The sequence below is a fragment of the Aeromonas sp. A600620 genome (genome assembly GCF_029479985.1).
Classification (GTDB): domain Bacteria; phylum Pseudomonadota; class Gammaproteobacteria; order Enterobacterales; family Aeromonadaceae; genus Aeromonas; species Aeromonas veronii_A.
The window spans coordinates 1-57,218 of sequence record NZ_JAAKXB010000013.1 but is presented as its reverse complement, the minus strand read 5'-3'; the positions used below and the strand labels follow the sequence as shown (position 1 = coordinate 57,218).

At 59.9% G+C, this 57,218-nt stretch carries 52 protein-coding genes and 1 tRNA gene; 31 read left to right on the top strand and 22 right to left on the bottom strand.

Annotated elements, in window-relative coordinates:
* Positions 1 to 231: 231 nt before the first annotated feature.
* The 4 genes from gluQRS to thpR form a co-directional block, all read right to left on the bottom strand.
* Complete coding sequence (gene gluQRS, locus G5533_RS15625) at positions 232 to 1,140, bottom strand: tRNA glutamyl-Q(34) synthetase GluQRS (protein ID WP_421309698.1); 909 nt, start codon at positions 1,138 to 1,140, stop codon at positions 232 to 234.
* Positions 1,141 to 1,251: 111 nt separating this feature from the next.
* Complete coding sequence (dksA, locus tag G5533_RS15620) at positions 1,252 to 1,701, bottom strand: RNA polymerase-binding protein DksA (protein ID WP_005335644.1); 450 nt, start codon at positions 1,699 to 1,701, stop codon at positions 1,252 to 1,254.
* Positions 1,702 to 1,820: 119 nt separating this feature from the next.
* A complete protein-coding gene (sfsA, locus tag G5533_RS15615; RefSeq protein ID WP_421255538.1) occupies positions 1,821 to 2,564 on the bottom strand; it encodes a DNA/RNA nuclease SfsA in 744 nt (247 codons plus the stop codon).
* Positions 2,561 to 3,103 (bottom strand): RNA 2',3'-cyclic phosphodiesterase, encoded by a 543-nt coding sequence (gene thpR, locus G5533_RS15610; protein ID WP_201939158.1) that lies wholly within the window; start codon positions 3,101 to 3,103, stop codon positions 2,561 to 2,563. Before thpR ends, sfsA begins: the two co-directional genes overlap by 4 nt.
* A 178-nt stretch (positions 3,104 to 3,281) precedes the next feature.
* On the opposite strand from thpR, the gene hrpB reads away from it, so the two are divergent.
* The 3 genes from hrpB to gloA2 all read left to right on the top strand — a co-directional run bounded on the left by hrpB (position 3,282) and on the right by gloA2 (position 8,582).
* Positions 3,282 to 5,729 (top strand): ATP-dependent helicase HrpB, encoded by a 2,448-nt coding sequence (gene hrpB / locus G5533_RS15605; RefSeq protein WP_421255539.1) that lies wholly within the window; start codon positions 3,282 to 3,284, stop codon positions 5,727 to 5,729.
* Between the two features lie 73 nt (positions 5,730 to 5,802).
* Positions 5,803 to 8,121 (top strand): penicillin-binding protein 1B, encoded by a 2,319-nt coding sequence (gene mrcB, locus G5533_RS15600; RefSeq protein WP_216979464.1) that lies wholly within the window; start codon positions 5,803 to 5,805, stop codon positions 8,119 to 8,121.
* 59 nt (positions 8,122 to 8,180) lie between these two features.
* Positions 8,181 to 8,582: an SMU1112c/YaeR family gloxylase I-like metalloprotein gene (gene gloA2, locus G5533_RS15595; protein WP_181497083.1), complete on the top strand. Its 402-nt coding sequence runs from the start codon at positions 8,181 to 8,183 to the stop codon at positions 8,580 to 8,582.
* An 84-nt stretch (positions 8,583 to 8,666) separates the two neighbouring features.
* On the opposite strand, the gene G5533_RS15590 is transcribed toward gloA2, so the two are convergent.
* Together G5533_RS15590 and G5533_RS15585 are read right to left on the bottom strand one after the other, a co-directional pair.
* Positions 8,667 to 8,987, bottom strand: coding sequence for an SMR family transporter (locus G5533_RS15590; RefSeq protein ID WP_005335659.1), 321 nt, complete (start codon positions 8,985 to 8,987; stop codon positions 8,667 to 8,669).
* Complete coding sequence (locus G5533_RS15585; protein WP_421255540.1) at positions 8,984 to 9,370, bottom strand: DMT family transporter; 387 nt, start codon at positions 9,368 to 9,370, stop codon at positions 8,984 to 8,986. The genes G5533_RS15590 and G5533_RS15585 overlap by 4 nt, the downstream gene beginning before the upstream one ends.
* Positions 9,371 to 9,528: 158 nt before the next feature.
* On the opposite strand from G5533_RS15585, the gene G5533_RS15580 reads away from it, so the two are divergent.
* From G5533_RS15580 to ppa, 3 genes are all read left to right on the top strand, one after another.
* Positions 9,529 to 10,410, top strand: a complete 882-nt coding sequence (locus tag G5533_RS15580; RefSeq protein WP_216979467.1) for a LysR family transcriptional regulator — start codon at positions 9,529 to 9,531, stop codon at positions 10,408 to 10,410.
* Positions 10,411 to 10,520: 110 nt separating this feature from the next.
* A complete protein-coding gene (locus G5533_RS15575; protein WP_421223911.1) occupies positions 10,521 to 12,101 on the top strand; it encodes a DUF3369 domain-containing protein in 1,581 nt (526 codons plus the stop codon).
* 216 nt (positions 12,102 to 12,317) lie between these two features.
* Positions 12,318 to 12,848 carry an inorganic diphosphatase gene (gene ppa, locus G5533_RS15570; protein WP_005335667.1) on the top strand — a complete coding sequence of 177 codons (531 nt, stop codon included), beginning with the start codon at positions 12,318 to 12,320 and terminating at the stop codon, positions 12,846 to 12,848.
* A gap of 28 nt (positions 12,849 to 12,876) precedes the next feature.
* Here ppa and G5533_RS15565 read toward each other — a convergent pair whose 3' ends face one another.
* Entirely contained in the window at positions 12,877 to 13,224 is a 348-nt protein-coding gene (locus G5533_RS15565; protein WP_441255028.1) for a hypothetical protein, read from the bottom strand.
* A 139-nt stretch (positions 13,225 to 13,363) separates the two neighbouring features.
* Here G5533_RS15565 and G5533_RS15560 point away from each other — a divergent pair, with 139 nt between their 5' ends.
* The 11 genes from G5533_RS15560 to G5533_RS15510 all read left to right on the top strand — a co-directional run bounded on the left by G5533_RS15560 (position 13,364) and on the right by G5533_RS15510 (position 23,743).
* Complete coding sequence (locus tag G5533_RS15560; RefSeq protein ID WP_441255026.1) at positions 13,364 to 14,254, top strand: hypothetical protein; 891 nt, start codon at positions 13,364 to 13,366, stop codon at positions 14,252 to 14,254.
* A 220-nt stretch (positions 14,255 to 14,474) separates the two neighbouring features.
* Entirely contained in the window at positions 14,475 to 15,017 is a 543-nt protein-coding gene (locus G5533_RS15555) for a YtfJ family protein (protein WP_005343253.1), read from the top strand.
* Between the two features lie 44 nt (positions 15,018 to 15,061).
* Positions 15,062 to 15,361 carry a DUF2607 family protein gene (locus G5533_RS15550; RefSeq protein ID WP_139406805.1) on the top strand — a complete coding sequence of 100 codons (300 nt, stop codon included), beginning with the start codon at positions 15,062 to 15,064 and terminating at the stop codon, positions 15,359 to 15,361.
* 31 nt (positions 15,362 to 15,392) lie between these two features.
* The gene (locus G5533_RS15545; protein ID WP_376891629.1) at positions 15,393 to 15,977 is read left to right on the top strand and encodes a DUF2796 domain-containing protein; all 585 of its coding nucleotides are present in this window, start codon (positions 15,393 to 15,395) and stop codon (positions 15,975 to 15,977) included.
* A gap of 4 nt (positions 15,978 to 15,981) precedes the next feature.
* Entirely contained in the window at positions 15,982 to 16,671 is a 690-nt protein-coding gene (locus tag G5533_RS15540; protein WP_005335686.1) for an ABC transporter ATP-binding protein, read from the top strand.
* Positions 16,665 to 17,912 carry an ABC transporter permease gene (locus tag G5533_RS15535; RefSeq protein WP_005354695.1) on the top strand — a complete coding sequence of 416 codons (1,248 nt, stop codon included), beginning with the start codon at positions 16,665 to 16,667 and terminating at the stop codon, positions 17,910 to 17,912. The genes G5533_RS15540 and G5533_RS15535 overlap by 7 nt, the downstream gene beginning before the upstream one ends.
* A gap of 31 nt (positions 17,913 to 17,943) precedes the next feature.
* A complete protein-coding gene (locus G5533_RS15530; RefSeq protein WP_026034852.1) occupies positions 17,944 to 18,417 on the top strand; it encodes a DUF3299 domain-containing protein in 474 nt (157 codons plus the stop codon).
* A gap of 104 nt (positions 18,418 to 18,521) precedes the next feature.
* On the top strand, positions 18,522 to 19,382 hold the full coding sequence (locus G5533_RS15525) for a TIGR03899 family protein (protein WP_019444767.1): 861 nt from the start codon (positions 18,522 to 18,524) through the stop codon (positions 19,380 to 19,382).
* Between the two features lie 276 nt (positions 19,383 to 19,658).
* Positions 19,659 to 21,296: a methyl-accepting chemotaxis protein gene (locus G5533_RS15520; protein ID WP_441255024.1), complete on the top strand. Its 1,638-nt coding sequence runs from the start codon at positions 19,659 to 19,661 to the stop codon at positions 21,294 to 21,296.
* 748 nt (positions 21,297 to 22,044) lie between these two features.
* Positions 22,045 to 23,079: a DUF2806 domain-containing protein gene (locus G5533_RS15515; RefSeq protein WP_323970182.1), complete on the top strand. Its 1,035-nt coding sequence runs from the start codon at positions 22,045 to 22,047 to the stop codon at positions 23,077 to 23,079.
* Positions 23,080 to 23,161: 82 nt separating this feature from the next.
* Positions 23,162 to 23,743, top strand: coding sequence for a hypothetical protein (locus tag G5533_RS15510; protein ID WP_335831139.1), 582 nt, complete (start codon positions 23,162 to 23,164; stop codon positions 23,741 to 23,743).
* 239 nt (positions 23,744 to 23,982) lie between these two features.
* On the opposite strand, the gene cysC is transcribed toward G5533_RS15510, so the two are convergent.
* The 5 genes from cysC to cysG all read right to left on the bottom strand — a co-directional run bounded on the left by cysC (position 23,983) and on the right by cysG (position 30,336).
* On the bottom strand, positions 23,983 to 24,573 hold the full coding sequence (gene cysC, locus G5533_RS15505) for an adenylyl-sulfate kinase (RefSeq protein ID WP_441255022.1): 591 nt from the start codon (positions 24,571 to 24,573) through the stop codon (positions 23,983 to 23,985).
* A 139-nt stretch (positions 24,574 to 24,712) separates the two neighbouring features.
* A complete protein-coding gene (locus G5533_RS15500) occupies positions 24,713 to 26,437 on the bottom strand; it encodes an SLC13 family permease (protein ID WP_441255020.1) in 1,725 nt (574 codons plus the stop codon).
* A gap of 4 nt (positions 26,438 to 26,441) precedes the next feature.
* Positions 26,442 to 27,884: a sulfate adenylyltransferase subunit CysN gene (cysN, locus tag G5533_RS15495; RefSeq protein WP_441255019.1), complete on the bottom strand. Its 1,443-nt coding sequence runs from the start codon at positions 27,882 to 27,884 to the stop codon at positions 26,442 to 26,444.
* 13 nt (positions 27,885 to 27,897) lie between these two features.
* Entirely contained in the window at positions 27,898 to 28,830 is a 933-nt protein-coding gene (gene cysD / locus G5533_RS15490) for a sulfate adenylyltransferase subunit CysD (RefSeq protein ID WP_323137704.1), read from the bottom strand.
* A gap of 72 nt (positions 28,831 to 28,902) precedes the next feature.
* Positions 28,903 to 30,336: a siroheme synthase CysG gene (cysG, locus tag G5533_RS15485; protein ID WP_421255545.1), complete on the bottom strand. Its 1,434-nt coding sequence runs from the start codon at positions 30,334 to 30,336 to the stop codon at positions 28,903 to 28,905.
* 197 nt (positions 30,337 to 30,533) lie between these two features.
* Here cysG and G5533_RS15480 point away from each other — a divergent pair, with 197 nt between their 5' ends.
* Positions 30,534 to 31,457, top strand: coding sequence for an SPFH domain-containing protein (locus G5533_RS15480; protein ID WP_005335703.1), 924 nt, complete (start codon positions 30,534 to 30,536; stop codon positions 31,455 to 31,457).
* Complete coding sequence (locus tag G5533_RS15475; protein ID WP_005335704.1) at positions 31,454 to 31,909, top strand: NfeD family protein; 456 nt, start codon at positions 31,454 to 31,456, stop codon at positions 31,907 to 31,909. The genes G5533_RS15480 and G5533_RS15475 overlap by 4 nt, the downstream gene beginning before the upstream one ends.
* 69 nt (positions 31,910 to 31,978) lie before the next feature.
* On the opposite strand, the gene G5533_RS15470 is transcribed toward G5533_RS15475, so the two are convergent.
* The gene (locus G5533_RS15470) at positions 31,979 to 34,084 is read right to left on the bottom strand and encodes a methyl-accepting chemotaxis protein (RefSeq protein WP_421255546.1); all 2,106 of its coding nucleotides are present in this window, start codon (positions 34,082 to 34,084) and stop codon (positions 31,979 to 31,981) included.
* A 139-nt stretch (positions 34,085 to 34,223) separates the two neighbouring features.
* Between G5533_RS15470 and nadA the strand changes: the two genes are divergently transcribed.
* Positions 34,224 to 35,297 (top strand): quinolinate synthase NadA, encoded by a 1,074-nt coding sequence (gene nadA / locus G5533_RS15465; RefSeq protein WP_421255547.1) that lies wholly within the window; start codon positions 34,224 to 34,226, stop codon positions 35,295 to 35,297.
* Between the two features lie 70 nt (positions 35,298 to 35,367).
* On the opposite strand, the gene G5533_RS15460 is transcribed toward nadA, so the two are convergent.
* Entirely contained in the window at positions 35,368 to 36,234 is an 867-nt protein-coding gene (locus G5533_RS15460; protein WP_441255017.1) for a D-hexose-6-phosphate mutarotase, read from the bottom strand.
* 86 nt (positions 36,235 to 36,320) lie between these two features.
* Positions 36,321 to 37,316, bottom strand: coding sequence for a type I glyceraldehyde-3-phosphate dehydrogenase (gene gap, locus G5533_RS15455; protein WP_005335708.1), 996 nt, complete (start codon positions 37,314 to 37,316; stop codon positions 36,321 to 36,323).
* A gap of 347 nt (positions 37,317 to 37,663) precedes the next feature.
* Here gap and malQ point away from each other — a divergent pair, with 347 nt between their 5' ends.
* From malQ to msrB, 4 genes are all read left to right on the top strand, one after another.
* A complete protein-coding gene (gene malQ / locus G5533_RS15450; protein WP_216952049.1) occupies positions 37,664 to 39,853 on the top strand; it encodes a 4-alpha-glucanotransferase in 2,190 nt (729 codons plus the stop codon).
* Between the two features lie 82 nt (positions 39,854 to 39,935).
* A complete protein-coding gene (gene glgB, locus G5533_RS15445; RefSeq protein ID WP_268012063.1) occupies positions 39,936 to 42,113 on the top strand; it encodes a 1,4-alpha-glucan branching protein GlgB in 2,178 nt (725 codons plus the stop codon).
* The gene (glgX, locus tag G5533_RS15440; RefSeq protein ID WP_219296176.1) at positions 42,113 to 44,269 is read left to right on the top strand and encodes a glycogen debranching protein GlgX; all 2,157 of its coding nucleotides are present in this window, start codon (positions 42,113 to 42,115) and stop codon (positions 44,267 to 44,269) included. Before glgB ends, glgX begins: the two co-directional genes overlap by 1 nt.
* 68 nt (positions 44,270 to 44,337) lie before the next feature.
* Positions 44,338 to 44,724: a peptide-methionine (R)-S-oxide reductase MsrB gene (gene msrB / locus G5533_RS15435; RefSeq protein WP_368171407.1), complete on the top strand. Its 387-nt coding sequence runs from the start codon at positions 44,338 to 44,340 to the stop codon at positions 44,722 to 44,724.
* Between the two features lie 74 nt (positions 44,725 to 44,798).
* On the opposite strand, the gene chrA is transcribed toward msrB, so the two are convergent.
* Positions 44,799 to 45,971, bottom strand: a complete 1,173-nt coding sequence (gene chrA / locus G5533_RS15430) for a chromate efflux transporter (RefSeq protein ID WP_441255014.1) — start codon at positions 45,969 to 45,971, stop codon at positions 44,799 to 44,801.
* 67 nt (positions 45,972 to 46,038) lie between these two features.
* Positions 46,039 to 46,485, bottom strand: coding sequence for a nucleotide triphosphate diphosphatase NUDT15 (locus tag G5533_RS15425; RefSeq protein ID WP_441255013.1), 447 nt, complete (start codon positions 46,483 to 46,485; stop codon positions 46,039 to 46,041).
* Positions 46,486 to 46,691: 206 nt separating this feature from the next.
* Here G5533_RS15425 and G5533_RS15420 point away from each other — a divergent pair, with 206 nt between their 5' ends.
* Positions 46,692 to 46,919 carry a hypothetical protein gene (locus tag G5533_RS15420; protein WP_005335715.1) on the top strand — a complete coding sequence of 76 codons (228 nt, stop codon included), beginning with the start codon at positions 46,692 to 46,694 and terminating at the stop codon, positions 46,917 to 46,919.
* A 145-nt stretch (positions 46,920 to 47,064) separates the two neighbouring features.
* Positions 47,065 to 47,382: a hypothetical protein gene (locus tag G5533_RS15415; protein WP_005343224.1), complete on the top strand. Its 318-nt coding sequence runs from the start codon at positions 47,065 to 47,067 to the stop codon at positions 47,380 to 47,382.
* A gap of 131 nt (positions 47,383 to 47,513) precedes the next feature.
* Here G5533_RS15415 and G5533_RS15410 read toward each other — a convergent pair whose 3' ends face one another.
* Complete coding sequence (locus G5533_RS15410) at positions 47,514 to 47,990, bottom strand: Lrp/AsnC family transcriptional regulator (protein WP_005304871.1); 477 nt, start codon at positions 47,988 to 47,990, stop codon at positions 47,514 to 47,516.
* A gap of 311 nt (positions 47,991 to 48,301) precedes the next feature.
* Positions 48,302 to 48,925: a helix-turn-helix transcriptional regulator gene (locus G5533_RS15405; RefSeq protein ID WP_421263514.1), complete on the bottom strand. Its 624-nt coding sequence runs from the start codon at positions 48,923 to 48,925 to the stop codon at positions 48,302 to 48,304.
* 106 nt (positions 48,926 to 49,031) lie between these two features.
* Between G5533_RS15405 and G5533_RS15400 the strand changes: the two genes are divergently transcribed.
* Positions 49,032 to 50,261 (top strand): MFS transporter, encoded by a 1,230-nt coding sequence (locus G5533_RS15400; protein ID WP_441255011.1) that lies wholly within the window; start codon positions 49,032 to 49,034, stop codon positions 50,259 to 50,261.
* A 110-nt stretch (positions 50,262 to 50,371) separates the two neighbouring features.
* The gene (locus G5533_RS15395; protein ID WP_441255010.1) at positions 50,372 to 51,190 is read left to right on the top strand and encodes a Cof-type HAD-IIB family hydrolase; all 819 of its coding nucleotides are present in this window, start codon (positions 50,372 to 50,374) and stop codon (positions 51,188 to 51,190) included.
* Between the two features lie 51 nt (positions 51,191 to 51,241).
* On the opposite strand, the gene G5533_RS15390 is transcribed toward G5533_RS15395, so the two are convergent.
* A complete protein-coding gene (locus G5533_RS15390; protein ID WP_005362971.1) occupies positions 51,242 to 51,805 on the bottom strand; it encodes a DUF2799 domain-containing protein in 564 nt (187 codons plus the stop codon).
* Positions 51,806 to 52,011: 206 nt separating this feature from the next.
* Here G5533_RS15390 and G5533_RS15385 point away from each other — a divergent pair, with 206 nt between their 5' ends.
* On the top strand, positions 52,012 to 52,851 hold the full coding sequence (locus G5533_RS15385) for an isopenicillin N synthase family dioxygenase (RefSeq protein WP_216979488.1): 840 nt from the start codon (positions 52,012 to 52,014) through the stop codon (positions 52,849 to 52,851).
* Positions 52,852 to 53,062: 211 nt separating this feature from the next.
* Complete coding sequence (locus G5533_RS15380) at positions 53,063 to 54,376, top strand: sodium-dependent transporter (protein ID WP_441255008.1); 1,314 nt, start codon at positions 53,063 to 53,065, stop codon at positions 54,374 to 54,376.
* Positions 54,377 to 54,379: 3 nt separating this feature from the next.
* Here G5533_RS15380 and G5533_RS15375 read toward each other — a convergent pair whose 3' ends face one another.
* Positions 54,380 to 55,099, bottom strand: coding sequence for a substrate-binding periplasmic protein (locus G5533_RS15375; RefSeq protein ID WP_216979489.1), 720 nt, complete (start codon positions 55,097 to 55,099; stop codon positions 54,380 to 54,382).
* A gap of 431 nt (positions 55,100 to 55,530) precedes the next feature.
* Between G5533_RS15375 and G5533_RS15370 the strand changes: the two genes are divergently transcribed.
* Positions 55,531 to 56,844 (top strand): sodium-dependent transporter, encoded by a 1,314-nt coding sequence (locus G5533_RS15370; protein ID WP_429195999.1) that lies wholly within the window; start codon positions 55,531 to 55,533, stop codon positions 56,842 to 56,844.
* Between the two features lie 297 nt (positions 56,845 to 57,141).
* On the opposite strand, the gene G5533_RS15365 is transcribed toward G5533_RS15370, so the two are convergent.
* Positions 57,142 to 57,217 (bottom strand) — tRNA-Val (locus G5533_RS15365).
* Between the last annotated feature and the right edge of the window lies 1 nt (position 57,218).

Genomic DNA, 57,218 nt, shown 5'->3' with positions numbered 1-57,218 from the left:
TAGCGCCTGTCGGCACGGCAACAAGGCGGCTATGGCACCAACCCCGTCACTATAAATTTAATTTATGGTTTTTCGGGAAATGACCCAATTCCACCTTATACCTAACCGGATCCGCGGCGCAGCGTCCGATGTTCTCTCTTGCCTGCTCTCGAAAGCCTGCGCCCGATCCGCTCAAGCCGACTCGCGCAGCGCTTCACCTTCTCACCTTGCTTTTGGCTTTGGCTGCCAGATTTAGCCGGCAACCAACGGAATCTTCTCGCTGGCGGGCACCCGGGCCAGCTGCCAGTGGGCGATGCCCCAGCCGATGATCTCGTCGATCCGGCTTGCCATCAGCTCCGGCGGCGGGCACTGGCCGAGGAAGTGCAGCGCCTGCCACAGGGCCGGTCGCACCTCATCGAGCGCCAGGGCCGGCGCATGGTTCTGCTTGGAGAGCTTGTTGCCATCTGCCAGCACCACCAGCGGCAGATGCACCCAGTCCGGCACCGCTGCCCCCAGGGTCTGGTAGAGGGCAATCTGACGCACCGTCGGCTCCAGCAGGTCGGCGCCGCGCACTATCTCGGTGATGCCGCTGTCCATGTCATCCACCACCACCGCCAGGTTGTAGGCGTAGAGCCCGTCGCGGCGGCGGATAATGAAATCCTCCTCGGCGAGCGCCGCCGGCACCGCGATATGGCCCTGCAAGCGATCATCGAAGTGGTAGACCGGATGGTGCTGGCGCAGCCGGGCGGCGCAACCTTCGGCCGCAAGTCCCAGCGTGCGGCAGTGGCCGCTGTAGAGACCGCCCGCGGCCATGATTTCGCGCCGGGTGCAACGGCACCAGTAGAGGTCCCCCGCCCGATAGAGCTGGTCGATGATCTCGTCATAACGGCCGTGGCGCGCGCTCTGGAACATCACCTCCCCATCCCACTCGAGGCCATATGCCTCAAGAGTCTTGAGGATCAGGTGCGCTGCCCCTGCCATTTCCCGCGGCGGATCGATATCTTCGATGCGTACCAACCAACGTCCCTGCTGCGCTCTGGCCTGCAAAAAGCTGCCGAGGGCGGCGATCAGCGAACCGAAATGAAGCGGGCCTGAGGGTGAGGGGGCAAAGCGGCCGACATAGGGGCGCGCAAGGGGTGAGGACGGGGAATTCACTAGCATGACTGTTCGGGTAAGCGATTCATTGAGGCTGCATTCTGGGGCGCGACCGCCAAAAGCTCAATAAAAAAGGGAGCCCGCGAGCTCCCTTTTTCATATACCAGAGGGTCGGGATCAACCGGCCATCTGTTTTTCCTTGATCTCGGCCAGCGTCTTGCAATCGACACAGAGGTCGGCAGTCGGACGGGCTTCCAGACGACGGATACCGATCTCGATACCGCAGTGTTCGCAGTAACCGAAATCATCGTCTTCAAGCAGCTGCAAGGTCTTCTCGATCTTCTTGATCAGCTTGCGTTCACGGTCGCGGGTACGCAGTTCAAGAGCGAACTCTTCTTCTTGCGCGGCACGATCTACGGGATCCGGGAAGTTGGCAGCCTCGTCTTTCATATGGTCGACGGTACGATCAACTTCCTGCATCAGTTGGTTGCGCCAGGCACCCAGGATCTTGCGAAAATGCGCCTTTTGTTGGTCATTCATGTACTCCTCACCCGGCTTTTCCTGGTAAGGCGCGACACCCGCAATGGCCAGGGGGCCCAGAGATTTCCTGTTTTCGCCTGTTGGCATGCCCTGTCTCCTAATTCAGCACGCTACCCGTGCCATCCATAAATTGAGGGCGACATCTATAGCAGAAGGGTAACGGGTAAGCAAACAAGCCGTACCAATAATGTTACCCACTCCAATATTTATGCACTCCCCTCGGGTAACAGGTGACCAGATTCAAACGGGATAAACCCTTGAGCCACCATGCCTTGCACCCCAACATGGGGCCGATAGCATAAAATTTCAACCCCCGCCGCGATTGCCTGCTCAATTAGCAGACTATAGTGCGGATCTATATGGGTTGCAGGGCGCATCCGGCTTATTCCGGAGTGCAGCACCATAAAGAGCAGCACGGCCCTGTGGCCCGCCGCTTTCATCGCCATCAACTCGCGCAAATGCTTTGCTCCACGGGCAGTGACCGCATCGGGGAAGTAGCCCATGCCAGCCTCCTCCCGCTCGTCGAGCAGGGTGACCGATTTTACCTCGACGTAACAATTGCCCTTTTCGTCATCTTCCAGCAAGAGATCGATGCGACTGTTCTCTTCGCCATACTTCACCTCGGTGCGCAACCGGCTGTACCCCGCCAGCGGAGCGATGGCCTCCTGCTCGATCAGCTCCCGGGCAATCTGGTTGGCGCGCGCCGTGTTGACGCAGATAAAGTGGCCCGCCGTGCTCTCGGCGATCTCCCAGCTGTTGGGCAGCTTGCGCTTGGGGTTGTCGGAGGTGGAGTACCAGACCCGGGTGCCCGGATCGGCACAACCGGTCATGGCACCGGTATTGGCGCAGTGAATAGTGATGACCTCGCCGTTATCGAGTTGCACATCGGTCAGAAAGCGCTTGTAGCGGGCCACCAGCTGGCCCGATTGCAAGGGGGGATCAAAGATCACGGGTTAGCCCTCCGCGCGTCTTCTTTTACCCGGGCCTGCAGCGGCCAGCAGGCAAGCGGCTCGTAGCGCACCCCGTCCGGAGTCGAGATGGATTGATAGAGGCAGAACTCATCGGCCTGCAGCAGAAAATTTGGGGCAGGCAGGATGGCAGGGGCCTCGACCGCCTTGCGCGACAGGGTGACATGGGGGCGATAACCCTGCTCGCCATTGCCAAGACGCAACTTCTCACCGTGGCGGCGCAGCGCCTTCGCCAGCACGGTCAGCTCGTTGGGCCACTCCTTCGGGCCAATCCAGGCGGCCTTGGCCCGGCTGAACCAGCCGGTCTCATCCAGCCTGATGGAGAGCGGCGGACAGTGCTGACGCTCCACGGCGGCGATCAGGCGGCGGGTGGTCAACTCGTCAGCCTCACCCAGAAATGCCAGGGTCAGGTGGAGGTTGGCTTGCGGCACCGGCTGACCGGGCCAGGGCAGCTGATCGCGCCAGGCGATGAGCTCGGGGGCGAGCTCCTTGACGGGCAGGGCAAAGAAGAGTTTGGCCATGTGGTGATAATGCCTTTTTCACGCTCATTGGATGGACCCATTCTATGGCAGCCATTCGGCCATGTCTCGCCAGCCTCCCGCCCGAGTGGCCATCTGCGCACATCCACTCACGGTGGCGCGGGTGGCTGTGGCAGAATAGGCGCCGTTTTACCGGTTGCTACAAAAGGTGCTCATCGCTTTGTCCCAGCTCCCCATCGTTTCGGTATTGCCCGAACTCTTTGCCGCCCTCGACAGCCACACCAGCGTGATCCTGCAGGCGCCCCCAGGCGCAGGCAAATCGACCCTGCTGCCGCTGGAGCTGGTGCGTCAGAACCGGCTGCCCGGCCGCATCATCATGCTGGAACCAAGGCGCCTGGCTGCGCGCAATATCGCCACTTTTCTGGCCCGTCAGCTGGGGGAGAAGGTGGGCAAGCGCATCGGCCTGCGGGTACGCGGCGAGAGCCGCACCAGCTCAGCGACCCGGCTCGAGATCGTCACCGAAGGGGTGCTGACCCGGATGTTGCAGCAGGACCCTGAGCTGACTGGCGTCTCGCTGGTCATCTTCGATGAGTTCCACGAACGCAGCCTGCACGCCGATACCGCGCTGGCTTTCGCCATCGAGAGCCAACAGGGATTGCGCGATGATCTCAAGCTCCTGGTGATGTCCGCTACCCTGGATGGCATGGCACTCGAGACCTTGCTGCCGGATGCCCCTGTGGTTCGCTCCGAGGGGCGTGGCTTCCCTATCGATTACCACTACCGCCCCGCCAATCGCCAGCAGTGGCTGGATCCGCAGGTCGGCGCCGTGGTACTCGAAGCGCTGGCCGCCCACCGCGGCAGCCTGCTGGTCTTTCTGCCGGGACAGGGTGAGATCGAGCGGTTGGCGCAATGGTTGGCAGACAAACTGCCGGACGACGTGACCCTCGCCCCCCTCTACGGCCGCCTCGATATGGCGGCCCAGCAGGCAGCCATCGAACCAGCGCCTGCCGGCCGCCGTAAACTGGTGCTCACCACCAATGTGGCGGAGACCTCCCTCACCATCGAAGGGATTTCGGTGGTGATCGACAGCGGGCTGGAACGACGGGCTTCCTATGATCTGAAAAGCGGTGTCACCCGACTGGAGACCCGCCCCATCGCCAAAGCCTCCGCCATCCAGCGGGCAGGCCGCGCCGGTCGTCTCGGCCCCGGCGTCTGCTACCGGCTCTGGAGCAGCGAGGTGCAGGAGCGGCTCGCCGAGCAGAGCCCGCCAGATATCCTCACTCAGGAGCTGACCGGCCTGCTGCTGGATGCCGCCCAGTGGGGGGCAAAGGTGGAAGATCTGCCGCTGCTGGACATGCCCCCCGCCGCTGCGGTGGCCAGCGCCCAGCGGCTGCTGGTGGATCTTGGCGCCATGAAGCCGGAGGGTGAGCAACAACTCACTGCCGCTGGCCGCGCCATGGCGGCCTTCGGTACCCACCCTCGGCTCGCCCGCATGCTGCTGCGCGCCCGCGAGCTGGAAGCTGAAGGTCTGACAGGGATTGTCGCCGATGCCGCTTATCTGGTGGCGTTGCAGGAAGAAGATCTGCGAGGATCGGAGCGCCTCTCTGTGCTGTTCCACCGCCGTCAAAACGCTCTGCGTCAGGGGGCGCTCCGCTGGTTTGAACGGCTTGGCGTGCGCCCTGCCAATGCACAGGGTCAGTGGCTGGGGCTGATCTGTGCCCTCGCCTGGCCGGATCGCATCGGCAAACTGCGTAGCGGCAGTCGCTATCAACTCAGTGGTGGGGTGAGCTGCGATCTGGTAGAAGGTCATCCCTGTCAGGGACAAGCCGCCCTCATCGCCATTGAGATGGGGCAGAACGATCGCGGCAGCCGCATCTTTATCGCCGAACCGGTCGATCTGGACGAGCTGGTACGCCTGCTGCCGGAACTGGTGAGCGAACGGCAGTGGTTCGACTGGGATGAACGTGAAGAGCGGGTGCGCGCCGAACGCCAGCAGGTGATCGGCGAGCTGGTGCTGAGCCAGCGACCGCTGACCGAACTCTCTGACGAGCAGAAAGGGCGCTGCCTGCTGCAAGGCATTCGCCGCAAGGGGCTGCATGTGCTGCCGTGGGACGAGAGCAGCGAAGGGCTGCTGGCCCGTCTACGCTGTGCCCGCGACTGGCTGCCCGATGAGGGGTGGCCAGCCATGGATGACGACAGCCTGCTGGCCACCCTCGAACAGTGGCTGCTGCCAGCGGTGAGCGGCATGACCCGGCTTGAGCAGTTGAAAAAGCTCAACCTCGGCGACATCCTGCGCCAATCCCTGCCCTGGCCGCAGCCCAAGCGGCTGGACGAGGCGCTGCCGAGCCACTTTGCAGCGCCCACCGGCAGCCGGGTGCGGATCCGCTATCAGCCCGGGCAGGCACCGGTAATCCCGGTGCGCATTCAGGAGATGTTCGGTCAAGGTTCGACCCCCTGCGTGGCAGATGGCAGGGTGCCGCTGGTGGTAGAGCTGCTCTCCCCCGCCCAGCGACCACTGCAGATCACCGCCGACCTGGCCGCCTTCTGGGCTGGCTCCTACGAGCAGGTGAAGAAAGAGATGAAGGGGCGCTATCCCCGCCACTACTGGCCGGATAATCCGCTGGAAGCGATGCCGACCAAGGTCACCAAAAAGAAGATGGGCATCTAGGTTCGGCGGGTTAATCCCGCTCGAACGTTCGCGAATGCGACATAACAAGTAGAAAGGAAAGCAAAGAGGATTTATGGCAACCCAACGACGCAAGCGTGCCCCCAAGAAGGCAGCGCCCAAACGCACCATCTGGCGCAAGCTGTTCTGGCTTGGCTTCAAGCTCTCCCTGGTGGTGGCGGCCTTTATGGTGGTGTTTGGCATCTACCTCGATACCAAGGTGCGCGAGCGCTTCGATGGCGAGAAGTGGCAGCTGCCGGTTATGGTCTACAGCCGCCCGCTGGAGCTCTATCCCAGCCAGCGCCTGTCGCGGGACCAGATGCTGCGCGAGCTCAATATGCTGAGCTACAAGCAGGTGCGCCAGCCTCACACGCCGGGTGAATACACCATCAACGGCAACCGCATCGAGCTGATTCGCCGTCCGTTCGAGTTCTATGATGGCGCCGACGGTGCCCGTGGCCTGCGCCTCACCTTCAACGGCCCGCGCCTTGAGGGGATCCAGTCGTTGGAGAACCAGCGCCAGCTCGGTTACGCCCAAATGGACCCGGTGCTGCTCGATCGCCTCAATACCGAGGATCGGGAAGATCGCCTGCTGGTACGCATCGCCGAGGTGCCCGACAGCCTGCTGGTGACCCTGCTCACCACCGAAGATCGCGACTTCTACCAGCATGGCGGCGTCTCGCCGGTGGCCATCATGCGCGCCATGTTCGCCAACCTGATCGCGGGTCGTACCGTGCAGGGGGGCAGTACTCTGACCCAGCAGTTGGCCAAGAACTTCTTCCTGACCCGTGAGCGCAGCCTGTGGCGAAAACTGCAGGAAGCCTATATGGCTGTGCTGATCGACTATCGCTACAGCAAGGACGAGATCCTGGAGTCCTACCTCAACGAGGTCTATCTGGGGCAAAACTTCTCGCAAGGGGTCTATGGTTTTGGCCTCGCCTCCTACTTCTACTTCGGCATTCCGGTCAACGAGCTGGATATCGATCAGGTGGCCCTGCTGGTCGGTCTGGTGAAAGGCCCCTCCTATTACGACCCATGGCGCTTCCCGGAGCGGGCCAAGACTCGCCGGGATCTGGTACTGAAGCTGCTGATGGATCACGGCAGCCTGACCCAGGCCGAATATGAGCTGGCCAGCCGCCAACCCCTCGGCATCATCGCCCGTGGCCAGATGAGCTATGGTCGCACCCCGGCCTTTATGGGACTGCTCAAGCGAGAGATCCAGAGCCGCTTCGGCGCCGATCTGCTCAAGCAGTCCGGCCTCAAGATCTTCACCAGCCTCGACCCCATCGCCCAGCACGCGGCCGAGCGGGCGGTCGAATCGGGCCTCGCCGATATCGAGAAACTGCGCGGCAAGAAGAAGCTGGAGGCGGCCATGGTGGTCTCCGACTGGCATAAGGGCGAAGTGGTGGCGCTGGTGGGTGGCCGCGATCCCCGCTACGCCGGGTTCAACCGGGCGCTGGATGCCCGCCGCCAGATCGGCTCGCTGGTGAAACCGGCGGTCTACCTCACCGGTCTCTCAAACGGCCTGACGCTCGCGACCCCGCTCAAAGATCAGCCGATCCGCATTCGCGGTCAGGATGGTCAGGTCTGGACGCCGCAAAACTACGATCGCAAGTTCCGCCAGAGCGTGCCGCTGATGGATGCATTGGCCAGCTCCCTCAACGTGCCGACCGTCAATCTGGGGCTGCAAGTGGGGCTGGAGAAGGTTGTCGACACCCTGCACAAGCTGGGAGTTCAGCAGGAGATCCAGCCCTACCCGTCGCTGGTGCTGGGGGCGGTTGCCCTCTCCCCGCTGGAAGTGAACCAGATGTATCTGCCCATCGCCAATCAGGGACTGACCCAGCCGCTGTCGGCCATTCGCGCCGTGGTGAACGGGGATGGCAGCCTGCTCTATCAGCATGATCAGACCGCCAAGCGGGTCACCGACCAGCAAGCAAGCTGGCTGACCCTGTTCGCCATGACCAAGACGGTGAGTCAGGGCACAGCCCGCGCCCTCAGTGCCAAGTTCCCCGGCGCCACCATGGCGGCCAAGACCGGCACCACCAACGAGCTGCGCGACTCCTGGTTTGCCGGGATGGACAACAACGAACTGGTCAGTATCTGGGTCGGTCGCGACGACAACACCCCGGCGGGCTTGACCGGTGCCAGCGGTGCCCTGCAGCTCTTTAGCGGCTACATGAGCCAGCGAGGCGTCAACAGCCTGAGCCTGCAGATCCCGGAGGGGATCACCTGGGCCAACTTCTCCCGTGCCAGCGGCACCCGCGTCACCAGCGACTGCCCGGGCAGCCTGCAGGTACCGGCCAAGACCTCGACTATGGGCTCCCCGACCAGCTGTGCCGGCAGTACGACGCCACGCAGTGCCCTGGATGAGTGGTTCGGTGGATTCTTCAACTGACATCGCGAGAGGGGCTGCACGGGCGGCCCCTCTCCCCAGCCTGCTTACAAGGAGTCATCATGAGCCAGCCGTTGTTTGAGGCTATTCACCACATTGCCATTATCGCCAGCGATTACCAGCGATCGCGCCACTTCTATCACGAGGTACTGGGGCTGCCCATCATCGCCGAGACCCTGCGCGAGGCGCGCCAGTCGTGGAAACTGGATCTGGCCCTGCCGGACGGCAGCCAGCTGGAGCTGTTCAGCTTCCCCTCGCCTTCCGAGCGCCCCTCCCACCCCGAAGCGTGCGGCCTGCGCCATCTCGCCTTTCGGGTCAGCGACCTTGACCGCGTCATCGCCCATCTGCATGCCCATCGAGTCGATGTTGAGCCAGTGCGGGTGGATGAACTGACCGGCAAGCGCTTTACCTTCTTCGCCGACCCGGACGGTCTGCCGCTGGAGCTCTACGAAGCGCCGCGCTGAGCCTGCATCGACCAAGCAATCAGCCAAACAAAAGCCGCCCGGTTGCGACCGGGCGGCTTTTGTTTGGCTGATTGCTTCAGGTTATCAGGCGGTAGTCAGCATAACGACAGCCAGCGCCATCACCATCATGCCAGCCCAGCCGATGGGCTTGAGCCGCTCACCGAAGAAGAGCAAACCGCCCAGCGCCGTACCGACGATGCCGATAGCCCCCCAGGTGGCGTAGGCAACAGCCAGGTCAATCTGGCCGCCACTTACCGCTTCCGAGAGCAGGGTAAAGGCGCCGAGTACCAGCATGATCCCCAGGAAGCCCCACCCCTTGTAACGAAAGCCTTTGGAGCGGTTGATGGCCATGTTGGCGCCGATATCGATCAGTGCTGCCCCCAGTACAATCACAAACGGACTCATGCTGTGACCTCCGTTTCAACTGACCCGGTTGCAGGCTCATCATGGGTCTCCCCCATGGTCACCATAACAATCCCCACTATCGCGAGAGCCAGGCCAATCAGCTCCTGAACGGTCACATCGTAACCAAGGAACATAACCGACACTATGGTGATCAAGGTGATCCCGAGCCCCTCCCAGAGCGCAAACGCAATACCAATGGAGATTGTTTTGGCGGCTTTTGCCAGCAACCAGTACGAGAAACCGATCAACAGCCACATCGGGATGTAATTCATCCAGCCAGCCCCCTGCTCGGGGATCATGGTCATGCTGGAGGTGCCGGCGACCTCGGTCAAGATGGCGCCGGTCAAAAACAGCCGGGCCAGAAACATACGACTTAATAACATATAGGATGCCTTTGTTGCTTCGACGGGAGAGATGGTAAACGGGGAGAAGCAACTCGCGACAATCGCTCAGCGTCGATTATTCCGACGCCACAGGTTTGCCTTGCCTTGGTTCGGCACGCTAAGGTGATGGTGAAAAACTCCGCCATGGTCTGTAAAACATGAAGCTATATCAGATAGAACTCTTTGTAGAGTCAGCCAATAGCGGCTCTATAGCCAACACCGCCCGTCGTCTCGGCAAAAGCCGCAGCGCTGTCAGCACCTCCATCGCAGCACTGGAAGTTGAGCTTGGCGTCGAACTTTTCGAACGAGGAGCCAATCAGAGTCGCCTGACCGAGATCGGCGAGCTGGTACTTGATGATTGCACTCGCCTGCTACAGGCGGCCAACAGCTTGCAGCAGAAGTGCAAACATTACGCCTCGGGTGCCGAAGTGGCGCTGCGGGTTGCCCGCGATGACGCCATCCCCGAGCAAGTGTGGCGCGAGATGCTGGCCAGCCTGCACAACCAGTTTCCCGGCACCAGTATCTCTCTGGTGCTTGCCTCTCCGCCTGAACTGCCAGCGCTGGTTGAAGAGGGGTTCGTCGATGCCGCATTTGGCCTTATTACCGAGGATCAGGAGCGCAGCGGCCTCAACATCGATCTGCTCAACCCGATCCGCACCCTGATGGTGGTGGCGCCCAGCCATCCGCTGGCCGGACTGAAGCGGGTCAAACAGCAGGATCTGACCGATCACACCCAGGTAACTCTCTCGTATGTAGATGAATTTTCTGTAAAAAGCCTGCTACCTGTGGGAGGCCAGCATATAGGTCTCTCCAGCTTCGAGTTGATGCGTAACGCGGTCCTCGATGGGCTGGGCTGGGCGGTGCTCCCCTCGCCACTTATCCAGAGCCAGCTGCGACAAGGCACCCTGCTGACCCTGAAGCACAAGTTCAGCCTGCAGTGGCGAGACTATGGCGTCTATCTGGCAGAAAATGCCTATCACGGCAAAGTATTGGCCTGGTTGAAAAAATCGATCCAGAGTTATCTTGAGCCTTTCGAGTAAAGATGAAAGAGGCGGTGCCAGCTCACGATATCTGCTTATCCTGATGATCCTGACAGAGGTGATCGTGCATACTCTTCACATACTCATTGAGCGCCGGAGGCGTAACCGATATGAGCAGTGCCCAAGACAAGGACGATATCTGGCTGGATGACGACATCATCGAACTCGATGATGAAGAGGTCGTGGTCCCCAAGGCACTCAATCCCTGGCAAGTGCTGATCGTGGATGATGAGCCGGATATTCATCACGCCACCCGGCTTGCCCTCTCCAATATTCAGTACAAATCTCGCCCGCTCGAGCTGCTCAACGCCTACAGCGGTGCTGAAGCCGCCACCATGCTGGAGGCCAATCCCAGGATTGCCCTGATCCTGCTCGATGTGGTGATGGAGACCGAAGATGCCGGTTTGCGGCTGGTGCACCGGATCCGCAACGAGATGCGCAACTCGCTGGTGCGGATCGTGCTGCGTACCGGCCAACCCGGTCAGGCACCGGAACAAAGGGTGATCCTCGATTACGACATCAACGACTACAAGACCAAGACCGAGTTGACGGTACAAAAACTCTTCACCACCGTCATCGCCTCCCTTCGCTCCTACGAAACCCTCAGCGCCATCGACAAGAGCCGACAGGGACTCGGCAAAATTCTGGAGGGCGCGGGCGATCTCTACCATCTCCATTCACTCAAGGAGTTTGCTTCCGGCGTGCTCAAACAGATCAGTGCCATTCTCGATGTGGGCACCGAAGGGGCCATCTGTGCCGAACGCCGTCCAGGCGAACATGGGCTTGAGATCCTGGCGGCAACCGGAGACTACGAGGCGCTGCTGGAGGAGAAGAGCCTTGATGAATTTTCTGCCCTGAAAGAGTCGGTCATGAAGGCGTTAAACGAGCGCTGCAACCGCTTTGAACACCCGCAGGACTCTCTCTATATTGCAGCCCAGAATGGCCGCGAGTTCGTGTTGAGCTTCACCCCGACCCAGCCTCTGGATCCTCTCGAGTGCGACCTGCTGGATGTCTTCTGCCAGCGCATCTCGGCGGCCTACGACAATCTCTATCTCTACAACCAGCTGCTTCGTGCCCAGGAGGCCACCGTGGTGGCGCTGGCGGCGCTGGCGGAGTTTCGTGATTCCGATACCGGCGAGCATGTCTTGCGGGTGCAGAAGCTCTCGGATGCCATCGTGGCCGAATTGAAGCAGATGGCGGTCTACCCGGAGCAACTGACTCCGGAGTTTGTCGAAATGATCGGTATGGCTTCCATCCTGCACGATGTGGGCAAGGTGGGCACCCCGGACCATATCCTGCACAAGCCCGGCCGTTTCGACCCGGAAGAGCGGGCCATCATGGAGCAGCACGCCGGCATCGGCGCCAATATCCTGCACAAGGCGGGCGAAATGGTGGAGGGAACCAGTTACCTCTCTCTCGGCGCCGAAATCGCCCGGGGCCACCACGAGCACTTCGATGGCAAGGGCTATCCGCTGCAGCTGGCTGGCCAGCAGATCCCGCTGTCGGCGAGGATAGTGGCGGTGGTCGATGTATTCGATGCCCTGCTCAGCAAGCGCCCCTACAAGGAGCCCTGGACGCTGGCGCAGACCATGGAGTATATCCAGTCCCGCTCCGGTACCCAGTTTGACTCTCATGTCGTAACAGCCCTGTCGCGACTGGTCAACGAGTCGAGACTCCCCTACTCGCTCTGACTCTCTGCACTTGCCACTCAGCATCCCTTGCCGGTGACCAAGGTCACCGGCAAGGCATCAAAACAGCCGTTTTGTTGCATCCCGTACACATCAACGCGCCGCAAACAGGAAACATCCTCCTTCTTTGTTAGCGATATCCGCTGAAATATGGTCATTTAACATCACATCGCTATAATATCGGCCTGCAAACCTGATACTAACAACGAAGGAATTATCATGAGCCTGAACCTGGTACCGGCCGGCAAGAGCCTGCCCGACGATATCTATGTCATCATCGAAATCCCGCAGAATGCCGACCCGATCAAATACGAAGTCGACAAGGACAGCGGTGCTATTTTCGTCGATCGCTTCATGTCTACCCCGATGTTCTATCCGTGCAACTACGGCTACGTGAACGCGACTCTCTCTCTGGATGGTGACCCCGTCGACGTACTGGTTCCGACCCCCTACCCGCTGCTGGCCGGTTCCGTCATTCGCTGCCGTCCGGTTGGCGTGCTGAAGATGACCGACGAATCTGGCGAAGATGCCAAGATCGTTGCCGTACCGCACTCCAAGCTGACCAAGCAGTACGACCACATCCAGGATGTGAACGATCTGCCGGAACTGCTGAAAGCCCAGATCCAGCACTTCTTCGAGCGCTACAAAGAGCTGGAAGCGGGCAAATGGGTCAAGGTGGAAGGTTGGGGCGACAAGGCCGCTGCAGAAGCCGAGATCAAGACCTCTGCCGAGCGTTACGCTGCCAAGTAAGCGTCACTTCGCTTGTAAAAAAGGCGCCTTATGGCGCCTTTTTTGTCGGTATTTGCGGCAGCTGACCGGCCGCATCTACGGCAGGATTGCCCTGAATGTATATTTCACGACCATCTTTCTGGTAAGGACGATAGTAATCACCGCCACAGCGATAGCCACCGCCCGGCTGGCTCATCAGCTCGCAGTTGACCGGCAACACCTCCAGCCACTTGATGGCCTGCTGGTAGCGCAACCACTCCTGCCATTCGTGTTCGCGCGCCAGCTGGTCACGCAGGGCAAAGGTATCCGCAACGGACATCCCCTTGTTGACGATCACCTGACCCGCCATAGCTGGCAGGCTGAGCAGCCCAAACAGCACTATGCTCCAAGGCTTCATAACCCCTCCAGAGTGACTTAATTTCACAATTAAATTAAAAGTCACATCAATCTGTTATCCAGATCACAAAACGAAACATCACCAAAGTGGTTCCGGCTCACCTAGTTGTTAATTATCGTCCACGGCAGGAAGCACCACCATGAAGCTGACCCCCGCGCTGTTGCTCAGCCTCACTCTCTGCACCACTCTTGGTGCTACAAGCAACGCCAGCGAAATCAACATGAGCTGGCAGTGGCAATCCACCGATGGCCAGCGCAAGCACTTCCAGCTGACCACCGACGATCAGGTGATGGCCGCCAGTCGCCACGAGATGAACCTGCTAAAGGCTTCCCTCACCAATCCGCTGGAGACCCTTTACGCCTACATCAGCCCGCGGCTCTACAACAGCATCAACCTGATCAATCAGAGCAGCCCCGAGACCGCTACCAAGTTTCTCAATCTTGAGCAGGCCTTCACCCTGCGGGACGACAGCATGGAGTCGATGCTGTTCTGGCAAGCCTACCAGCAGTATCAGGAAGATGCCTTCTACCAGATGAGGGTGATCCCCTGCGTCCATCCGGCCAATCGCAAACTGCCTTGCGTGCGACCCGATTACTCCCAGCTCTTCTACCACTTCAAGGGGCATCTCAAACCGCTGGCGCAGCAATTTGCGGCCAAGGATCTCGCCACCAGCGTCAGCCTGCTGCAGGAGTGGCTGAACGCCATCCCCACCCAGCCGGAGCAGCTGGATCACTTCGCGCCGCCGCTGCAAGCGTTGCAGGATAACAAGGCCGACAGCGACGAGAAGGCGCTGTTGATGGCCAGCCTGCTGGCAGAGCTGGCCCCGCAATATGTGCTCAGCATCATCTATCCGGATATCAGCATCGGCAGCGTCTCCCCTGCCTGGTTGGCCATTACGGCAGACAGTGGCGTACCCGGTGATGTGGTGGTGATCAACAATCAGCGCCATGTGTTGCTGACCGGCTCGTCCCTGCTGGCCCAGCAGATGACCATGGCCAAGATCCCCCTCATCAGTGAGTCGCTCTACTGACGCAGACAGCTCAGACCAGCAGCCAATTCATTGATTTTTATCGATGTCATGCCATCCTAGCCGCCCTTGCCAGCCAACCACCTGGCTGGCGGGGCGCCGACGCTTCTGAATTGCGATCTTATTTAACACTTTTTAAACAGATCCGATCAGTTTAGGATGAAGCTCGCCCATTCCCTCAATCCGAAACTCGTTATAACATAACAAATGGAGTGTCATCAGGATGAAACATCTCGTACTTACTTTGGCGCTGCTGCCATCTCTGGTCTTTGCTCACAACTTCAAGGATGGCAACCCGGTGCCGCTGGTCAATGTCAGCGACAAGGGTGAGCTGGTACTGAATGGCAAGGATATCGGTTACCAGCCGTGGCAGAGCACCTCGCTCACCGGCAAGGTGTTTCTGATCCAGCATATTGCCGGTCGCTCCAGTGCCAAGGAGCTGAACGCCCCGATGATCGAGGCGATCAAGGCCGCCAAACTGCCGCAAGACAAGTACCAGACCGTTACCGTCATCAACAGCAATGACGCCATCTGGGGCACCTCCGGCTTCGTGAAGAGCAGTGCCGAGGACAGCAAGAAAGAGTTCCCATGGTCCGCCATGGTGCTGGATGCCAAGGGCATGGCGCGCAACGCCTGGGATCTGACGCCGGAAAGCTCGGCGATCATCCTGCTGGATAAAGAGGGCAAGGTGCTGTTTGCCAAAGATGGCCAGCTCGATGCCAACAACATTGCTACCGTGATGGGGCTCATCAAGTCCCATCTCTAAGTCAGAGAGAAAGGGCGCTGATGGCGCCCTTTCCATAAGGGTCTATGGGTCGTATCAAACTGAAAATCTGGATCTTGCTGCTGGGCTGGTTATGGCTGCAGCCTGCCCTTGCCCGGCACCAGTTTGAATCCGCCCTGCCCGGCCACGATGACCATCACTGCCTGGTTTGCGCCCTCCATCTGGATGGCAAACAGATCATCACCGCCACCCCCTATTGTTTCCCCGGTTCGACCTCTGTTTTGCCCGCAGTTGCAACCATGCAACGCTCGGCGGATACCGCCACGCTTCACAGCTATGCCATCCGTGCGCCGCCCGCCTCTGCTTTTCTCTATCCCTTTGTTTAATTTCGCTATTTGTTTTGAAAAAGGATTAAAGATGAAAGCAGTTACTCTGTTGCTGGCCGCAGCGGCCTTTGGCGCACACGCAAATCACGACGAACACGAGAGCCACAGCCACGGCGCCCACGAGCATGGCCACGGCCACCTCAATCTGGTGGTCGATGGCGACCAGCTGATGATCGAGCTGCAGGCGCCCGCAGCCGATCTGGTAGGCTTCGAACACGCCGCCAAGAGCGATGAAGAGAAGGCGCAATATGCCAAGGCGGTCGCCCGTCTCCAGCAGCCTGATGCCCTGTTCCGCTTCGACCCGGCCGCTGGCTGCAAACTGACCCAGCAGGAGCTGCAGGCCGCCAAAGAAGATCATGATCACGACCATGACCATGACCATGACAAGGCTGCCAGCGACAAACATGAAGACCACCATGATCATGACGAAGCGGGTCACGCCGATATGGGCGCCATGTACACCTACACCTGCGCCACCCCGGCCAAACTGACCGGCCTCGAGGCGACCCTGTTCAGCGTCTATCCAAGCCTTGAGAAGCTGAGCGTGCAGGGGATCCTGCCCACCGGCCAGACCGCGGGCGAGCTGACCCCGTCCGCCAACAAGCTGAGCTGGTAACGCCATGAAAAAAGCCGTGGTTGAGATCCGCGATCTGGCCTTTGCCTGGCCAGGTGGCGACGCTGTACTCGATCTGCCCGCCCTCACCATCCGCGAGGGTGAGCGGGTCTTTATCAAGGGCCCGTCGGGCTCCGGCAAGTCGACCCTGCTCGGGTTGCTGGCCGGGATCCAGACCGCCAACCACGGCACCCTGGAGGTGCTGGGCCAACCATTGGCCCGGCTCTCTGGCCGTGCCCGTGACCACTTCCGGGCGGCCAATCTGGGTTATATCTTCCAGCAGTTCAATCTGCTGCCCTTTCTCTCGGTGCAGGACAACGTGACCGCTGCCCTCACCTTCTCGCCCGCCAAACGGGCTCGCCTGCAAGGGAGTCCGGAGCAGGAGGCGCGCCGTCTGCTGGCGGAGCTGCAACTGCCGGATGACGCACTGCATCGCCCCGTCCACGCCCTCAGCATCGGCCAGCAGCAGCGGGTTGCCGCCGCACGGGCGCTGATCGGCTCGCCGCCACTGGTGATCGCCGACGAGCCCACCTCGGCACTCGACACCGACAACCGGGCCGCCTTTATCAAGCTGTTGTTCGAGGAGTGCGACAAACAGGGCTCTACCCTGATCTTCGTCAGTCACGACCCTTATCTCGAACCCCTGTTCCCGCGGGTCGAAAACCTGCAACAGCTCAACCGGAGGGCATCATGCTAAAGCTAGCCCTGCAAAGTCTCTGGGCCCGCCGCCTTACCGCCGGGCTCACCCTGCTGGCCGTCGCCATCAGCGTCACCCTGCTGCTCGGGGTGGAGCGGGTGCGCACCCAGGCCCGTGAAAGCTTCTCCAACACCGTCTCGGGAACCGATCTCATCGTCGGCGCCCGCTCCGGTCAGGTGAATCTGCTGCTCTACTCGGTGTTTCGCATCGGCAACCCCACCAACAACGTGGGGTGGGACTCCTATCAGGCCATCAAGCAGAAACCGGGCGTCGCCTGGACCATCCCGCTCTCCCTTGGTGACTCCCACAAGGGATTTCGGGTGCTCGGCACCAATGGCGACTACTTCACCCACCTGAAGTACGGTCAGCAACAGTCGCTGCAACTGCGGGAAGGGCGACCGTTCGAGACGCCGTTTGAAGCGGTGCTCGGCGCCCAGGTGGCCGAGAAGCTCGGCTATCACCTCGACCAATCCATCGTCATCGCACACGGCGCTGGCAACACCTCGTTCAGCCAGCACGACAATCTGCCATTCAAGGTGGTGGGCATTCTGGCGCCGACCGGTACGCCCATCGATCGCACCATCCATGTGCCGCTGGCGGGGATCGAGGCGATCCATCTCGGTTGGGATACCGGTCGCCACAGCAAGAACGTGACGCCGGAGCAGGCGCTGGCGCAGGATCTTACCCCGAAAACCATCACCGCCTTTATGGTGGGGCTGAGCAACCGGATCCTGGCGTTCCAGCTGCAGCGCAGCGTCAACACCTATCCCAAGGAGCCGCTGATGGCGATCCTGCCGGGGGCCGCCCTGCAGGAGCTGTGGAGCCTGATGAGCGTGGCGGAAACCGCCCTCTCGGTGATCGCCGGTTTCGTGGTGGTGGCGGGCCTGATCGGCATGCTGACGACCCTGCTGGCGGGGCTTAACGAGCGGCGCCGGGAGCTCGCCATCTTGCGATCCCTCGGTGCGGGCCCTGCCCACCTGTTCCTGCTGCTGGCGCTGGAGGCCATGGCGCTGACCACGGTCGGTATCGCTCTCGGGGTCGCCGTGCTCTATCTGGGGCAGGGGCTTGCCTCGCCCTGGCTGCTCAGCCACTATGGCCTGCAACTGAGTCTGGGGCTGCCGAGCACCTACGAGTGGCAGTTGCTGGGGGTAGTCTGGCTGGCAGGCATGGTGATTGGCCTGCTCCCTGCCGCCCGCGCTTACCGCTACAGCCTGAGCGATGGCATGAGCATTCGCGTCTAGCGAGACGCCCAAAATAGAAACAGAAGGACAGATGATGAAGTGGAAAATTGTGGCGCTGCTCGCCAGCCTGCTGGTGCTGCCCGCCCTGGCCGCCGATTACAAGACCATCGACTGGGATGTGCTCATCCCGGAAGGGGAGAAACTGCTGCCACCGCCCCAGGTCAATCACGAAGATCCCATGTCGGTGCCGCAACCGGTGGGCGGGGTAAACAAGAAGCTGGACAACCAGGATGTGCGCATTCCGGGCTTCGTAGTGCCGCTGGAAGGGGATGCCAAGAAGATCACCGCCTTCCTGCTGGTGCCCTACTTCGGCGCCTGCATCCATGTGCCGCCGCCCCCCACCAATCAGGTGATCTATGTGAGCTACCCCAAGGGGGCGCCGGTGGATGACCTGTGGGATGCCATCTGGGTGAAGGGCAAGATGCGCACGGTCAGCTCCAGCCACGAGATGGCCACCGCCTCCTATTCGATGGAAGCGGTCGAGGTGAGTGTCTACGAGGAGTAATCCTCCCGTTGCAAAAAAAGCGGCCTCCACGGAGGCCGCTTTGTTATCTTGGCATCCCGGTTGGAGTAACATTCAGCTCCAGAACCTGTGCGAATGGAGTCAGCATGGCAGACCTCCCCCCCCCGAAAAAAGAGAGTTCGATCCTGAGCAGCCAGGAGCAGACCCTGCGTCTGGCGCGCAGTCGCGGCATCGACGGCATGCTCACCCGCAACAGCGACAGCACCTTCGAACAGCGCGCCACCTTTCGCCATCTGGCGGATCAGGCCGCCCGCCAGCGCAATCTGGAAGCCATCATGGTGATGGCCTCCCGCCACTGCGAAGAGACGGCCGCCGGCGGCGAGATGGACAGCGACTGGCTGACCCGCTTCCTGCAACTGGCGGAAGATATCAGCATGGTGCCGATGCAGCAGCTGTGGGGGCGGATTTTCGCGCTGGAAGTCGCCACGCCGGGCCGCTTCTCCATACGGGCGCTCGCCACCCTCAAAGAGATGACCCAGCGCGAGGCCCAGCTGTTCCAGCGCATCTGTTCACTGACCTGCCACTACACCGGCAGCGACGAGCAGCGACTGCTGCTGGGGCTGCACAAGGGGGCCACCCTGCTGAGTCGTGCCAAGGCAACCCGCCTTGGCCTTGGCAAATACCGACTGCCCTACAACGCCCTGCTGCAACTGTTTGAGCTCGGGCTGCTGCATCGCGCGGAGCTGGAGTCAGGCCCGCTGCCCGCCGATGGGGTCGAGCTGGAGTTCGGCAACCAGCGCTGGCGGCTGCAGTGCAAGCAGAACAACATCACCCTGCTCTACTACCGCCTCACCCCGGTGGGCAACGAGCTCGCCCAGCTGCTGCAAGAGTCACCGCTGGAGGAGTACCTGCAGGATCTGAAAACCGTGCTAGTGCAGGGTATCCAGATTGAAGTGATGCAGCTCGTCAGCGCCCCCTCCTCACCCGCTCCCGACCCTCTCCCCTGATCTCTGGCGGGGCAGCTGTTGCCCCGTCGGTTCGTGGTTCCTTCGCATCAAGCTGCTGGCTCCCAGCTTATGGGCTTGTCCAGAATAGGTTGCAAATTGCAGATGCCGCAGAGGCACACCCCGTCTGCTCCGTTGCATATTGCAAACAACAACGATCTTTTCCTGCCAAAACGACACTAATAACACATCAATCATTAGTTTTTGCCAGCTGGCCCGCCCTTTGCACACGTCTTGATGCAGATCAAAATTTAACCACCACGGCTCGGGAGCAAGGCCATGAGAATCAATCAACCGGTTACCCAAAGAGAGCGTCTCTATCCAGACCACCAGAGCCTGATCTCCACCACGGATCTGGAGAGCCGCATCACCTACGCCAACGATGAGTTCTGCGATATTGCAGGCTTCTCGCTCGACGAGCTGAAGGGGGAACACCACAATCTGGTGCGCCATCCTGACATGCCGAAACAGGCCTTTGCCGATCTGTGGGGTCACATCAGGGATGGCAAGAGCTGGATGGGGCCGGTGAAAAATCGCTGCAAGAATGGCGATCACTACTGGGTCAGCGCCTTTGTCACCCCCATCAAGGATGCCAGTGGCCGGGTGGTGGAGTATCAGTCGGTGCGCACGGCCCCAAGCGAAGAGATCAAACAGCGGGCCGAGAAGGTCTATGCCGACCTTCGCAACAACAAGCTACCGCTGGCGCTCAAGCTGCCCACCTTCTCCCATACCCTGGCCATCAACCTCTGTCTGCTGCTGAGCCTGCTCGCCATGTTTGCGCTTGGCTACAACCACGACATGAACTGGCAACTGGCGCTGGTCGCCCTGCCGCTGGCGATAGCGGCCATCACCCTGAATGCCCTCTCCCGCCGCCTCGGCAAGCTCAACAAGATGGCCCGCAGCCGCTTTGACAACCCGCTGATGCAGCTGCTCTACACCAACAAGGTGGACAACATCGCCGCCATCGAACTCTCGATGGTGATGAATCAGGCCGAGTTCAACGCCGTGCTGGCCCGCACCCAGCAGACTTGCAGCAAGATCCTGCAGGCCGCCGAGGGGGATCTGCGCAACGCCGAATCCATCACCGACAACCTGCAACAGCAGCAGGCCGAAACCAATCAGGTAGCGACCGCCGTGACCGAGATGTCGGAGTCCATTCGCGAGGTGTCACAAAGTTCGACTGACTCCTCCAGCCTGCTGGATGAAACGGCCGTGCTGTTCAAGAGCGGCAACAGTAGCGTGGCCGAAACCGTGGCTGCCGTGGCAGGCATGAACAGCGAGTTGACCACCTCCAAGAGCGTGATCAGTGCGCTGGTCGGCCACTGCCGCGATATCGACGGCATCCTCGATGTGATCAACAACATCGCCAACCAGACCAACCTGCTGGCCCTCAACGCTGCCATCGAAGCGGCCCGGGCTGGCGAAGCGGGTCGCGGCTTCTCGGTAGTGGCCGACGAGATCCGCACGCTCGCCATCAAGACCCAATCCTCGACCAGCGAAATCCAGAAGATGATCACCGAGCTGCAAACCAGCGCCGGGGATGCAGAACAGGCGATGGAGAAGGGCTGCCAACTCTCCGAAAGCTGCCAGCAAAAAGCCTCGGCGACCGGCACCATACTCCAGCAGATCAACGATATGCTGCAGCAGGTGGCCTCTGGCAGCGGCCAGATTGCCCAGGCGGTACAGGAGCAGTTCCACGTTACCGCCGAGATCAACCGCAACGTGCTCAGCATCAAGACCCTGGCCGATGACTCCAGCGTGGGCAGCCAACACGCCGTGCACGGCATCACCCAGCTGGTAAACCAGTTAAGCGATCTGGACCGGCTGGTACGCCAGTTCCAGAAGGGCGCTCCGGCAAGCCAAAGCCGCTACGAAGTGACCACCACCCGCGCCGTGCCGGTACGCCAAGCCAGATAAAGACAAGCAATCACCGCAGAAAAACCACATGGGCCCTTGGGCCCATGTGGTTTTTTAATGTCTGCCGACAAGAGGGTGGCACTCTCGCTTTCACCTTCCAATCTCACTCTGCGCGGATAGGCTGCTGCAGTGGTGCGGTGGTGCGGTGGTGCGGTGGTGCGGTGGTGTAGTTATATCACCGTCCGTTATTTATTAATTTATTGATCTTGCTCAGAAAAATTCCCGCTTGTGCTTTTCACCCCAGCCCCGTTCGGTAACATAGCCGCTTGGCAACCTCTCGCAGGAGTCAGCCATGAACCAAGTCAGTGCCAAATCGCAGGTAAAAGCAGCAAGCTGGAGGCTGAAATTCAGGGGCGGTAGCGTGGTTTTTGCAGGTTGGCGCAGAGCGTAGCGAAGCCCAACAGACAAGCATGCTCAGCTCAACCAGAGCGGGATAAACATGGGCTGGGGCGATCGGTAAAAAAAATTTAAGATACGTATCCCGGTAAATGCTGGGCTTCACTTCGTTTAGCACCTACCTACGATTTTTAGCCCAACATACGAGATGTTTTTTCATACAGTAGTAACTGTGGCACAAAAAGCGGAAGTCAAGCGAATACGCCAAGCACGAGAAGAAAGCTGATAACATCATGACTTAATTATTATTTTTACTTGGCGACAGTGAAAATGTTACGGAGTTATATGGAATGCTCTGCTAACGGATTAGTGCCGCCTTCCATCTAATCACTGTTAAGCATCTAGGAGACTTATGGATTATCCCGGAGAAAAATTACTCCTAAAAATGTGGGAGACACTTGCTGAAAAAGGAATTGGTTCATTGCTAGCGCCATGGCAAGAGAAACGCATGGCAGATGCTAGAACAGAGATCCGCCGGAAAGAAATGCTTGTATTGGCTCAGGCAGAAATTGAAGTTGAATCAATAAAATCGGGCAAATCAAGCTTCCAACTGAAACCACAGGTTAAATTATTAAATGCGCCATCTGAAAATATAGATGCACTAGGTCGCATTGAGCCCACCATAGATCTCACAGGCTTAGCTATAGCCGTTAGCAATAACGACTTTTCTGAATCTGTTCGCAAGGAAACTAACATTGCCAAATCAATACTGATTGCTGAAGACATATTAGGCCAAGATCAGCAAGAGCCTTCAGACACCCCTATTGATGATGATTGGATTTACTCATGGAGAGACTACGCAGGAAGAGTTTCCTCTGAAGAACTACAAGATCTTTGGGGGCGAATCTTAGCTGGTGAAGTAAAACAGCCAGGGACTTACTCCATGCGCACCTTGGAGTTCTTAAAAGGCTTATCAAAATCAGAAGCAGAGCTAATTAGCAAAGCTGCTCGCTTTGTCATTGATGGCAGAATCTACCGAGAAAAAGAAGAATTCCTAGAACGAGAAGGAGTTTATTTTTCAAGCCTTTTGTTTTTGCAAGATATTGGAATACTTTCAGGAGTAGAAGCTCTCGGACTTACCACAACGTATAAAACACAAGATCAGAACAAATATTTTAAAGGCTTAATCGCAAGCAATAAGATTATTATCTTAGAACATGAAGATAAAAACAAAACCGTGGAGGCGGAAGTATATTTATTAACGCGAGTTGGTGCTGAAGTTTTGAGACTAGCTAGCTTCGGAGTCCACACAGATTATCTAGATTCTGTCGCAAAAGACTACGCAAAAAAAGGATTTAATGTAAAAACAGCTGATTTTATCCAGCAAACAGCAAGTTTGGGGCGTTACTTTAATCCGAAAGAAGTAAAGATCGAAGAAAATGCTTAACAAGTCAATCAACTTCGCGCCTGCGGCGCCGGACGCGCTAAAGCGCGCCGGTTATTGAGGCGTTATGTTCTAGGAGGTGTACATGGATAATACTAGAGACTTTTGGCTTAAAGAACTTGAGCAAGCAAAACAGTCCGGGAATCAACAGCAAGTTGATAACTATAATTATCTTTTGTCGACGTACACTGATTCGTATTTTGATAACCTTGCGCATTTTTTTGAAAAATTGCCTAATGATGGTGACCTAATGTTGCTCGTTTTGAAAGGTCATTTACTCATTGAGCAGCAAATCCGTAGCTACGTAAATAATCACTTCCCAAATCCAAAGGTACTCAATGGTGTGTTTAAAGAAACATCAACAGTGATCAGCCTTGGTCGTGCATATTGTGATGATAACTGTGAAGATACGATGCAATTGTGGGATTGTTTTGCGAAGTTGAACAATATTCGAAATCATATGGCACACAATATAGACCATACTGGTTTAGAGCACAAAATAGAGGACTTCCTTGTCAAGTCTCAAAGATTTGTGTCTTTTTTACCGGATAGCGACAGTGTTTTCGATCGTATGCACAGCAGCATCAATGCTATTTACCAAAAAGCGTTATACCTTGCGACAGTACAAGAAAAGCAGTATCAACACTTCGTTGAGTCACGAACATAACAAACGCCTCAAGAGGGACTGTCAACGCGCGGTGGTTGCAGTTGTTGTGTTTGAGTTTGAGTTTGAGTTTGAGTTTGAGTTTGGTTGTTATGCGTTGCCCACCCCTTAACCAAACGTTATGTGATATTTGAGTTTCGTAAATGAAAGAAGCTGCCAACTCATCAACACCTGTGGTGGACAACTGACCGGTTGCCCAGATAACAATCCAGCTCCCTTTATCAAATGGTGCAACTCAACAACTACAGGTAGTTCCCCTGCCGCAGGGCAATCAGCAACTCATCCACCAGCACCTCCACCGCTTTACCGGCGTTAAGCAGATGGATCTCCGGCTGCTCCGGTGCCTCGTAGGCGGAGTCGATACCGGTAAAATTCGTAATTTCCCCTGCCCTAGCCTTCTTGTAGAGCCCCTTGGGATCACGCTCTTCACAAACGGCGAGCGGCGCATCGACAAACACTTCGACAAACTCCCCTTCACCCAAGAGGCTGCGCACCAGCGTCCGCTCGGCACGAAATGGCGAGATAAAGGCGGTGAGCACGATAAGGCCCGCATCCACCATCAGTTTTGCCACCTCGCCGACCCGGCGGATATTCTCCTGACGGGCTGCATCATCGAAACCGAGATCGCCACAGAGGCCGTGGCGCACATTGTCCCCATCCAGCAGATAGGTGTGCTTGCCTTGTGCCGCCAGCGCCTGCTCCAGCGCCCCCGCCAGGGTGGATTTGCCTGCCCCCGAGAGCCCGGTAAACCAGATCACCAACGGTTTTTGCCCTTTAAGCTCGGCCCGGCTCTGTTTGTCCACGGCATGCTTGTGCCACACGATATTGCTCATCCCAACACTCCTTGATTGGCGCTCGCGCCTCAAAACTTAAACTGTCCGGCACCACGAGGAGCCGCCTCGGACCATCAGCCGACAACGTGCTGGTGCCATGGTATTGCTCACCCAACACCCCTTGATTGGCACTCACGCCTTAAAACGGAAACAGCAGGGGCACCATCACAATCACCCCGAGGCTATAGGCCAGCGAGACCGGCAGGGCCAGCTTGAGGTAGTCCGGCATCTTGTAGTTGCCCGCGGCATAGACCATCAGGTTGGTCTGGTAGCCGTAGGGCAGGATAAAGCTGGAGCTCGCCCCGAACAGCACCGCCAGAATAAACGGCATGGTCGAGACATCCATGCTGAGCGCCAGCTGGTAACCCATGGGGAAAGCCAGCGCGGCCGCCGCGTTGTTGCTCATCAGCTCGGTCAGCACCAGCGTAAACACATAGATACCGATAAAGGCGATGATGGGGCTGGCACCATTGAACTCCCCCATCAGCCAGTCGGCGATAAGCTTGGCCAGCCCGCTCTTTTCCAGCTGATCGGCGATGGCGAGCGCCCCGCCCACCACCAGCCAGATATCCAGCGGAAAGCGGCGGCGGATCTCGTCCAGGGTCAGAATGCGGGTGAGCAGCAGCGCCACCAGCATCAGCAGCAAGCCCTTGAACAGCGGCACCAGATCGAATACCGAGAGCGCCAACACCCCGAGAAAGCCCAGCACCACGGCGGCGCTGCGTTTGCCATCGAGGCGGGTGGAGGCTTCCAGCCCGCTCACCACCACAAACTCCCGCCCCAGCGACTTGTTGCGGGCAAACTGGGGGCCGGGGGCCAGCAGCAGGGTATCACCGGCATGCAGCTCAATCTGGCCGAGGCCACCGGTAAGCTGGGTTTCGCCGCGGCGCACCGCCAGCACCACCGCATCGAAGTGGGTGCGAAACTCGGCATCCTTGATGGTCTGACCCACCAGCCGCGAGCTGTGGCTGACGATCACCTCCACCAGATGCTGGCCGTTGAGGCGGTGCTGGCCGTAGAGATCCAGCCCTTTCATCTCCTGCAATACGCCGACGCTCTCCACATCGCCGCAAAACAGCAGCACGTCCCCTTCGTGCAGTTCGTGTTCCGGCTGCACCGGGCAGATCACCTGCTCGCCGCGAATGATTTCCGCCAGATAGAGGCTTTTCAGGCTACGCAGGCCGTTCTCCTTGACGCTGCGCCCCGCCAGCGGTGAACCGGCGCCCACCTTGGCTTCGAGAAAGTAGCCGGATTCGCGGCTCATCTCGGTATCCTGAACCGGCAGGTGACGGGCAAACAGCAGCACGGCCACCAGACCGGTCAGCAGAGTACCCGCTCCCACCATAAAGAAGTCGAACATGCCGAGCGGCGGCGCCCCCATCTTGATGAGGAAGCTGTTGACGATCAGGTTGGTGGAGGTGCCGATCAGGGTCAGCACCCCGCCAAAGGTGGCCGCGAAGCACATGGGCAGCAGCAGCCGCGACGGCGCATGGTTGGGGTTGCGTTTGACCGCTCCCAGCATGGAGGCCACCACGGCGGTGTTGTTGACGAACGCCGACAGGAAGGCGGTGGAGAACCACACCTTCACCAGCACCTTGTTGAATGAACCCGTGCCCACCAGATTGGCGAACCAGCTCATGATGCGGGTCTTCTCCACCGCCAGCGACACCAGCAGCAACAGCACCAGGGTCAGCAGGGCAATGTTGGTGTAGCCCGCCACCACGGCATTGATATCCGCCAGCCCGCTCAGGTAGGTGATGAGCACGGCGCCCGAGAAGAGCAGCGCCGGGCGGAGTTTGCCCTGGATCAGCAGGGCCACGAGAGCAGCCAGCAGACCCAGCACCAGGAATTGTTGCCAGGTCATGGGCTTACTCCTTGCTTGTGTCGTTACCGATGGCAAGGGCTTGCCAGTGCGGGAAGTGCTTGCGCACCAAGGCGTTGAGCTCGATCTCAAACTCGCTGTAGTGCCCTGCTCTACCCGCAAGATTTACCGCTTTGGCGGCCAAGCCTTCCACTATCATGCCGGCGCCGACGGTGACGTTGGTCAGCCGGTCGATCAGGATAAAGCTGCCGGTATCGCGGATCTCCTGATACGGGTCGAACGCCACCGGGTCGGTGAGGCTCAGCTCGCACAGGCCGATCTCGTTGAGCTTGAGTTCACTCGCGTCCAACTCGTCCAGCTTGTTGATCTCGATGCGATGACGAATGCCCTCCACCTGACCGCGACTCTTCTTGGTGGCCAGCTTGACGTCGTAGACCCGGCCCGGTTGCAGGGACTCCTCCCCCATCCAGACGATATGGGCCAGCACATTCTGGGTCACTTGCGGCTGCTTGGCGGCATCCACCAGCAGGTCGCCGCGGCTGATATCGATCTCGTCGGCGAAGGTGACCGTGATGGCCTGACCCGGCAGGGCGTACTCCAGATCCCCGTCGAAGGTGACGATGCGGGTGACTGTGCTCTCCTTGCCCGACGGCAGCACCGCCAGCTTGTCGCCCACCCGCAGGATGCCAGAGGCCAGCGTGCCCGCGAAGCCGCGAAAATCGAGGTTGGGGCGGTTCACATACTGCACCGGCAGGCGCACCGGATGACGCTCCAGCTCGCGCTCCACTTCCGCCGACTCCAGCAGGGAGAGCAGGGTTTCGCCTTCGTACCAAGCCAGCTTGTCGCTCGGGTTGACCACGTTGTCACCGTCCAGCGCCGAGACCGGCACGATATGGATGGTGTCGACACTGAGCTTCTTGGCGAACTCGCGGTAGTCGGCACTGATGCGCTCGAACACCTCCTGACTGAACTCCACCAGATCCATCTTGTTGACCGCCACCACGAACTGCTTGATGCCGAGCAGGCTCGCAATAAAGCTGTGGCGGCGGGTCTGATCCAGCACCCCTTTGCGAGCGTCGATCAGAATGATGGCCAGATCGCAGGTGGAGGCGCCGGTGGCCATGTTGCGGGTGTACTGCTCGTGGCCCGGGGTATCCGAGATGATAAATTTGCGCTTGGCGGTGGAGAAGTAGCGGTAGGCCACGTCGATGGTGATGCCCTGCTCGCGCTCCGCTTGCAGGCCGTCTACCAGCAGTGCCAGGTCCAGCTTCTCGCCTGTGGTGCCGAGCTTCTGGCTGTCGGACTCCAGCGCTTTGAGCTGATCTTCATAAATCTGCTGGGAGTCGTGCAGCAGGCGACCGATAAGGGTGCTCTTGCCGTCATCCACGCTGCCGCAGGTGAGAAAACGCAGCAGGCTCTTGTGCTGCTGGGCGTGCAGATAGGCTTCGATGCCCTGTTCGGTGATGGCGGTCTGAATATGGCTGTTCATGCTGACGGACTCCTTAGAAATATCCCTGACGCTTCTTCTGCTCCATGGAGCCGGCCTGATCGTGGTCAATCAGCCGCCCTTGCCGCTCGCTCGAGGTGGTGAGCAGCATCTCTTCAATAATTTCCGGCAAGGTGGTGGCATCGGATTCGATGGCCCCGGTCAGCGGGTAGCAACCGAGGGTGCGGAAGCGCACCAGCTCCTGCTTCACTTCGTCTTCCGGGCCGATGGGCATACGATCGTCATCCACCATGATCTTGATGCCGTTGCGCTCCACCACCGGACGGTAAGCGGCGAAGTAGAGCGGCACTATGTCGATCTTTTCCAGATAGATGTATTGCCAGATATCCAGCTCGGTCCAGTTGGAGAGTGGGAACACCCGGATGCTCTCCCCCTTGTTGACCTGGCTGTTGTAGACCCGCCACAGCTCGGGGCGCTGGTTCTTCGGATCCCAGCGGTGAGACTTGTCACGGAAGGAGTAGACCCGCTCCTTGGCGCGGGACTTCTCCTCGTCGCGGCGGGCACCGCCGAAGGCGGCATCGAAGCCATATTTGTTAAGCGCCTGCTTGAGCCCCTCGGTCTTCATGATGTCGGTGTGCTTGCCGCTGCCGTGGACGAAGGGGTTGATGCCCATGGCGAGCCCTTCCGGGTTCTTGTGGACGATGAGATCCAGCCCGTACTTTTTGGCGGTCTCGTCGCGGAACTTGATCATCTCCTTGAACTTCCAGTCGGTATCGACGTGGAGCAAGGGGAACGGGATCTTGCCCGGATAGAAGGCCTTGCGGGCAAGGTGCAGCATGACGGAGGAGTCCTTGCCGATGGAATACATCATCACCGGGTTTTCAAATTCGGCAGCCACCTCGCGGATGATATGGATGCTCTCGGCTTCCAGCTGCTGCAAGTGCGTCAATCTTTCACGGTCCATGTTGGTCCTCGGGTCATTGCTTATGCGCCTGCTCGGGGCGCTGGGTGGTTCAGTGCGCGGCCGCGCTGGCAGCCGCATCAAATATCTCTTTCTCGGTCAGGCCAGCTGCACCAGCTTGAGGTCACAGCCATCGAGATCCGGGTTAGCGTTCTGCTGGCCGCTTTTTTCCCCAAACCAGGCTAGCCGCTCACGCAGGGCAACCACTTCGCCGATGACGATAAGCGACGGGCTCACCGCCTGTTTGGCCAGCTCGGCCAAGTCGGCCAGCGTGCCGGTCAGCACCCGCTGGCGGGACGTGGTGCCGCGCTCGATGATGGCGATGGGGGTGGCTTGGCTTCGGCCGTGATCCACCAATTGCTGCTGGATATGCTCGGAGCGCATCAGCCCCATGTAGATGACCAGGGTCTGACTGGTGGCGGCGAGCTGCTGCCAGTCGGGCTCCTTGCCCTCTTTCTGGCAGTGGCCAGTGATAAAGACGGCGCTCTGGGCGTAATCACGGTGAGTGAGCGGAATGCCGGCATAGGCGGTGGCACCGGCGGCGGCCGTGATGCCGGGCACCACCGAGAAGGGGATGCCTTCGTCGGCCAGCACTTCCAGCTCCTCGCCACCCCGGCCAAACATAAAGGGATCGCCCCCTTTCAGCCGCACCACCCGGTTGCCCGCCTTGGCGTATTCCACCAGCAGGCGATTGGTCTCCTCCTGCGGCACGCTGTGGGCGCCCGCCTTCTTGCCGACCGACACCAGAGTGGCGTCGCGGCGCACCAGATCGAGGATCTCGGCGGAGACCAGCTGGTCGTAGAGCACCACTTCAGCCTGTTGAATCTGTTGCAGCGCCTTGAGGGTCAGCAGGCCCGGATCACCGGGACCCGCACCGACCAGCACCACCTCGCCCACTTCGCTTTTCGCCTGATCGAGGCCATCGCTCAGCCACTGCTCGGCACCTTGCCAGTCCTCTTTCTCAATCAGGCTGGCGAGGGTGTTGGAGGCAAAGGCGCGCTCCCAAAAGCGACGACGATCGGAAATCGAGGAGAGCACCCGCTTGGCCTTGTCACGCACCCGGCCAGAGAGCTCGGTCAGCCCGCCGAGATGGCGCGGCAGCAGGCTCTCCAACCGCTCACGCAACAGGCGCACCAGCACCGGCGCCTTGCCGCCACTGGAGACCGCTACCATCAGCGGCGAGCGATCGATGATCGAGGGGAAGATAAAGCTGGAGCGTTTGGGGTCATCCACCACGTTGACGAACAGACCCAGCTGGTTGGCGCTCTGATAAACGAGGGCGTTGACTTCGAGGTTGTCGGTCGCCGCCACCACCAAAATCTGGCCAGCCAGATGGGCCGGGGTGAAGCGCTCCGCCAGATGGGTGAAACGACCGGTGAATTCCGAAAATTCCGGTTCAAGCTCCGGGGAGACCAGGGTCAGCCGGGCACCGGCCGCCAGCAGCAGGCGCGCCTTGCGCAGGGCAACCTCGCCCCCGCCCACCAGCAGTACCGGGCGGCCTTCCAACTTGGCAAACATAGGTAAATAATCCATTTCGGCCCATCCCTCGGAACACGACTAATATGGGGCGACTATAGGCAGGGCAGCTTATCCCTCAAAATAATAAAAAATGCTTTTTAATGCGTTTTGGTAATTAGCAAAGCCAATTCATGACAAAGGCGTACAAAGTCACTTGTGGTACCTGACGCCAGACCATAGGCTAGGGACTGTGTTTCATAAGGAGCTAAATGATGAATGAATCATTGATTGTGCTAGGGATTTTTGTGTTCCTGGTGCTCGCCACCCTGAGCGCGGGCATCAAGATAGTGCCCCAGGGCTACAACTGGACGGTAGAGCGCTTCGGCCGCTACACCCGCACCCTGACCCCGGGTCTCAACCTGCTGATCCCCTACGTGGATCGGGTCGGCCACAAAATCATCATGATGGAGCAGGTGCTGGATATCCCGGCACAAGAGGTGATCTCCCGCGACAACGCCAACGTCACCATCGATGCCATCAGCTTTGTGCAGGTGGTGGATGCCCGCAAAGCGGGTTACGAGGTCAACGATCTCACCAGCGCTATCCGCAATCTCACCATGACCAACATGCGCACCGTGCTCGGCGCCATGGAGCTGGACGAGATGCTCTCCCAGCGCGACACCATCAACGAGAAACTGCTGCGCACCATGGATGCCGCCACCGCCCCCTGGGGCATCAAGGTGACCCGCATCGAGATTAAAGATGTGCGCCCGCCGCTGGCGCTGGTCGAAGCGATGAACGCCCAGATGAAGGCCGAGCGCCAGAAACGGGCCGAGGTACTGGAGGCCGAAGGAGTGCGCCAGTCCAAGATCCTGAAAGCGGAAGGGGAGAAGCAGTCCCAGATCCTCAAAGCCGAAGGTGAGCGTCAGGCCGCCTTTCTCGCCGCCGAAGCACGGGAGCGGGCTGCCGAGGCGGAAGCCAAGGCGACCCATATGGTTTCCCAGGCGATTGCGGAAGGAGACCTGCAGGCCATCAACTACTTCGTGGCTCAGAAATATACCGAGGCACTGGCCCGCATCGGTGAAGGCCCCAACAGCAAGATCATCATGATGCCGCTGGAAGCGGGCAGCCTGATTGGCTCTGTGGCTGGCATGGCCGAGCTGTTCAACAAAGATGGCAAGGGCAGCAAGTCATGACAGCCCTGTTAGAGGGGCTGACCCACTGGCACTGGCTGGGGCTCGGCTTCATTCTGCTGGCCATCGAGGTGCTCGGCTCGGTGGGCTTTTTGCTCTGGACCGGCATCGCCGCGCTGGAAGTGGGGCTACTGCTGCTGATCTGGCCCTTTGGCTGGCAGGCGCAGCTGCTGCTGTTTGCGGTACAATCCCTGCTCACCACCTGGGCCTGGTGGCGCTGGCAGCACCAGCGCGACAACTCGGGTCAGGATGCCGCCAGCACCATCAACGAGCGGATGCAGAGTTATATGGGCCGCGAGCTGACCCTTCTGGATGATGTGACCCAGGGCACCAGCCGGGTGCATCTGGACGACACGGTCTGGACGGTGCGCTGTGACGAGTCGCTGCCTGCGGGCAGCAAGGTCAGGGTGGTCGGGGCCGACTCCCACATCCTGCTGGTTGAACCCCGCAACTGACGCAACTCTGCCGTCGAGTCATAAAAAAGCCCGCGATCGCTCGCGGGCTTTTGTCTCTCTGGCTGCCACTCAGGTACGCAGCCGATCGAGCTGACTGGCGAGCGCCGTGGCCGCTTGCTCCAGCGCCTCGCTCAGTTGATGGCTGGAGCTGGCCTCCTGCCCAATCACGTTGGCGGTATCACCGATCCGCATCAAATTCTTGTTGATATCGTCACTGACGGCGCTCTGCTGCTCGGCGGCGGTAGCCACCTGACTGATGTGGTCGTGGATCTGCTGGATCTGCGCCACCACCCGATTGAGCGCCTCGAACGCCTGCTCGGTGCCCTGCACCGTGGTGGTGGAGCGCTCGATGCCGGTATTCATCAGACGTTGACTGCTGCTCACCTCTGTTTGCAGGCTACCAATCAGCTGGCCGATCTCGTCGGTCGATTCACGGGTCTTGTTGGCCAGCGCCCTTACCTCATCCGCCACCACAGCAAAGCCACGGCCCATATCACCCGCACGTGCCGCTTCGATGGCGGCATTGAGGGCCAGCAGATTGGTCTGCTCGGCAATGGCACGGATCACATCGAGGATCCGGCTGATATTGGTGCTGCGCTGGGCCACCAGCGCCACCGCTTTATCCGCCTCATGCATATCGCCGACCAGAGTATGGATCTCGTTGCGAGCATTGCTGAGGGTCTGCTGGGCGGTATTGATGTGGTGGGTCGCCGCTTCCGACTCCTGCGCCGCCTGCTCGGCATAACCCGCCACGCTGACTGCCGTGGTGCTCATCTGATGCATGGCGCTCACCACGCTCTCCAGCTCCAGATTCTGCTCGTCCAGACTACTGCGCATGGTGTCGGCGGTATGTTTCATCTCCCGCGCCTGCTGGTAGACCTGCTGACCAATCCCCTTGCTCATTTGCACCATGCCCCGCAGCTTGCCGAGGAAGGCATTGAGCTGAGAACCCAGATCGATCAGCTCCTGATGGGTGTCGATCTCCATCTGCTGGGTCAGGTCCCCCTCGTTGCTGGAGAGATGGCCCACATGGCGGCTGATAAGAGAAAGTGGCGCTGTGATGGTCTGGATAAACCAGACCAGCAGCCCCAGCACCAACAGGGTAATCCCGCCCATGGCGATGATCTGCTGCCGCTGGGCATCCACCAGCAGGGTGCCCAGTTCATTGCTGATGGCGTGCGCCTTGCCGAGCGCCAGCGCCTTGGGCACCTTGATCATCAACCACCACTGGGTATTGGCAGCCTCAACCCGAATGGGCTGATGAAGAATAAAGTCACTGTCGCTGCTGACCGGCTGACCGTCAGGCAGGGTCAGGCCCACCTCCTTGAGTGGACGGCCCAGCTTGTCGGCATAGCGGTTGCTGCCCACAATCAGCCCCATCTTGCTGACCAGGGTCACATCCGCCTTGTTGTCATAGAGGCTCTTGCCAAGGTTTTCAGCCAGTTGCTGGAAGATGGGCAGGTTCATATCCACCCCGGCCAGCCCGACAAACTTGCCGTCACGCAGCACGGGCACCGTCAGACTGGTCATCAGCATCTTGTTGCCCGGGCTGATTTCGTAGAGATAAGGCTCCATCAGGCAGGGCTGGCGGGTATCGCGACCACAGAGATACCACTCGCTGTTGCGAATGCCAAACTCGTTGAGGGAGGTATCAAACTTGGCCTCGCTGGCAGCAGCGTCCACCGCTTGCTGAGCGACGGCCCCTCCCTGATCCTTGGTGAAATAGACCTCCAGACTCCCCTTTCCTGCCACCGAGTGGCTGGCCCCGCCCAGCCAGTTGCCATCTTCGCCATCATAGCCATCCGGTTCAAACTGGGCATAAATGGAGCTGATCCCGCTCGCCTGCTGCAGGCTGCTGCCGAGCAGAGACTCCACTTGGGGTCGCGACAACCGCAGTTCCGGTTTGGCCATCCCGGCTTCAATCTGGGCGGTCACGGTCAGGGGGATCTGATAGGAGTTCTGCATCAGCGAGGCAATCTGGATGGCATAGCGCTCTGCCTGATACTGCAGGCTGCGGGAGACCTCCTCTTCCAGTGCATCGCTGGTCTGGGTCATCACCATATTGCGAAGGGAACTGAAAGAAGCCGATTGCAACAGGGTCATGGCCAGCCCGGTCAACAGAAACAGCCCCATGGTCAGAGACAACAACTTGAACTTGAGGGAACGTTGCTTCATACGACAACTCCTTATGGCAATATGACAACGAATAAGTTGAGTATATTCGTCCACTTGCAGCACACCGGATTTGTGATGGGTTTGTCACCGGCTTCTGGTTATAATTTTGGCCTTCCCGAGCGTTGATGGAACAGTCGCAATGAGCAATGCACTGAGCAGTGTCCCGCCGGTAGTCGCGATGGACTACCCCTTTCCGGCCAAACCTCTTCCCCTGAGTGCCGAGCAGAGAACGACCTTGACCACAGAAATCAAGGCGCTACTCAAGGAGCGCAAAGCGGTACTGGTCGCCCACTACTACACGGATCCCGAGATCCAGGCGCTAGCCGAAGCCACCGGCGGTTTCGTCGGTGACTCGCTGGAGATGGCCCGCTTTGGCCGCGATCACGAGGCGCAGACCCTGATCGTCGCCGGGGTGCGCTTCATGGGGGAGACCTCCAAGATCCTGAGCCCCCACAAACGGGTGCTGATGCCGACTCTGAAGGCCGAATGCTCCCTCGATCTGGGCTGCCCCATCGAGCAGTTTTCCGCCTTCTGCGATGCCAACCCGGATCATACCGTGGTGGTCTACGCCAATACCTCGGCTGCGGTCAAAGCGCGGGCTGACTGGGTCGTTACCTCCAGCATCGCGCTGGAGATCGTCGAACACCTCGACAGTCTGGGTCACAAGATCATCTGGGGCCCGGATCGCCATCTGGGTGCCTATATTGAGAAGAAGACCGGGGCGCAGATGCTGCGCTGGCAGGGCCACTGCATCGTCCACGATGAGTTCAAGGCCCGCGCCCTGCGCGAGCTGAAAGAGCAGAATCCTGACGCCGCCGTGCTGGTTCATCCGGAATCCCCCGCCTCGGTGATCGAGCTGGCCGATGCGGTGGGCTCCACCAGTCAGCTGATCAAGGCGGCCAAGGAGCTGCCCCAGCAGAAGCTGATCGTGGCGACCGATAGGGGCATCTTCTACAAGATGCAGCAGGCTTGTCCGGAGAAAGAGATGGTGGAAGCGCCGACCGGTGGCGATGGCGCCACCTGCCGCAGCTGCGCCCACTGCCCCTGGATGGCGATGAATGGTCTGGTGGCGATCAAGGAGGCACTCACCGACGGTGCCGAGCGCCACGAGATCCATGTCGACGAAGCTCTGCGGGTCAAAGCCTTGATCCCCCTCGATCGCATGCTCAATTTCGCCGCCGAACTCAAGCTCAAGACCCAGGGCAACGCCTGATTGCCGCCGTCACGAGATGCAAAGAGGGCTCCCGTGGGAGCCCTCTTTATTTATCTGAACCTCATCCTGCTCAGATGATCACGGTGGAGAGGCTGTGCTCTTCATCCGGTGCAACGGTCACCCCCGCCTCGCCAGCAATGGCTGCCTCGACGCAGAGCATGGTGCGATAGCCATCGTCGCTCATGTCGGCCATGGCGGTGGCCCCTTCCAGCCAGGGGGTCCAGACCACCACGCTGTCGTGGTTGCCACTGACAACCCGGGTCTCGCGCTCACCATCCTGCACCTTCACCAGCGCCTCTGGCTGCCAGTAGACCCGATCCAGCGGCCCGCTCAGGGTCAATGCCCCCTGCTGCTTGGCATCCTGCCCGGTCAGCTTGTCGGCATAGGGCTCGCCCAGGCCGGTGACGCTCACCGCCTCCGGTGCGCTGATCTGCAAATAGGTGTGCAGCGCACCGCTATAAGTCAGCGGCTGGCTACCGGTGTTGCGAGTGGTCAGCACCAGCGAGAGCTCTTTGCCCACCAGCACGTCCAGTTCCAGCTCGAAGGAGTGATCCCACAGGGCGCGGGTTGCATCGCTATCGCGCAGGGAGAGATGAACGAGCGTGCCATCGGCGTGATCGGAGACCCCGTCCAGCATCCAGAGGGTGGTACGGGCAAAACCGTGGGAGGGCTTGCCGCTACCAACGCGGGCGGGCGCCGGGCCAAACCAGGGCCAGCAAATCGGGATACCACCGCGAACAGGCTTGCTGCCATCCAGCACCGCCTTGTCACTCAGCCAGATGGAGGCCGGCTCGCCATGACGCTGATAGCTCAGCACATGGGCGCCAAACAGGCTGATCTCGGCCTTGGCATAGTCGTTGTTGATGGTGAGAACCGGCAGACCGGCCGCATTGTTGGCAAGCTTGCAATTGGCTGTCAGGGGACGAATGGATTGCATGTGGACTCCTGTCATCAGGGGAAACCGAAAAACAAAAAGGCGGCCAATGGCCGCCTTTTTCAAGCTACGCGATTGCGCATCCCAAATTACTTGGAGATGTGAGCGATCAGATCCAGAACTTTGCTGGAGTAGCCCATTTCGTTGTCGTACCAGGATACAACTTTAACGAATTTGTCGTTCAGCTGGATACCAGCCTTGGCATCGAATACGGAGGTCTGACGCTCACCCAGGAAGTCGGTAGATACAACTTCGTCTTCGGTGTAGCCCAGAACGCCTTTCATAGCGCCTTCGGAAGCAGCTTTCATCGCTTCGCAGATTTCTGCGTAGGTGGCAGCTTTCTTCAGGTTAACGGTCAGGTCAACAACAGAGACGTCCGGAGTCGGAACACGGAAAGCCATACCGGTCAGCAGGCCTTTCAGTTCCGGGATAACTACGCCAACAGCTTTGGCAGCACCGGTAGAGGACGGGATGATGTTCTGAGCCGCACCGCGGCCACCGCGCCAGTCTTTGGCAGACGGACCATCAACGGTCTTCTGGGTAGCAGTGGTAGCGTGAACGGTGGTCATCAGGCCAGACTCGATACCGAAGGTATCGTTCAGAACCTTGGCGATCGGTGCCAGGCAGTTGGTGGTGCAGGAAGCGTTGGAAACGATGTCCTGGCCAGCGTAGGTAGAGTCGTTAACACCCATTACGAACATCGGGGTAGCGTCTTTGGACGGGCCAGTCAGAACAACTTTCTTGGCACCAGCAGCGATGTGCTTACGAGCAGTCTCGTCGGTCAGGAACAGACCGGTAGCTTCAGCAACAACGTCAACACCGATTTCGCCCCACTTCAGGTTGGCCGGGTCACGCTCAGCGGTAACACGTACGGTTTTGCCGTTTACAACCAGGTTGCCGTCTTTAACTTCAACGGTACCGTTGAAACGACCGTGAGTTGAATCGTACTTCAGCATGTAAGCCATGTAGTCAACATCGATCAGGTCGTTGATACCAACAACTTCGATGTCTGCACGCTCGCAAGCCAGACGGAATACGAAACGACCGATACGGCCAAAACCGTTAATACCTACTTTGATAGTCATATTTAGTTACCTAACTGTTCAGTAGTCAAAGAAAATTCCGCTTGTAAATTTACTAGAACTCTCCGGTGAGTCAACCAACATTCTGTCTGAAATTGCGCTATATCATGAAAAACTGTGAAATTAATTTTCTGTTTATGTAACTGATTACCACGTTTTGACGAAAAAAGTGCCAGATCGTGGCATCGCGCAGATATCAACAATAGTGCCTACTCGGTCACACAACCATTCACAGAGATATGTAAAAATGTGCGCGGTTTAGCATGGCCAAAGAGCCACTGTTCAAGTACCACCCCATAAAAATCAAACAAAATAGTATAGATAGAATCCACAGCGGGAATTCTCAAACTATGACCACCCTGATTGAACAGCTGGCTGCCGCAAAAGGTATCGCCAGCGAGTATGTCGATGCCTGGGGCCACCCGGCCCAGGTATCAGAAGAGAGCAAGGCCGCCATGCTGGGCGCCATGGGCTACCGCGTCGATGACGAGGCCGCACTGGTGCAGCAGCTGGAAGAGGAGCATCGCCAGCACTGGCTGCGGGCGCTGGATCCTGTGATGGTGGTTCGCACCGGCGACGCCGTTACCCTTGAGGTTCGCCTCCCCATCGAATTCGTCAACGACGCCCTCACCTGGCAGCTCCAGCAGGAGCAGGGTGCAGTGCTGTCCGGTCAATTCACCCCCATCGAGGGTGAGCTGGTCGGCGTGGCCGAATTTGAAGAGATGGAGTGCCAGGCCTATCGCGTCACGCTGGATATGGCCCCGGAGCTGGGTTATCACCAGCTGGTGTTGCTGGAAGAGGGCAATGACGAGCCGCTGGCCACCATGCGCCTCATCGTTGCCCCCAAGGCCTGCTACAAGCAGGCGCCGATTGCCGATGGCCGCAAGGTATGGGGTCCGAGCGTGCAGCTTTACTGCCTGCGCAGCCGCCATAACTGGGGTATCGGTGACTTCAGCGATCTGGGCCAGCTGGTTGAGAAAGCCGCCGCCTGGGGTGCCCACTTCGTCGGCCTCAACCCTATCCACGCCCTCTATCCGGCCAATCCGGAGAGCGCCAGTCCCTACAGCCCCTCTTCCCGTCGCTGGCTCAACGTAGCCTATATCAATGTGGAAGCGGTGCCCGAATTCCAGCAGAACGATCGCCTGAAAGCGGAAGTGGCAAGTCCTGCCTTCCAGCAGCATCTGGCCGATCTGCGCGCCAAAGAGAACGTCGATTACACCGGCGTCATCGAGACCAAGATCGGCATGCTGCGTCAGGTGTTCGACGATGCCACCCTGAGCGCCGAACGTCAGGCCGCCTTCGATGCCTTCGTCGCCGCCGGTGGCGACAGCCTGCAGCAGCAGGCTGCATTTGATGCCCTGCAGGCCCACTTCTATGCCAAAGGCGAAAATGCCTGGGGCTGGCCGGTATGGCCGCAGGAGCTGCGCGATTACCACAACCCTGCCGTTGCCGCCTGGATGGCCGAGCACCCGCAAGATGTAAACTTCTATCTCTATCTGCAGTTCCTGGCTGATGAGCAATTGGCGCAAGCCGATGCCCGTGCCAAAGCTGCCGGCATGGTGATGGGTATCTACCGGGATCTGGCGGTGGGCGTCTCCGAAGGCTCCACCGAGATCTGGGCAAACCAGGATCTCTACTGCCCGAAAGCCTCTGTCGGTGCGCCGCCCGATATCCTCGGCCCGCTCGGTCAGAACTGGGGCCTGCCCCCGATGAACCCGAACAAGCTGTTTGAAGCGGCCTACCAGCCGATGGTGGACTTGTTCCGTGCCAACATGCGCTCCTGCGGCGCACTGCGCATCGACCACGTGATGGCACTGCTGCGCCTGTGGTGGGTACCGCCCGGAGCGTCCGCCGCCAAGGGCGCCTACATCTACTATCCGGTCAACGATCTGCTGGGCATTCTGGCCCTCGAATCCCACCGCAATCAGTGCCTGCTGATCGGCGAGGATCTGGGCACCGTGCCGGAGGGGATCGACGTGACTCTGAAAGAGAACGGCGTCCACTCCTACAAGGTGTTCTTCTTCGAGCGCTCCAAGGAAGATGGCGGCTTTATCTCCCCGGCGCACTACACCGAGCAGGCGATGTCAGCCCTGACCACCCACGACATGCCGACCCTCAAGGGCTTCTGGCACTGCGATGATCTGGCGCTCGGCCGTCAACTGGGTCTGTATCCGGATGAAGATGTGCTGAAGACTCTGTATGCTGATCGCCACCAGGCCAAACAGCGGATCCTCGACAGCCTGCATGCCCACAAGGTCATCTCTGACAACATCAGTCATGACGTGAACTGGGTCGGCATGAACACCGAACTCAACCACGGTCTGCAGATCCATATGTCCCGCGGCAGCTGTGCCCTGTTCAGTACCCAGCTGGAAGACTGGCTGGAGATGGACAAGCCGGTCAACGTACCGGGCACCAGTTACGAATACCCCAACTGGCGCCGCAAGCTTTCCGCTGATCTGGAAGATATTTTTGCCAATGAGGCACTCAAGGCACTGGCTGGCAAGATGAGCCAAGCCCGTGATGAGGCCAGTCGTTGAGACGCTGTCTCCCACAGCGTTCTCACCTAAATCCACTCCGGCTTCGGCCGGAGTGGATGCTCTGTCATGAAAGGAAATCTCGATGCTCGTTGAACGTTTGGTTGCTGCCCGCTGTTCCGATCCCTTCTCTCACTTAGGCCTGCAGGCCAATCCGGATGGGCCCGGCCTCAAACTGACCGCCTGGTTGCCTGATGCCCTCGAAGTCCGCGTCAAGGATCTCAAGTCGGGCAAAGTCGTTGCCACCCTGGCGCCCACCGATGAATCGGGTCTTTTTGAAACTGTTTTCACCCGCCGCAAAAACTCCTTCCCCTATCAGCTGATCGCCAGCTACCAAGATGCCACCACCGAGGTCATCGACCCCTATCAGTTTCAGGATGCCGCCTGGGCAGGCCTGGCCGAACTGACCGCCCAGCCGGAAAACCTCTATCACACCCTTGGCGCCCAGCTGCGCACCGTGGAGCATCTTGGCCAGCAGGTGGAGGGGGTGCGTTTTGCGGTCTATGCGCCGAGCGCCACCGCCGTGAGCCTGATCGGCGATTTCAACTTCTGGGATGGCCGCCGCCACCCGATGCAGCGCAGCCTCTGCGGTCACTGGGTGTTGTTTGTGCCGGGCCTCAAGGCCGGGGATCGCTACAAGTTCGAGCTCAAGGATCCCATGGGCAACCGGCTGCCCCACAAGAGCGACCCTGTCGGTTTCTACTGCGAGCAGTATCCGTCGTTCGCCTCCGTGGTCTATGACCACGCCCAGTACCAGTGGCAGGATGCCGAGTGGATTGCCAGCCAGCACAACGACAAACGCGAGCAGCCGCTCTCCATCTATGAGCTGCACGTCGGCTCCTGGAAGCGCCACCCCAACGGCGACAGCCTGAGCTGGCGCGAGCTGGCAGTGGAGCTGGTCGCCTACGTCAAGGAGATGGAGTACACCCACATCGAGCTGCTGCCGGTCTCCGAGCACCCCTTCAGCGGCTCCTGGGGCTACCAGCCGGTGGGCATGTTCTCCCCTACCAGCCGCTACGGCACCGCTGATGATTTCAAATACTTCGTCGACCAGTGCCACCAGGCCGGCATCGGCATCATTCTGGACTGGGTGCCCGCCCACTTCCCGTCCGATGCCCACGGCCTGGCCCGCTTCGATGGCACCCCGCTCTACGAATATGAAGATCCGCGCCGTGGCTGGCACCCGGACTGGAACTCCTACATCTACGACTTTGGCCGCGACACAGTGCGCCAGTTCCTGGTGGCGAGCGCCCTGTTCTGGCTCGACAAGTTCCACATCGACGGACTGCGGGTGGATGCGGTCGCCTCCATGCTCTATCTGGATTACTCCCGCAACGCCGGTGAGTGGGTACCGAACGTCGATGGCGGCAACCACAACTACGAGGCGATCAGCCTGCTCAAGTGGACCAACGAGGAGGTCTATGGCAAGTATCCCCACGCCATGACCATCGCCGAAGAGTCCACCGCCTTTGCCGGTGTCTCCCGCCCCACCTTCCTCGGCGGCCTCGGCTTTGGCTTCAAGTGGAATATGGGCTGGATGCACGACACCCTCACCTACATGCAGAAAGAGCCGATCCACCGCCGCTACCACCACAACGACATGACCTTCTCCATGGTTTACCACTATGACGAGAACTTCATCCTGTCGCTCTCCCACGACGAGGTGGTGCACGGCAAGCACTCCATGCTCTACAAGATGCCGGGCGACGAGTGGCAGCAAGCAGCCAACCTGCGGGCCTACATGGGTTTCATGTACGCCCACCCGGGCAAGAAGCTCAACTTCATGGGCACCGAAATCGCTCAGAGCAACGAGTGGAACCACGACGCCCAACTGCCGTGGCATCTGCTGCAATATCCCAAGCATGCCGGTCAACAGCGACTGATCCACGATCTCAACCACCTCTACCGTCATGAGCCTGCCTTGTATCAGGCCGATTATGAGCAGACCGGCTTCCGCTGGCTGGATCATAACGATGCCGACAACAGCATCTTTGCCTGGCTGCGGGCGGACAAAGAGGGCAAGCAGGCTATTGTGGTGGCTTGCAACTTCACCCCGGTGCCTCGTCTCGAATATCGGATCGGCGTCCCAGCTGAGGGCCACTATCGGGTGATGCTCAACACCGACAGCGAGTATTACTGGGGCAGTAACTATGATGTAGGTCTGGTGTTCGCTGCCGAGCCGACCCCCTGGCAGGGGATGGCGCACAGCATAGTGCTGGATCTGCCGCCGCTGGCGACCTTGTTTATCAAACAGGAGTCTTGATGCTTGTAATGGAAAAAGGGGTGGGCCACCCGCTGGGGGCCCGCCTTGACGAGAACGGTTGCCACTTCTGCGTCTGGGCCCCCCAGTCGGACAAGGTGGAGATCTGCCTGTACGACGAGCAGGAGCAGGAGCTGATGCGGCTGGAGTTGCCCGGCCGCCGTGGCCAGTATCGCTTTGGCTACGTGCGCGGCGTAAAGGCCGGTCAGCGCTACGGCTATCGGGTCTATGGTACCCCGCAGGAGGGGATGCTGTTCGATCCGCAAAAACTGCTGATCGACCCCTACGCCAAGGCGCTCAGTCGTCCCACCTACTGGGATGAAGCCCTCTATCAGGGGGACAGTGCCGGGATGATTGCCAAGTCGGTGGTAGTGGATGACAGTTTTGACTGGCAAGGGGTTGGCAAACCCGGGATCAGCCCGGCCCGCACCATTATCTACGAGACCCACGTCAAGGGCTTTACCAAGCAGCACCCGGGGATCCCCAAAGCGCTGCAGGGCACCTACCTTGGCATCTGTCACCCGCTGGTTATCGAGCACATGAAGAGCCTCGGCATCACCTCGGTGCAGCTGATGCCGGTGGCCGCCTTCATGTCGGAACCGCGACTGGAGCAGCTGGGACTCACCAACTACTGGGGCTACAACCCCATCGCCTTCTTCGCCCCGGAGCCGCGTTACAGCACCAGAGCAGACGAGGCGGTGACCGAGTTCAAGACCATGGTGCGCGAGCTGCACCGGGCCGGGCTCGAGGTGATCCTGGATGTGGTCTACAACCACACTGCCGCCTCGGGCTTCGACGGTCCTACCCTCTCGTTCAAGGGCTTTGACAACGCCGGTTACTACGCCTTCGAAGCGGGCCCCCACGGCCCGGACTACACCCGTCACGCCAACGTGACCGGCTGTGGCAACAGCGTCAATCTGGATCACCCCAACACCCTGCGACTGGTGCTCGATGCCCTGCGCTACTGGGTTACCGAGATGCAGGTGGATGGCTTCCGTTTCGATCTGGCGGTGACGCTGGCGCGGGAAGCGGGGGAGTTCGAGCCCATGGGCGCCTTCTTCAAGGCCGTGATGGCCGACCCTGTGCTGTCACAGGTCAAGCTCATCGCCGAACCCTGGGATATCGGCCCCTTCGGCTACCGGCTGGGTCAATTCCCGAGCCAGTGGCAGGAGATCAACGACCGCTACCGCGACACGGTGCGCGCCTTCTGGCGCGGTGATGCGGGCAAGATGGGGGACTTTGCCACCCGCTTGGTAGGCTCGCGGGATATTTTCCCGAAGAACTGGCGCTCCCCCCACACCAGCGTCAACTACCTCTGCTATCACGACGGTTTCACCCTGGAGGATCTGGTCTCCTACAACCAGCGCCACAATCAGGCCAACGGTGAAGACAATCGGGATGGTCACGGCAACAACCTCTCCTATAACCATGGGGTAGAGGGGCCAACCCTGGATCCGCGGGTCAACAGCCTGCGCCAGCAGCAGAAGCGCAATCTGATTGCCACCCTGCTGCTGTCGCAAGGGACCCCGCACTTCCTCGCCGGGGACGAGATGGGCCGCAGCCAGCTTGGCAACAACAACGCCTACTGTCAGGACAACCAGATCAGCTGGGTCAACTGGCAGTGGCGACCGGAGGATGAACGGCTGTTCGCCTTCACCCAGCAGATGATGGCGCTGCGGGCGGAGTCGTGCGTCTTCTCCAACCTGCAACTGAGCGACGACAGCTGGAATGGCACCCCGTCCAGCTGCCATCAGGTCAACTGGTATCACCCGGACGGCCACCAGCTCACCGATCAGGATTGGCACGCCCCCATGGGGCAGGCATTCGCCATGGATATCGGCATGATCAACTGTGTTGGCGAGCGCTGGTACGTGTTGTTCAACGCCAGCGACTACGATATCCAGTTCCGCCTGCCGCCTCCGGGGGAAGGGCTGGAGTGGATCCAGACTATCGACACCGCCACCAACGATGGGCTGCCCTTCCTGCCCGATGACATCAAACGGCAGGTGGCGGTCGGCCGGGCCCACTCCCTCAAACTGCTGGAGCGGGTGGCGCTGGCCAGCACGGCGGAGGATGCCCAGCCACCGCAGCAGGAAATTCTCCCTGCATCCGGTGAGGAGATGGTTGCCACCTCGATCACAGATACAGGCAAAGCATAAGAGGCATGCTGGAGTCAGCTTTACGGAGCCGCTATGCTGGGCTCCGGTATGGATGGCAAGGAGTCGGTATGAGCAGTAACAATCCGGAACAGTGGCGCAGCAAACTGACCGCCGAGCAGTTTCACGTCTGCTGGGAGAAGGGCACCGAGCGCCCCTACAGCGGTGCCCTGCTCCACAATCGCAAGAGCGGCGACTACCTCTGTGTCTGCTGCAAGAGCGTGCTGTTCCACTCGGATGCGAAGTTTGACTCCGGCTGCGGCTGGCCCTCGTTCGACAAGGCCATCGAGGGGACGGTGGAGTACACCGAGGACAACAGCCACGGCATGAAGCGGGTGGAGATCACCTGCCGCCAGTGCGGCTCTCACCTCGGTCACGTCTTCCCCGATGGACCGACCGAGACCGGCCAGCGCTACTGCGTCAACAGCCTGAGTCTGGATTTCGAACCCGAGGTCTGAACGGTTTACCCATTGCAATAAAAACGGCGCCTCCGTTATGGAGGCGCCGTTTTTTTATCGGGATTTCACCGGCTTCACGCCAGCAGGATAGCAGCCATCACCAACAGGGCCGCGATGGCCGGCACCGGCAACTTCAACACCCGCAGCAGATAAAAGCCGATGGCCGCCAGCGCAAGATCGGTCGGCGCCAGCACCGCACTCTGCCACACCGGCTGATAGAGGGCCGCCAACAACAAGCCCACCACGGCGGCGTTGATTCCGGTGACGGCCCCCGCCAGACGGGGCCGGGCCAGCCACTGTTGCCAGCAGGGGCCCACCGCCCAGAGCAGCAGAAAACCGGGCACAAACAGCGCCATGGTCGCCAACAGGGCCCCGATCAGCGGCATTTCGGGCTGCAGCTGGGCGCCAAGATAGGTGGCAAGGGTAAACATGGGGCCCGGCACCAACTGGGCCAGGCTGTAACCGGTCAGAAACTGCTGCTCGTTGAGAGTGTGTCCCACGCTCTCTTGCAGTAGCGGCAACACCACATGGCCACCGCCAAACACCAGACTACCGGCGCGATAGAAGTCGGCAACCAGCTGGCCAAGCGGGCTGCCGAGCAGCGGCAGGCCGATAAAAAGGATGCCAAACAGCAACAGGGTCGGCCAATGAGGCTGACTGCTGGCGGCAGAAGGCAACTCGGCTGAGGCAGGGCGACTACCCGCCCCGCACTGGCTGCGGGCGCAGATCAGCGCCGCTCCCGCCAGCATCAACAGTTGAGTCAGCAGACCGGGCTGCCACCAGAGTGCAGCAGCGGTCACCACCATGATCCCCTGGGTCATTCCCGTGGCACAGAACTGACGACTCATGGTGAGCACTGCATCGGCCACCACGATGAGCGCCAACAGCTTGAGGCCGTGCAGCGCCGCATCAAGCAACAGATTGCTGCCCAGCTGACCGATACCGATACCGATCGCAGCCGCCAGTAGCAGAAGAAATGAGGGCAGCGTGAAGCCAAGAAAAGCTGAGAGCGCCCCGCCCAGACCGGCGCGATGACGACCGATGGCGAAACCAAGCTGGCTGGAGGCGGGTCCCGGCAGCAGCTGGCACAGCGCCAGCAAGCGGGCAAATTCGGCCTGTGTGAGCCAACCGAGCCGCTGGACGAAGGCGCGCTGGAAATAACCGATATGAGCGGCCGGACCACCAAAACTGATGCATCCCAGCCATAAAAACTGAATAAATACCTGTCCCACGCTCTCCTCCCTCATCCCTCTTCTCCCGATGGAGAGGGGATATTATGACAGCGCGATGATCGTTTTATGACAATCAGACTGATTAGGCCGACACCATTGGCGCATCACTCGGCAGATAGCAGCGTCCCGCCAGCCAGCAGGCGATGGATTGGCGGCTGGCATCGAAGTGGGGCTCGGGCAACGCGCGCGGATCGCACCAGAACCAGCCTTCGCACTTCTCCGGCTCCAGCAGTTGCGGCTCACCATCGGCCTTAGCGTGCAGCGTCACCGAGATATAGTGCAACCCGCTCTCGCGCCAGGTCTCCAGATTGTTGGTCACCGCCACCACCTCGGGCCCGTGAATTCCAAGTCCGGTCTCCTCGGCCACCTCGCGGATCGCCGCCGACTCGAAGCTCTCCCCCAATTCCAGATGACCACCCGGGATCGACCAGTAGGGGGCATGGCTCCCTTTGCGTTTGCCAAGCAGCACCTGGTCTTGGGCGTTGGTCAGGATGACGCCGACCCCGACGCGGGGATAGAGAGTGGACATGAAAACGCTCCTTCAATAAGGCAGTAAAACGGCCCCACCTTAGGCCCAAGAAGGGCACAGGGCAAGCCCCGGCTGCACGGTACCTGCGGCCGTCAGTGGTCCCCCCCCTTGCCCCTTAACCGGTTATCACTGATGCTGGGGAGTGAAGCCCGGATGGAGAGGTCATCCCAATCCTCTCGGTCCCCCATCACCCCGAGGAGTCCGCCATGAAAAAATTGCTCCCCCTGTGCGCTCTGCTGCTCACGGCTTGCCAAACCACGCCGCCCCCCAACTCGCTCGCCATCGATGATGCCGACGCCTGGCAGGCCATTTGCAAAGATGGCACCCGGGTTCGCGCCGTGGTGGCAGAGGGGATCTGTGGGGATCATCGCGGGGTAGCCATGTGGACGAATAAGCCAAGAGCTGAACGGATGGCAGAAGAAGCCGCCAAATAGTGTGATCCAGACACCATAAAATGACTCTACTGGCCAATTGGCCGGATTTTTTCGCGATCTCGCCAGCACTTTGCCACCTTGTTCATGGTGCGCTCAGTTTTCTGTTCCCATACTGGCCCTACAGTTCCAAAAGAGGAGAGACAAGATGCAAACATCCATCGTCGGGCTCTCCATTCTGTGGGGGCTAGCCAGTTTTGGTGTTCAGGGGGATTTCATCGAGAGCCGTGATTCCGTTGCGCCATCCTGGCAAGCCGAGTCCAGAGTGGAGATGGAAGGTTATCTGATTGAATCGCTTGGCGAAGATCGCTGGCTATTCGACAACGGCAGCGAGAGCCTGCTGGTCTCCCTGCCCGAGGGGCAGTGGGTGCCGACCGGCGAGCGGCTGCGAGTTAGCGGCGAACCGCAGCAGGAGCAGAGCGGCTGGCTGCTGCAGGTGGAAGATATCAGCCAGGTCAGCGTCTGACCACGGCAGTCGCCCCGTCACCGCGACAGCTAATCCAGACCCGATAACCACGACCGAATAACCAAGAGCGAATAGCAAAAGAGGAGGCCACTGGCCCCCTCTTTCTGTTTCTATAAACGGTTTGCGCGGGCTCAACCCAGATGGTTGAGCGGCAGCGCCGTCTTGTGCTTGATGCGGCGCAGCACGAAGCTGGAGCGCACCCCGGTCACCCCCGGAATATGGGTCAGCTTGTCCAGCAGGAAGTGCTGGTAGTGCTCCATGTCGCGCACCACCACCTTGAGCTGGTAGTCGGCATCATTGCCGGTGATGAGGTCACACTCCAGCACTTCGGGCAACTCGCTGATGGCGCGATCGAAGTTTTCGAACCGCTCGGGCGTGTGTCTGTCCATGGAAATGTGAATGTAGGCGGTGAGGGTGAGGCCAAGCTGGCGGGCGTTGAGCAGAGTAACGTGGGTGTCGATGAGACCGGCATCCTCCAGCGCCTTGACCCGGCGGGAGCAGGGGGACGGCGAGAGCCCGACCAGCTCGGCCAGTTCCAGATTGCTGATGCGGCCATTCTCCTGCATCAGCTCGAGAATATGTCTGTCTATGCGATCAAGTTTCAGCATCTACCCTTCCTCGTTGCAATGACTAATCCACTTTTCCTAGATTAAGGGTGAACTATTGCAAAAACAACCGAAATAAGTGGTTACTTTGCAACCACTCACCTGCACGGGAGGGATACTATGGTTACATCTTCCGGTGGCAAAGCAGATACCTGACCGGGTCTCTGCGGTGAAGGACCTTACCGGGTCAAGAGCCCCATCAGCCGTCTTACTTTATCGGGAAATGACGGGCTGGAACGAGAGAACCCCCTCCCCGAAGGCAACAAAGCAGGCATCCCGGCGCCTGCTTTGTTGTTTTTGGGCGTTTGGCGCAATCAGAACGCGGGCGGCGTGATGCGATAGAGGCAGCGGTGCGCCCCCTCCAGCAGATACTGCTCCCGCTCCACCGTCGCCGGCGCCAGCAGCTGGCGAAACAGCGCCAGCTCGCTGCGACAAAAACCGCGGCAGGCGCGCGCCGCCGCACAGATGGGACAGTGGCTCTCCCACAGCAGCCAGCTGCCATCCTCTTCGCGGCGGGTCTCCGCCATGTAGCCCTCGCGAGTACGCAGCTCCTTGAGCGCCGCCAACCGGCCAGAGAGGCCATGGGACCCCAGCGCCTCCTGATAGCGAACAAGCATCTGCTGCTCCCGCTGCTGGATCAGCCGTTCCATCCCCTCCTCGCCAAACAGCTCGCGCACGTTGTCGATCAGTTGCACGGTCAGGTCGCTATGGCTATCGGGGAAGCGCTGCCAGGCCTGCTCGGTGAGCTGCCACAGCCGCACGGGACGACCGCGCCCGCGCGCCTCGTCGCTGAATGTGACCCACCCCTCCTGCTCCAGCGTGAGCAGGTGCTGGCGGGCGCCCATGGAGGTCATCTGCAACTGCTCCCCCAGCGCGGCGGCGCTCTGCGGGCCATGGCTCTTGAGCAGAAACAGGATCTTGTCGGTGCTTGCGTTCATGATCTCATTATGGGGAGCGCCCTTTATTAAATCAATAATTCACTTTACTTAATCTCGTCTATGAACCAGCATAAATAAACCAATAACTTTACTTAATGGGTGCAGCATGGAGAAACACGAGCACAAAAATCCCCTCTGGGTGCTGGTCATGACGGTCACGCTGGCAGTTGCAGGCTTCAGTCTTCCCTCCCCGGTGTTGGCACCTTTGCTGCTGGATCCGGCGCAGGGGATGCTGACGCCGGATGCCTCCGACTGGAGCCGCAAGGTGTGGCTGGGGGTCATCATGGGGCTCTATCCGCTGTTCCAGCTGGTGGGCAGCCCCTGGCTCGGTCGCCTCTCCGACCGCTATGGCCGCAAGCCACTGCTGTTGCTCTCGCTGGCGGGGGTACTGGCAGGCTATGCCCTGATGGCACTCGGTATCGCCTGGCGCTCCCTCCCCCTGCTGCTGCTCAGCCGGATTGTAGAGGGGCTGTGCAACGGCAACATCGCCATCGTGCAAGCGATGGCAGCGGATCTCGCCGGCAAGGAGCACAAGGCCCGCAGCTTCGCCTGGATCAACATCGGCATGAATCTGGGCTGGGTAGTGGGGCCGATGATCGGGGGCTACGCCGCGGTGATCTCGGGGGATTACAGTCTGGCCGCCTGGCTGGCCGTCGCGATGACCCTGCTCAACCTGCTACTGGTCTACTGGCTGATCCCCTATCGTCCGCCGGTGGCGGCCACCCTTCAGGCCGCGACTCTCTCCAGCCGCCAGCTGTTGCTGCAACCGGCCCTGCTCCCCTACTTCGCACTCACCCTGATCAGCTATGGCGCCGTGCAGCTCTATTTCACCTACTTCAACATCTGGCTGGTAGAGCGGCTGGCCTGGGATCCGGCCCAGCTGGCGCAGGCGGCGGTGCTGGTGAGCCTGCCCATGATGGCGGGCTCCTGGCTCGGCTCCCGCATCGCCCGCCACTGGCGCGGCAGCTCCCTCGGGATTGTCGGCCATCTGGTGATGGCGAGCGGCATGCTGCTCTTTATCCTGCCTGTGCACTGGTGGGGGCTAGCACTCACCTTCGTTCCCGCTGGTATCGGCATGAGTCTGGGGGAGCTGGCCACCTCGGTGGCGATCTCCAACCGCAGTCACCCGGAGCAACAGGGGCAGGCGATGGGGCTCTACCGCGCCCTCGCCGTAGGCAGCGAGATCCTGGCGGTGCTGCTCGGCAGTCTGGTGCTGCTGGCCGGTACCGAGTGGCCCTTCTATCTCGCCACCCTCTGCTCCCTTGCCAGTGCCGCCGGTTTCTATCTGCTGCGCCGCCGTGCCGACCGTCGTCAACAGCTGGCCAGCTGCACCTGAGCCACGAAGGGATCACAGTTCGGCGCTTCGGCTGCGGGCAAGACTTGCATCGGGGCGCCGGGTCTGGGACGGTAAGGCTCTTTGCGGATTTGTTCGATGCTGGAGGAGCTATGAGTGAGTACAAGGCCATCGCGCTCGATATGGATGGCACCCTGCTGACCCGGGATCACAAGATCTCGTCGGCCACCCGGGCAGCCCTGGCGCAAGCCCGCGCCCACGGCATCAAGGTGCTGCTGGTCACGGGGCGCCACTACATGACGGCGCGTCCCTTCCACCACGAGCTGGCCCTCGACACCCCCCTCATCTGCAGCAACGGCGCCTATCTCTATGATCCGGTGCAGAACCGGATCATCAGCGGCGACCCGCTGGCGGCTGCCCCGCTTACCGAGCTGCTGGCCGCGGTCGAGGCACAGCAGATGGGCACCCTGTTCCATCTGAGCGAGGGGATCGGCTACATCGGCTGTGAAGAGCATGTCACCCGCATCCGCCACTGGTCGGCCAATCAGCCGGACCACCTCAAGATCGCCATCCATCCGGTTGAGGAGCTGGCAGGCTGGCTCGACAACCCGGTCTGGAAACTGGAGCTGTTCAATCAGGATCCGGCGCGCCTGCACACCTTTATGGGCGAGGTGGTCGAGCAGATGCCCTTTACCCGCGACTGGGCGGCCCCCTATGCGGTGGAGCTGGTACAGCCCGGTTGCAGCAAGGGCAACCGGCTTGCCCAGTGGGCCGCCAGCGAAGGGATTGAGATGGATCAGGTGGTGGCGTTTGGTGACAACAACAACGACATCAGCATGTTCGAGCAGGTGGGGCTGGCGGTGGCCATGGGCAATGCGGCCCCGCAGATCCAGAGCCATGCCCATCGGGTCACGGCCGACCACAACGAAGATGGTATCGCACTGGCGCTACAGCGCTGGGTACTGCCCTGAGCTGACAAGATGCAACATGGCCAGCACGCGGGCTGGCCATGAAGAGAGGGATTAACCGCCGAAGGAGAACTGGATCACCCGATCCGGATAACGCAGACGGTTGTACTCCCGGCGCAGGGATTCGTAGTGGCGAATGGCCCGATCGCGCTTGGCGCGGTAATAGTCACGCTGCTCCGTGTTGGTTTCGTTGCGGATGCTGCGCTCCAGCGTATCGATATCACGCTCGGTACGCTCCAGCTCGTCGCTGATCTCCCGCAGGCGGGCAGCCAGTTTGTACTCTTCGTAGCCACGCTGATACTGCTTGAGGAAGCTGGCGTCATTGGGGCATACCCCCAGATAGGCCTGCCCCTCCTTGCCCTTGCTGTAAGCCAGCTCGGGAATGCAGTAGAGCTCCAGCCCCTTGTCGTAGCCCCGTTTCCACTCGGCTTCATCCACTTTGAGGCCATATTCGCTGCAAGACGAAACGTAATCGCGGGTCGCCTGACGGGTTTTGCCTTCCGATCCATCCTGATAACCCAGGTTGTACCAGCTCATGGTGCGGCACTCATCTTCTGACAGGGCACTGCATCCCGCCAGCAATACCGGCAGGGTCAGCAACAGGATTTTGGGGGACATGAACAGACTCCGGAAAAGATAGTGACCGGCATTCTAGAGAGGATAAAAGGCCATAACAAGGGATGCGCTCCCGTGCGGTCTGGCGCGGTTTATTTGATGTTTTTGTCACTATTAAACGCCGTGCCAGACGGGCGGCCAACCCGCTTTCCTTGTTATCAGGCGCAAGGTAAACTGCCCCATCTTTTAACTGGCGCGCAACAAAAACAATGAAAGTCCTGACCGTCGATTACCGCTCACCCGATGCGGCCCAACGCTTCACCGAATCCCTGCGAACCACCGGCTTTGGCGTGCTGACCAACCACCCCATCCCGAAAGAGCTGGTGCAGTCCATCTACGACAACTGGTATCGCTTCTTCATGAGCGAGCAGAAGCAGGATTTCCTGTTCAACCGCGAAACCCAGGATGGCTACTTCCCGCCGTCGGTCTCCGAGGTGGCCAAGGGCCATAGCCAGAAAGACATCAAGGAGTACTTCCACATCTACCCCTGGGGCCAGATGCCGGAAGAGCTGAAAGAGCAGGCGATGGAGTACTATCGCCTCGCCAACGGTCTGGCCGCAGAGCTGCTGAGCTGGGTCGAGCAGTACACCCCGGCCGATATTGCCGCCAACTACAGCTGCCCGCTCTCCTCGATGATCGAAGAGAGCCAGAAGACCCTGCTGCGGGTGCTGCACTATCCGCCGTTCGATGGCACCGAGGAGCCGGGCGCCATCCGCGCCGCCGCCCACGAGGATATCAACCTGCTCACCATTCTGCCCGCCGCCAACGAGCCGGGGCTGCAGGTGAAGGGCTCCGATGGCGAATGGATGGACGTGCCGTGCGACTTTGGCACCCTCATCATCAACATCGGTGACATGCTGCAGGAGGCCTCTCGCGGCTACTACCCTTCCACCACTCACCGCGTCATCAACCCGACCGGTGGCAGCGCCGCCAAGTCGCGTATCTCCCTGCCGCTGTTCCTCCATCCGCGCCCGGATGTAGTGCTCTCCGAGCGTCATACCGCCCACAGCTACCTGATGGAGCGGCTGCGGGAGCTCGGGGTGATCTAGTCCGCCGACGAGCAGTTGTCAGAGACCAAACCGGAGCAATCTCGCTCCGGTTTTTTATTTGGTGGCAGGATTGGGCTAAAAACAGAATTAAATTAGCCAATCATGCCAATAAATCGCATTTACACCTGATAACCGTCGTAGTGATTGCGTAGTGACCTCCGTAACATGAGCGCCATTCTGCCCTGCCAAGGGGCGCTCGATTGGAGTTCTTATGAAGCAGTCCCAATGGTCATCCCGACTCGGCTACATCCTCGCCGCAGCGGGTTCCGCGGTCGGTATCGGCGCAATCTGGAAATTCCCCTATGTCACCGCCGTCAACGGCGGCGGCGCCTTCCTGCTGGTCTTTCTGCTGTTCAGCTTCACCCTGGGGGTGGCGGTACTGATGGGGGAAACCCTGCTCGGCAGCATGAGTCGCCGCGGGGTAGTCGGAGCCTTCTCCGATCTGCTCGGCAAACAGTGGCGCTGGGTTGGGGTAATGGGAGTGATCTCTACCCTGCTCATCTACTGCTTCTACAGCGTGGTGGGCGGCTGGACGCTCGGTTATACCGGCATGGCCCTCTCCGGTCAGCTCAACCATGGGGATGCGGCTGCTCTCACCGCCCGCTTCAATGACTATGTCAGCGGCGACGTCTGGCCAATCCTCACTCACCTGCTGTTTGCCGCCCTCACCTGGATAGTGGTGCAAGGCGGCATTCAGAAAGGAGTGGAGCGCACCTTGCGCTGGATGATGCCGGCCCTGTTCCTGATGATCCTGATGCTGGTCGCCTTTGGCCTCACCCTGCCCAATGCGATGGCGGGAGTACGTCACTTCCTGATGCCCGACTTCAGCAAGCTGGGGATGTCCGGCGTGCTCGATGCCATGGGGCTGGCCTTCTTCTCCCTCTCCATCGGTCTGGGCATTCACACCACCTACGGCGCCTATCTGCCGACCAGCGAAGGGGTTGGTCGCTCCAGCCTCTGGGTGGTGCTGCTGGCCAGCATGGTGGCGGTACTGGCGGGTTTGATGATTTTCCCGGTGCTGGCCTCGACCGGTATCGACCCGGCCTCCGGCCCCGGCCTCACCTTTATGACCATGCCGGCGGTATTTCAGCTGTTGCCCTTCGGTCAGGTGCTTGAGGTGATCTTCTTCGCCCTGCTGGTCTTTGCGGCACTCTCTTCGGCCATATCCCTGCTGGAGCATTTGCAGTGCTTCCTGTGCGAGACCTGGGGCTGCTCACGCCGCACAGCCTGCAGCGCCATCACTGGATTCGTCATGGTTAGCGGTGTTCCGGTCAGCCTGTCGTTTGGCCCGCTGCAACACGCCACCCTGTTTGGCAAAACCATCTTCGAGCTGCTGGACTTTGTCACCTCCAACCTGATGATGCCGCTGTTCGGCCTGATGCTGACGCTGCTGCTGGGCTGGAAGCTGGGACGCAAGGCGCTGCCGCAGGGGATTGCCAGCCACTGGCATCACTTGCTGATGAACTGCTGGCGCTGGATTGCCCCCTTGCTGATCGGCGGGATCTTGATTCGCGGTCTGGTGTGACGGTTACTCTTCACGGGCGGGCTCATCGGCCCGCCCCTGGGCGGCTCTGACGGCATCCAGGGCATGCTGCCAGCGGGTGATCTCGGCATCATCCGTTCCCTTGGAAAAGACGATATAGAGACCGGCCTGATGGAGCAGTACCCCACTGCTGACAATGCTGCGCCGGGATAACCCCATCTTGTCGAGGGTGGCCTCCATCACCAGCTCCGCCATCGGCAAGGCATCGATCTTGCCCAGCATCAGCCGCTCTATCGCCTCCCCGACTGTCTTGTAGCGCACCAGATTGGTGTAGCCCTCATGGGTCAGCCGCACATCATCGGCATTGCCCAGCACTACCCCCACTCTGGGCAGATCCCGCAGCTGTGCCAGCGAGGTCAGCGGGTGGCGACTATCCGGCGCCTGATAGATAAAGACCCGATTGATAAAGAGCGGGCCAACCCATTTGAAATGGGACTCCCGCTCCGGGAGCCGCTGTACCACGAACAGTCCATAGCCGGGCTCGACCCGTGCCAGCGCCAGCGCCCGCTTGAGCGGGTAAATCCGCACCGGATAGCGGGTGCCAAGCTCCTCCTGCACCTCATCGATCAGGCGAATGGCAAATCCGTCGAGCTTGCCGTCGCGGTATTCGGTAAAGGGGGGTAAGTCATGACTCAGCAGGGTTAATCCGGGCTGCGCCGACACACTCAGGCTGATCAGTAACCAGGGCAACACCATACATCTCATACGACATCCTGTTTCATTGTTGTTCCCGTCAGCGCCATGTAGCGGTCACTAGTTCCAGAAGAAGCTACGTCGATTATCGCCCAGTAAATAGCCACAAGGTAGAAAAGATACGGCCCGGCAACGCGCTCGCCGATTGAGTTGTACGTAAGTCAGAGTGGTGACAGCGGCACACATAAAAAAATTTTGATTTTATGTGTCAATTATTCTTTCCATGGTTTAGGCTGTTTCCTCATTCATAAGTCAGGTTGCCACCTCATGTCTGCCATCCTCGTGCTGTTTGGTCGATTTTTTAGCTCGCAAGAGAGGTGACCTTGCACGCACAGTTTTTCTGAATGTTCATTGCAAAGGTCGCCTCAGGCGGCCTTTTTTATGGTCTGTCGTTTATTGCTACAGAGGAGTATTGCTTCGATGTCGTGTTACCCGGAGGTTGTATGAGCCAGGTTCAGTGGTCTTCCCGTCTCGGTCATGTGCTGGCCGCAGCAGGCACAGCGATTGGCCTTGGTGCCATCTGGAAGTTTCCCTATGTGACCGCCACCAATGGCGGTGGCGCCTTTCTGCTGGTGTTTCTGCTGTTCAGCTTCACCCTGGGGGTAGCGGTACAGGTCGGCGAAACCCTGCTCGGCAGCCATAGCCAGCGCGGGGTGCTCGGCGCCTTTCGCAAACTGGTGGGGCCGAACTGGCGCTGGATGGGGTATATGGGGATCGCCTGCGGCTTCTTTATATACAGCTTCTACAGCGTGGTCGGTGGCTGGACCGTGGGTTACGCCGCGCTGGCGATGGCTGGCAAGCTCAACCTGAGCGAGGGGAGCGCCCTCACCGCCCTGTTCAACGGCTATGTCAGCAACCCCTGGTGGCCGGTGCTGACCCATCTGATCTTCGCGGGCCTGACCTGGTGGTTCGTGCAGGGGGGGATTCAGAAAGGGGTTGAGCGGGCACTGCGCTGGATGATGCCCGCGCTCTTCATCATGATGCTACTGCTGGTGGGGGTTGGCCTCTCCATGCCCGGCTCCATGGCGGGTGTGCGCCAGCTGCTGCTGCCGGACTTCTCCATGCTGACCGGCCAGAGCGTGCTGGACGCGCTGGGACTGGCCTTCTTCTCCCTCTCCATCGGGCTCGGGGTACACACGACCTATGGCGCCTACCTGCCCAATAGCGAAGGTGTGCTGCGCTCCGGCGTCTGGGTGGTCACTCTGGCAAGCCTTATCTCGGTGCTGGCGGGCTTGATGATCTTCCCGGCGCTGGCCTCTACCGGCATAGACCCCACTGCCGGGCCGGGTCTCACCTTTATGACCATGCCTGCCGTGTTCAGCCATCTGCCGTTCGGTCAGGGACTGGGGGTGGTCTTCTTCCTGTTGCTGCTGGTCGCCGCTCTCTCCTCCTCCATCTCCATGCTGGAGCATCTGGTGCGCTTCACCACCGAGGAGTGGGGTTGGTCGCGTCGTGGCGCCTGCCGGGTACTGACCCTGCTCATCATGGCCTCCGGCATTCCGGTGAGCCTGTCGTTCGGCCCATGGAGCAATCTGACCCTGTTTGGCAAGACCATCTTCGAGCTGCTCGACTATCTGACCTCCAACCTGATGATGCCGCTGTTTGGTCTGGTTCTGACCCTGCTGCTGGGCTGGCGATTGGGTGATGCCATATTGCCTGCGGGCCTGTCACCCGCCCTGCGTCTGGCGCTGCTCTGGTGCTGGCGCGTGGTGGCGCCGCTGCTGATCAGCGGGATCCTGATCCGCGGGATCATGTAGCACCTTGCGCATCCGTTCGGGCAGGCCTTGGCCTGCCCTTTTTATTGCTGGCGTTTACTTTATTACAGGCGTTCATATGAGCAGCATCACGATGGACAGGAGTGCAGTCGGGCAATCTCGGCAGAGCAGAGTAGAGGATGTGCGAAATGGCAGAGTGGCACTATAAGAGGTGGAGCTTGGTTCGCCACACCGGCAACAGAAGAAGTTGAAGTACTGAATTGCGGGCAAAAAAAATCCCCATCTGAGTGGGGACTTTCTCTGCAAACGCAGCTGATATCTCAGCTTCGCTTGCGAATATGGTGGTCGTTACTGGGATCGAACCAGTGACCCCCTCCTTGTAAGGGAGGTGCTCTCCCAGCTGAGCTAAACGACCT

Coding starts and splice junctions, on each gene's coding strand:
- dksA (WP_005335644.1), bottom strand. CDS start 1,701: ATGCCAACAGGCGAAAACAGGAAATCTCTGGGCCCCCTGGCCATTGCG.
- gluQRS (WP_421309698.1), bottom strand. CDS start 1,140: ATGCTAGTGAATTCCCCGTCCTCACCCCTTGCGCGCCCCTATGTCGGC.
- G5533_RS15395 (WP_441255010.1), top strand. CDS start 50,372: ATGAGTGAGTACAAGGCCATCGCGCTCGATATGGATGGCACCCTGCTG.
- G5533_RS15545 (WP_376891629.1), top strand. CDS start 15,393: ATGAAAGCAGTTACTCTGTTGCTGGCCGCAGCGGCCTTTGGCGCACAC.
- G5533_RS15470 (WP_421255546.1), bottom strand. CDS start 34,084: ATGAAGCAACGTTCCCTCAAGTTCAAGTTGTTGTCTCTGACCATGGGG.
- G5533_RS15560 (WP_441255026.1), top strand. CDS start 13,364: ATGAAGCTGACCCCCGCGCTGTTGCTCAGCCTCACTCTCTGCACCACT.
- G5533_RS15550 (WP_139406805.1), top strand. CDS start 15,062: ATGGGTCGTATCAAACTGAAAATCTGGATCTTGCTGCTGGGCTGGTTA.
- G5533_RS15575 (WP_421223911.1), top strand. CDS start 10,521: ATGAGCAGTGCCCAAGACAAGGACGATATCTGGCTGGATGACGACATC.
- G5533_RS15590 (WP_005335659.1), bottom strand. CDS start 8,987: ATGAGTCCGTTTGTGATTGTACTGGGGGCAGCACTGATCGATATCGGC.
- G5533_RS15520 (WP_441255024.1), top strand. CDS start 19,659: ATGAGAATCAATCAACCGGTTACCCAAAGAGAGCGTCTCTATCCAGAC.
- G5533_RS15565 (WP_441255028.1), bottom strand. CDS start 13,224: ATGAAGCCTTGGAGCATAGTGCTGTTTGGGCTGCTCAGCCTGCCAGCT.
- G5533_RS15415 (WP_005343224.1), top strand. CDS start 47,065: ATGCAAACATCCATCGTCGGGCTCTCCATTCTGTGGGGGCTAGCCAGT.
- G5533_RS15375 (WP_216979489.1), bottom strand. CDS start 55,099: ATGAGATGTATGGTGTTGCCCTGGTTACTGATCAGCCTGAGTGTGTCG.
- G5533_RS15460 (WP_441255017.1), bottom strand. CDS start 36,234: ATGCAATCCATTCGTCCCCTGACAGCCAATTGCAAGCTTGCCAACAAT.
- G5533_RS15385 (WP_216979488.1), top strand. CDS start 52,012: ATGAAAGTCCTGACCGTCGATTACCGCTCACCCGATGCGGCCCAACGC.
- G5533_RS15540 (WP_005335686.1), top strand. CDS start 15,982: ATGAAAAAAGCCGTGGTTGAGATCCGCGATCTGGCCTTTGCCTGGCCA.
- ppa (WP_005335667.1), top strand. CDS start 12,318: ATGAGCCTGAACCTGGTACCGGCCGGCAAGAGCCTGCCCGACGATATC.
- G5533_RS15475 (WP_005335704.1), top strand. CDS start 31,454: ATGACAGCCCTGTTAGAGGGGCTGACCCACTGGCACTGGCTGGGGCTC.
- G5533_RS15580 (WP_216979467.1), top strand. CDS start 9,529: ATGAAGCTATATCAGATAGAACTCTTTGTAGAGTCAGCCAATAGCGGC.
- chrA (WP_441255014.1), bottom strand. CDS start 45,971: ATGAGGGAGGAGAGCGTGGGACAGGTATTTATTCAGTTTTTATGGCTG.
- glgB (WP_268012063.1), top strand. CDS start 39,936: ATGCTCGTTGAACGTTTGGTTGCTGCCCGCTGTTCCGATCCCTTCTCT.
- gap (WP_005335708.1), bottom strand. CDS start 37,316: ATGACTATCAAAGTAGGTATTAACGGTTTTGGCCGTATCGGTCGTTTC.
- G5533_RS15405 (WP_421263514.1), bottom strand. CDS start 48,925: ATGAACGCAAGCACCGACAAGATCCTGTTTCTGCTCAAGAGCCATGGC.
- G5533_RS15515 (WP_323970182.1), top strand. CDS start 22,045: ATGGATTATCCCGGAGAAAAATTACTCCTAAAAATGTGGGAGACACTT.
- G5533_RS15390 (WP_005362971.1), bottom strand. CDS start 51,805: ATGTCCCCCAAAATCCTGTTGCTGACCCTGCCGGTATTGCTGGCGGGA.
- G5533_RS15410 (WP_005304871.1), bottom strand. CDS start 47,990: ATGCTGAAACTTGATCGCATAGACAGACATATTCTCGAGCTGATGCAG.
- gloA2 (WP_181497083.1), top strand. CDS start 8,181: ATGAGCCAGCCGTTGTTTGAGGCTATTCACCACATTGCCATTATCGCC.
- glgX (WP_219296176.1), top strand. CDS start 42,113: ATGCTTGTAATGGAAAAAGGGGTGGGCCACCCGCTGGGGGCCCGCCTT.
- nadA (WP_421255547.1), top strand. CDS start 34,224: ATGAGCAATGCACTGAGCAGTGTCCCGCCGGTAGTCGCGATGGACTAC.
- cysN (WP_441255019.1), bottom strand. CDS start 27,884: ATGAACAGCCATATTCAGACCGCCATCACCGAACAGGGCATCGAAGCC.
- cysG (WP_421255545.1), bottom strand. CDS start 30,336: ATGGATTATTTACCTATGTTTGCCAAGTTGGAAGGCCGCCCGGTACTG.
- msrB (WP_368171407.1), top strand. CDS start 44,338: ATGAGCAGTAACAATCCGGAACAGTGGCGCAGCAAACTGACCGCCGAG.
- cysC (WP_441255022.1), bottom strand. CDS start 24,573: ATGAGCAATATCGTGTGGCACAAGCATGCCGTGGACAAACAGAGCCGG.
- thpR (WP_201939158.1), bottom strand. CDS start 3,103: ATGGCCAAACTCTTCTTTGCCCTGCCCGTCAAGGAGCTCGCCCCCGAG.
- G5533_RS15585 (WP_421255540.1), bottom strand. CDS start 9,370: ATGTTATTAAGTCGTATGTTTCTGGCCCGGCTGTTTTTGACCGGCGCC.
- G5533_RS15425 (WP_441255013.1), bottom strand. CDS start 46,485: ATGTCCACTCTCTATCCCCGCGTCGGGGTCGGCGTCATCCTGACCAAC.
- G5533_RS15555 (WP_005343253.1), top strand. CDS start 14,475: ATGAAACATCTCGTACTTACTTTGGCGCTGCTGCCATCTCTGGTCTTT.
- G5533_RS15510 (WP_335831139.1), top strand. CDS start 23,162: ATGGATAATACTAGAGACTTTTGGCTTAAAGAACTTGAGCAAGCAAAA.
- G5533_RS15500 (WP_441255020.1), bottom strand. CDS start 26,437: ATGACCTGGCAACAATTCCTGGTGCTGGGTCTGCTGGCTGCTCTCGTG.
- G5533_RS15530 (WP_026034852.1), top strand. CDS start 17,944: ATGATGAAGTGGAAAATTGTGGCGCTGCTCGCCAGCCTGCTGGTGCTG.
- G5533_RS15370 (WP_429195999.1), top strand. CDS start 55,531: ATGAGCCAGGTTCAGTGGTCTTCCCGTCTCGGTCATGTGCTGGCCGCA.
- G5533_RS15535 (WP_005354695.1), top strand. CDS start 16,665: ATGCTAAAGCTAGCCCTGCAAAGTCTCTGGGCCCGCCGCCTTACCGCC.
- mrcB (WP_216979464.1), top strand. CDS start 5,803: ATGGCAACCCAACGACGCAAGCGTGCCCCCAAGAAGGCAGCGCCCAAA.
- G5533_RS15420 (WP_005335715.1), top strand. CDS start 46,692: ATGAAAAAATTGCTCCCCCTGTGCGCTCTGCTGCTCACGGCTTGCCAA.
- malQ (WP_216952049.1), top strand. CDS start 37,664: ATGACCACCCTGATTGAACAGCTGGCTGCCGCAAAAGGTATCGCCAGC.
- G5533_RS15525 (WP_019444767.1), top strand. CDS start 18,522: ATGGCAGACCTCCCCCCCCCGAAAAAAGAGAGTTCGATCCTGAGCAGC.
- G5533_RS15380 (WP_441255008.1), top strand. CDS start 53,063: ATGAAGCAGTCCCAATGGTCATCCCGACTCGGCTACATCCTCGCCGCA.
- G5533_RS15480 (WP_005335703.1), top strand. CDS start 30,534: ATGAATGAATCATTGATTGTGCTAGGGATTTTTGTGTTCCTGGTGCTC.
- G5533_RS15400 (WP_441255011.1), top strand. CDS start 49,032: ATGGAGAAACACGAGCACAAAAATCCCCTCTGGGTGCTGGTCATGACG.